This is a genomic window from Variovorax sp. YR752 (assembly GCF_943372545.1).
Genome location: NZ_CALRZC010000039.1, coordinates 1 through 47,462, shown reverse-complemented (window position 1 = coordinate 47,462; position 47,462 = coordinate 1). Strand labels below are relative to the sequence as shown.

At 70.9% G+C, this 47,462-nt stretch carries 24 protein-coding genes; 11 read left to right on the top strand and 13 right to left on the bottom strand.

Annotation, left to right across the window (positions count from 1 at the left end; all coding sequences use genetic code 11):
* Together AAG801_RS12150 and AAG801_RS12145 are read right to left on the bottom strand one after the other, a co-directional pair.
* The coding region (locus tag AAG801_RS12150) for a cyclic peptide export ABC transporter (RefSeq protein ID WP_341888596.1) at positions 1-1,106 on the bottom strand (1,106 nt) is incomplete at its 3' end.
* Between the two features lie 94 nt (positions 1,107-1,200).
* A complete protein-coding gene (locus AAG801_RS12145) occupies positions 1,201-1,434 on the bottom strand; it encodes a hypothetical protein (RefSeq protein WP_070062443.1) in 234 nt (77 codons plus the stop codon).
* A 168-nt stretch (positions 1,435-1,602) separates the two neighbouring features.
* Here AAG801_RS12145 and fhuF point away from each other — a divergent pair, with 168 nt between their 5' ends.
* The 6 genes from fhuF (at position 1,603) to AAG801_RS12115 (ending at position 9,288) form a co-directional block, all read left to right on the top strand.
* Positions 1,603-2,388, top strand: a complete 786-nt coding sequence (gene fhuF / locus AAG801_RS12140; protein WP_341888595.1) for a siderophore-iron reductase FhuF — start codon at positions 1,603-1,605, stop codon at positions 2,386-2,388.
* Between the two features lie 63 nt (positions 2,389-2,451).
* Positions 2,452-3,558, top strand: coding sequence for a GNAT family N-acetyltransferase (locus AAG801_RS12135; protein WP_341888594.1), 1,107 nt, complete (start codon positions 2,452-2,454; stop codon positions 3,556-3,558).
* Positions 3,545-4,864 carry a lysine N(6)-hydroxylase/L-ornithine N(5)-oxygenase family protein gene (locus tag AAG801_RS12130; protein ID WP_099791581.1) on the top strand — a complete coding sequence of 440 codons (1,320 nt, stop codon included), beginning with the start codon at positions 3,545-3,547 and terminating at the stop codon, positions 4,862-4,864. The genes AAG801_RS12135 and AAG801_RS12130 overlap by 14 nt, the downstream gene beginning before the upstream one ends.
* 160 nt (positions 4,865-5,024) lie before the next feature.
* Positions 5,025-5,603: an RNA polymerase sigma factor gene (locus AAG801_RS12125; protein WP_099791583.1), complete on the top strand. Its 579-nt coding sequence runs from the start codon at positions 5,025-5,027 to the stop codon at positions 5,601-5,603.
* Positions 5,600-6,637, top strand: a complete 1,038-nt coding sequence (locus AAG801_RS12120) for a FecR domain-containing protein (protein WP_341888593.1) — start codon at positions 5,600-5,602, stop codon at positions 6,635-6,637. Before AAG801_RS12125 ends, AAG801_RS12120 begins: the two co-directional genes overlap by 4 nt.
* A 203-nt stretch (positions 6,638-6,840) precedes the next feature.
* Positions 6,841-9,288, top strand: a complete 2,448-nt coding sequence (locus AAG801_RS12115) for a TonB-dependent siderophore receptor (RefSeq protein ID WP_341888592.1) — start codon at positions 6,841-6,843, stop codon at positions 9,286-9,288.
* A gap of 93 nt (positions 9,289-9,381) precedes the next feature.
* Here AAG801_RS12115 and AAG801_RS12110 read toward each other — a convergent pair whose 3' ends face one another.
* The 10 genes from AAG801_RS12110 to AAG801_RS12065 form a co-directional block, all read right to left on the bottom strand.
* The gene (locus tag AAG801_RS12110; protein ID WP_341888591.1) at positions 9,382-16,773 is read right to left on the bottom strand and encodes an amino acid adenylation domain-containing protein; all 7,392 of its coding nucleotides are present in this window, start codon (positions 16,771-16,773) and stop codon (positions 9,382-9,384) included.
* Complete coding sequence (locus AAG801_RS12105) at positions 16,774-24,537, bottom strand: amino acid adenylation domain-containing protein (RefSeq protein ID WP_341888590.1); 7,764 nt, start codon at positions 24,535-24,537, stop codon at positions 16,774-16,776. It lies immediately after the preceding gene.
* On the bottom strand, positions 24,534-27,629 hold the full coding sequence (locus AAG801_RS12100) for an amino acid adenylation domain-containing protein (protein WP_341888589.1): 3,096 nt from the start codon (positions 27,627-27,629) through the stop codon (positions 24,534-24,536). The genes AAG801_RS12105 and AAG801_RS12100 overlap by 4 nt, the downstream gene beginning before the upstream one ends.
* Positions 27,630-27,643: 14 nt before the next feature.
* The gene (locus AAG801_RS12095) at positions 27,644-34,693 is read right to left on the bottom strand and encodes an SDR family NAD(P)-dependent oxidoreductase (protein WP_341888588.1); all 7,050 of its coding nucleotides are present in this window, start codon (positions 34,691-34,693) and stop codon (positions 27,644-27,646) included.
* Positions 34,693-39,963, bottom strand: coding sequence for an amino acid adenylation domain-containing protein (locus AAG801_RS12090; protein ID WP_341888587.1), 5,271 nt, complete (start codon positions 39,961-39,963; stop codon positions 34,693-34,695). The genes AAG801_RS12095 and AAG801_RS12090 overlap by 1 nt, the downstream gene beginning before the upstream one ends.
* A gap of 5 nt (positions 39,964-39,968) precedes the next feature.
* Complete coding sequence (locus AAG801_RS12085) at positions 39,969-40,661, bottom strand: 4'-phosphopantetheinyl transferase superfamily protein (RefSeq protein WP_341888586.1); 693 nt, start codon at positions 40,659-40,661, stop codon at positions 39,969-39,971.
* Entirely contained in the window at positions 40,648-41,391 is a 744-nt protein-coding gene (locus tag AAG801_RS12080; RefSeq protein ID WP_341888585.1) for an alpha/beta fold hydrolase, read from the bottom strand. Before AAG801_RS12080 ends, AAG801_RS12085 begins: the two co-directional genes overlap by 14 nt.
* Positions 41,392-41,396: 5 nt before the next feature.
* Positions 41,397-41,645, bottom strand: a complete 249-nt coding sequence (locus tag AAG801_RS12075; protein ID WP_341888584.1) for an MbtH family NRPS accessory protein — start codon at positions 41,643-41,645, stop codon at positions 41,397-41,399.
* 159 nt (positions 41,646-41,804) lie between these two features.
* Complete coding sequence (locus AAG801_RS12070; protein WP_341888583.1) at positions 41,805-42,050, bottom strand: DUF4880 domain-containing protein; 246 nt, start codon at positions 42,048-42,050, stop codon at positions 41,805-41,807.
* A gap of 39 nt (positions 42,051-42,089) precedes the next feature.
* Positions 42,090-42,623, bottom strand: a complete 534-nt coding sequence (locus tag AAG801_RS12065) for a sigma-70 family RNA polymerase sigma factor (RefSeq protein WP_099791604.1) — start codon at positions 42,621-42,623, stop codon at positions 42,090-42,092.
* A gap of 175 nt (positions 42,624-42,798) precedes the next feature.
* On the opposite strand from AAG801_RS12065, the gene AAG801_RS12060 reads away from it, so the two are divergent.
* The 5 genes from AAG801_RS12060 to AAG801_RS12040 all read left to right on the top strand — a co-directional run bounded on the left by AAG801_RS12060 (position 42,799) and on the right by AAG801_RS12040 (position 46,127).
* The gene (locus tag AAG801_RS12060) at positions 42,799-43,638 is read left to right on the top strand and encodes a plasmid replication/partition related protein (protein WP_341888582.1); all 840 of its coding nucleotides are present in this window, start codon (positions 42,799-42,801) and stop codon (positions 43,636-43,638) included.
* Positions 43,639-44,028: 390 nt separating this feature from the next.
* The gene (locus tag AAG801_RS12055; RefSeq protein WP_341888581.1) at positions 44,029-44,706 is read left to right on the top strand and encodes a hypothetical protein; all 678 of its coding nucleotides are present in this window, start codon (positions 44,029-44,031) and stop codon (positions 44,704-44,706) included.
* Positions 44,703-45,227 (top strand): ATP/GTP-binding protein, encoded by a 525-nt coding sequence (locus tag AAG801_RS12050; RefSeq protein WP_341888580.1) that lies wholly within the window; start codon positions 44,703-44,705, stop codon positions 45,225-45,227. Before AAG801_RS12055 ends, AAG801_RS12050 begins: the two co-directional genes overlap by 4 nt.
* A 100-nt stretch (positions 45,228-45,327) precedes the next feature.
* Positions 45,328-45,657 carry a hypothetical protein gene (locus AAG801_RS12045; RefSeq protein ID WP_225616761.1) on the top strand — a complete coding sequence of 110 codons (330 nt, stop codon included), beginning with the start codon at positions 45,328-45,330 and terminating at the stop codon, positions 45,655-45,657.
* 110 nt (positions 45,658-45,767) lie between these two features.
* On the top strand, positions 45,768-46,127 hold the full coding sequence (locus tag AAG801_RS12040; RefSeq protein ID WP_101489402.1) for a hypothetical protein: 360 nt from the start codon (positions 45,768-45,770) through the stop codon (positions 46,125-46,127).
* A 34-nt stretch (positions 46,128-46,161) separates the two neighbouring features.
* Here AAG801_RS12040 and AAG801_RS12035 read toward each other — a convergent pair.
* Positions 46,162-47,462, bottom strand: a 1,301-nt coding sequence (locus AAG801_RS12035; protein WP_341888579.1) for a penicillin acylase family protein, incomplete at its 5' end; no start/stop codon positions are given.

Sequence of the window (47,462 nt, the reverse complement as noted above, 5' to 3'; positions counted from 1 at the left end):
ACGATCTCGCGGCGGCCGATGCGCAAGTCCACCGGGCCGAGCAGGAAGGGCTCCGCGCCCTCCACCGCCGGGAACGCATAGCGCGCACCGCGCAGCTCGATGGCGTCGTGCAGCACGGGCGTGGCGGGCGGCGCGTGCAGGTCCAGGTGCGGCTCGGGCGTGGCGAAGCGGGCCGACAGGTCGCCGATGCGCTCGAAGGCGACCTTCGCGCGCCCCAAATGCGGCAGCGCCGCCACCACCTGGTCGAGCGGGCCCTTCAAAAACAGCAGCACCAGCACGAAGCCGCTGAGCACGACCGGCGCGGTGTCGCGGAACGCGGCCCAGCCGAGGATCAGCGCGATCAGCAAGAAGAACAGCGCCGAGCCGAAGGACGAGGCCAGCACGAAGATGTTGATGGCACGCCGGTTGATGTCGTGGATGCGCTCGACCGTGTGTGCCACCTGCTGTTCGTACACCTTGGCGCGGCGCGCGCGATGCATGCGCAGCTCTTTCGCGCCTTCGCTGATGCCGCGGTAGGCCTTGTGCAGCGCTTCTTCCTGCTCGCGCGCCTTGAAGAAGCCCGAGATGCCGCGCGCATGCGCCAGGCTCTGCACGGTGATGCCCACGAGCAGCGCCGCCAGCAACAAGCCGAACAGCGGCGGCGACAGCCACGCCAGGTAGCCCAGGCAGCCAAGGGAAACGGCCAGCGCGATCATGGTCGAGGCCAGCATGAAGGCCACGTCGCTGATCATGTCGACGTCCTGCGTGAGCACGGGCATCAGGCGGTGCATGCGGTAGCGCTCGAGCGCATCGATCGGCGCCGCAAGAATCTTCAGCGCCAGGCTCTTGCGCACCTGCGCCACGAGCCGCTGCCCGACCACGTTGTTCGACATGTCGGAGGTGGCACGCCCGACCAGCGCCACCACGCACAGGCCGATGAAGGTCAGCAGCAGCCCGCCGGCCAGGCCGCCGGGGCGATGCAGCACCTGGTTGATGGTCGCCAGCAGCGCGACGGTCGCCACGCCCGCGCCGATGCCGGTCACGGTCGACAGCGCGATCCACGGGAAGTAGGGCCGCAACAGCCGGACGAGTTCGGACGCGGGGGCGCTGGCGGGTGTGATGTTCATGCGGCGGACGGTTCGTTGCAAAGGGAGACGGGCTCCTTGCAATGACGTTCGGCGCGGCCGCTTGTTTAGGAAACCGAGACCGACGGGCGACCGCCTATTGCAGCAGCGGCTGCGCCCCCGCCTCGCGCGCGGCCTCCACCACCGAGGCGCCGGCCAGCGCCCACAGCGTCAGGGCCTCGTCGAGCGCGCGCACGTGGCTCGGGTCCTGGCCGAGCCAGGCCACGAGCTGCTCGGCGCGCTCGGGCGACGGCGCATCGTGCAGCTCGCGAAAAAGCCGCCAGGCCATGCTGAAGGCCGGATCGGAGGGACGGTGTCTCGGGAAGCTCATGGGGATTCGCACGCCTGCACTGCTGTCGATGAGTGAGTAGACGCTCCGTGACGCACGCTGTTTAGGCGCGGCACTGCGGCGGACTAAATTTCCGGGCCGCCGGCGCGTCTTCTGCTGCATGCCTTCGTGCCTTCTTGACGCTTCCCACGCCGCCTTCGGCCTCGCCCCGTGATCCCCCTGCTCGCGCCGATCTTCCAGGGCGAGTGGGCGCCGTACGGCGAAACGCTGGCCTGCGCCGCGCACCCGCCGCCCGACGCCGTGCGCGTGGCCGACCTGCTGGCCGACCCGCCGCGCCTGCTGGCGCTGCTGCGCCTCAAGGCACGCACGCTGAACATGCCGGAGCGCGACCTGCGCGCGGTCGCGTCCGCCTGGAGCATGAACTACCTGCACGCGCTGCTGCCGCCCGTGGCCGCGGCGGCAAGCCTGTTGCAGCACGGCTTTCCGGTCGCGCCCGAGCAGGTCTGGGTCAGCCTCGATGATGAAGACGGCGACCCGGAGTGCTTCCACATCACCGACCTCGGCACGCCGCGCCCCGGCACCGACACGGCGGCGCGCTACGACGTGCTGCTGTGGGAACACCTCGCGCCGCTGTTCGCGCTCTTGACGCAGCTCACGCGGCTGGCACCCAAGATCCTCTGGGGCAACGCCGCGCGCTACCTGGAACCGGTGCTCGAAGAAGGCCTGCGCATGAGCGGCCAATCGCCCGCCGTGGCCGCCGACCTCGATCATCTGCTGCACCGCCCGACCTGGCCGCAGCCGTGCGGCACGCTGCGCGACAACCCGATGTTCATGCCCCCGCGCCGCGGCGTGCGCGTGGCCGACCGCAGCGCGCCGCCCGTCACGCTGTATCGGCAGTGCTGCCTCTACTACCTCGTGCCGCGGCTGGGCTACTGCAGCGCGTGTCCGCTCTCGCCGGAGTTCGAGCGCGAGCGCTGTGCCAGCACCGCCGACTAAACATCCGGCCGCAGCCCGCGTCTTCCTTCTACGTTCCACATCGATCACAGCACGGAGGTTTTCTTGGCCGCCCACGACACTGCATGGCGCTTTCACGCGCATCCCGAAGGCCGGGTGCTGGACGTCCGGCTGGAAGGCACCGCGCTCAAGGTGACGCCGCACGACGGCGACCGCCACAGCAGCACCTGGGCCCTGCGCGAGCAGCCCGGCAAGCCGCGCCTCGAATGGCTGGGCGCGTGCGCGGGCGAGCCTGACGAAGCGCACCTGCTGGCGGCGATCGAGGCGGCCTTCCAGCGCCACCCGGCCGCGCGGCATCTGACGCTGCAATCGCCGCTGCCGAGCGGCACGCGGCTCGTCGACGCGGGCATCGTCACGCCGGCCGAAGGCGCGCTGCCCACGGTCGCGCGCGAGGCCTTCTGGCAGTGGCCGCGCGCCTGGCTGCCGCAGCCGCGCGAGCCCTTTGCGCAGCGCTTCGTCGTCACGCAGGGCAAGCGCCATCCGCTGCGCCCCGCCAAGCCGCAAGGCACGGTGTACCGCCGCCACATCCCGTGGCTGAACCAGACGCTCACGCTCGACACGGTCGACATCGAACGCGACCTGCTCGCCTTCAACCGCTGGATGAACGACCCCGTGGTCGCGCATTTCTGGGAAGAGGAAGGCGACCTCGCCCGCCACCGTCAGTACCTCGAAGGCATCGCGGCCGACCCGCGCGTGACCGGCCTCGTCGGCCGCTTCGACGGCGAGCCCTTCGGCTACTTCGAGGCCTACTGGGCCAAGGAAGACCGCATCGCGCCGTTCTACGACGCCGCCGACCACGACCGCGGCTGGCATGCGCTGGTGGGCGAGGCGCGCTTTCGCGGCAAGCCCTTTCTCACGGCCTGGATGCCCTCGGTGTCGCACTACCTCTTTTTGGACGACCCGCGCACGCAGCGCCTGGTGATCGAGCCGCGCGCCGACAACGAAAAAATGATCCGGAGCCTGGGCCGCTGCGGCTACGCCCATGTGAAGGAGTTCGACTTTCCGCACAAGCGTGCCCTGCTGGGCGTGCTGTGGCGCGAGCGTTTCTTCGGCGAGGCGCTGTGGATTCCGCGCGCCGAACCCATCGCCGCTTCGCCGGCCCCGGCTCGTCGACACGAGCCATCCCTGGAGGACATCCATGCAAATCCATGACCTGATCGGCGTCGGCTTCGGCCCGTCCAACATCGCACTGGCCATTGCGCTCGACGAGAAGCGCCAGAAGGGCCACTTCGTCGATGCGCTGTTCATCGAGAAGCAGCCCGGCTTCGTCTGGCACCGCAACATGCTGCTGGACAACGCGCACATGCAGATCTCGTTCCTGAAGGACCTGGCCACGCTGCGCAATCCGTCGAGCCGCTTCACCTTTTTGAACTACCTGCATGAGAAGGAGCGCCTGCAGGACTTCATCAACCTCAAGAGCTTCTTCCCGAGCCGGCACGAGTTCAACGACTACCTCGGCTGGGCCGCGGCGCAGTTCGAAGACCGCTGCGCCTACGGCGAGGCCGTGTTCGAGGTGGTGCCCGAGATGAAGGGCGACGAGGTCTCGCTGCTGCGCGTGCGTTCGCGCGATGCCAACGGCGCGGTGCGCGAGCGCCTGGCGCGCAACCTGGTGGTGAGCGTGGGCGGCGTGGCGAACATTCCGGCGCGCTTCCAGCCGCTGAAGGACGACGGCCGGGTGTTCCATTCGAGCACTTACCTCGAAGCCATTGCCCGCCATCCGGGCGCCGACCGCATCGCCATCGTGGGCGCGGGCCAGAGCGCGGCCGAGATCTTCATGGACCTGCAGTCGCACCCCGCGAAGCCGCAGGTCGACCTGATCATGCGGGCGCGTTCCATCAAGCCCTCGGACGACAGCCCGTTCGTGAACGAGATCTTCAACACAGACTTCACCGACTTCGTGTTCAACCGCTCGGTGAACGAGCGCGCCGAGCTGCTCGAAGAGTTCTGGCACACCAACTACGCGGCGCCCGACCTGGAGCTGATCCAACAGATCTTCAACGTGTTCTACCGCCAGCGCGTGGCCGGCTCGACACGCCACAGCTTCCTGCGGCGGCACGAGGTGTCGGCCGTGCGCGCCGCGCAGGACGGCATCCACCTGTCGCTGCACGACCTGAACACCGGCGCGCGCCTCGACAAGGCCTACGACGCCGTCGTGCTCGCCACCGGCTACGCGCGCGACGCGCACCGCACGCTGCTGGCACCGCTGGCGCCCTACCTGGGCGATTTCTCGGTCGACCGCGACTACCGCGTGCAGGGCACGCCGGCGCTGCGCCCGGGCATCTTCCTGCAGGGCGCCTGCGAGACCAGCCACGGCCTGAGCGACACGCTGCTGTCGGTCACCGCCATCCGCTCCGACGAGATCGGCCAGGCGCTGCTCAACGCCACGCCGCGGCACACGGCGCAGGCGCCACAGGTGCCGGCCGCAGAGCGGCCCGCCCACGCCGCGCCCGTGGTTTAGCCCCCTGGATGCAATGCTTCGGTGATACACTCAATAAGAATAGTTCTTATTCACCCCATCCCCGGGGTCACCGAAGCCAGCGCCCTCGCCTCCTCTTCACCGGCGCGCTCCAGCCATCGGCCCAGGGGTCTTTTGTCGATGCTTGCGAGAAGGCGACCGGATGCGCGACCTCGTCCAGGAACTTGTGTCTCACTGCGCGGACTTGCGCCGGCAGCTCACGCGCGACCTGCGCGATCCGCACCATGCGGCCGACATTGCGCAGTCGAGCTTCGAGCGTGTGTACACGCACACGCTCGGCCTGCGTGACGGCGCCGCCATCGAGTCGCCGCGCGCCCTGCTGTTCCGCGTGGCGCGCAACCTGTGCATCGACGAAGCGCGCCATCGCAAGGTGGCGCAGGAGTGGGCCGTCTCGCATGCCGTCGTGGGCACGCACCTCACGGCCCCGTCGTCCGAATACGTCGTGGCCCAGCACCGCGTGCTGCGCCGCGTGGTGGAAACCATGGAACAGCTGCCGCCGCGCCGGCGCGAGGTGTTCCTGCTGTTCCGCGCCTACGGCCACTCGCGCGCCGAAATTGCGCAACGCCTGAACATCACCGAGATGGCCGTCGCCAAGCACCTGCTGCGCGCCACCATCGATTGCTCGCGCGTGTTCGCCGAGCTGCGCCAGGAACTGATCGAGCCGCAGGCGGTGAACAGCCACGCGGGTTTCGACACGGCACTGGCTGAAGATTTCTCATGACCGTGGCGGCCCCTGCGGTCGTTCCGCGTGAACGGCTGATCGAACGCGCGCTCGCGCTCATCGTCGAGGACGAGATCGCGCCGCCGAGCCCGGCGGCCAACAGCGCCCGGCTCGCGCTCGACCAGTGGCGCACCCGCTCGCCCGAGCACGCCGCCGCCGTGCGCGAGGCGCGCGAGCGCTGGAACGCCCTGGGCGGCATGGCCGACGACCTGCGCGCGCACTTCGACGAGCCTACGCCCGCCTCCGTACCGCGCAACCCCTCGCGCCGCAAGATGCTGCTGTCCGTTGCCGGGCTGCTCGGTGCCGGCGTGGTCGCGGGGCGCGGCGTGCAGTGGTACTGGCAGCAGCCGGTGTTCCAGGCCGCCTACCGCACGTCCAACGCGCGGATGCTGAAGGTCACGCTGGCCGATACCGCGGATGCATCGGCCAACGGCATCGGCAGCCGCCTCGACCTCGCCCCCCAAAGCGCCGTTGACGTCACGCTCTACCGCCGCCGCCGCATGGTCGACATGGCACGCGGCGAGGTCCGCTTCGACGTGGCGCCCGACGCCGACCGGCCCTTCGTGGTGCGCACGCGCGAGGCCCTCATCGAAGTCGTCGGCACCGCCTTCACCGTGCGCGACCGCGGTGGCCCGATCACCGTGGGCGTCGAGCACGGCCATGTGCGCGTGCAGGTGCTGCGCCATGCCGGCACCGAGCGCAGCGACGAGGTGGTCGACCTGCGCGCCGGCGACATGCTCGAGGTGCGCGACGGCCACGCCGACCCGGTGCGCCAGGCCGACACCGCCGCCCTCTCGGCCTGGCGCGACGGCTGGCTGGTGTTCGACAACACGCCGCTGGGCGACGCGCTGGCCGCGGTCAACAGCTACCGCAACGCGCCCATCACGGGCGCCGACGCCCGCATCGACGCGATGCGGCTCTCGGGGCGTTTTCGCACCAACGACTCGGCCGGCCTGCTCGACGCGCTGCCCGCCATCCTGCCGCTGGTGGCGGTCACCCGTCCCGACGGCAGCGTGAGCCTGCAGGCACGCTGACCCCGGTGCGCCCCCAGGCGCGCCCGTTCCTTTTCAGTTTTTTTCGACCCGCATCGACGCGGCGGCCGATGGCGTGTCACGGGCCTGTCTCTCTTTTTCGAGTTCAAACGTCTTACATCCAGAAGCACCCCGCATCCGATCGACGGATGCAGCGCGCCCCGGTTTTCATGTCGCACCGATTTATTTGTCTGGAGCCTTCACCCATGCGTTTCTCGCCTCGCCACCGACTCCTGAGCGCCGCGCTTGCCGCCGCCTTCGGAACCGCCCTTGCCAGCTGGAGCGGCCTTGCCGCCGCCCAGGGCACCGACCAGGCCGCTGCACAAGCGCGCGACATCAATGTGCCCGCCCAGCCGCTGGGCGCCGCGCTCAACGAGCTGTCGCGCCAGACCGGCGTGCAGGTGCTCGCCGCCGGTGACGTGGTCTCGGGCCTGGCCGCACCGGCCGTGTCGGGCCACCTGAGCTTCCAGCAGGCGCTCGACCGCCTGCTGGCCGGCAGCGGCCTCGTGGCGGTGCGCAGCGGCCCCACGCGCGTCACCATCCAGCGCCAGAGCGCGGCCAGCGCCTCCACGCTGCCCGCCGTGACCGTGGCCGCGCAGGCCTCCACCGACGGCACCACCGAAGGCACCGGCTCGTACACCACGCGCGCCGCCGCCGGTGCCACGCGCATGGACCTGTCGCTGCGCGAAACGCCGCAGTCGATCAGCGTCATCGGCCGCCAGCAGATCGACGACCAGAACCTCGTCACCCTGGACGACGTGCTGCGCCAGACGCCCGGCATCGTGGCCGACCGCAACGACGAGCGCGTGACCTTCTCGTCGCGCGGCTTCGCGCTGAGCACCATGGTCGACGGCGTGCCCACGCTGGGCTTCAACAGCGTGGCCGGCGAGTCGAGCATGATCAGCACCGCCTTCTACGACCGCGTCGAAGTGATCCGCGGCGCGGCCGGCCTGCTCAACGGCGTGGGCTCGCCCGGCGGTGCCATCAACCTCGTGCGCAAGCGCCCGACCTCCGAGTTCGCCGGCCACATCTCGGGCGGCATCGGCTCCTGGAGCCGCACCAACGCCGAGATCGACGTGGGCGGCCCGCTCAACGAGGCCGGCACCGTGCGCGGCCGCTTCATGGCCTCGCGCACCGACGGCAAGAACTTCATCGAGAACAAGAAGCGCACCGAAGACGCGCTGTACGGCATTCTCGAAGTCGACCTCGCCGCGGGCTCCCGCCTCTCTGTGGGCTTCGAGCACCAGAAGACCGCCATAGCCGGCGCCAACTACGGCCAGAGCCCGCTGTTCTTCAGCAACGGCCAGCGCACGAACCTGCCGCGCTCGTTCAACTCGAGCGCCCCGTGGAGCTACTGGGACATGTACAGCGACAAGCTGTTCGCCAACCTCGACCAGCAGCTGGGCGGCGGCTGGCAGCTGAAGGTCGATGCCAGCTACCTCAAGAGCAAGCGCGAGCGCGCCTCGGGCGACCTGAGCATCTACCGCGCCATCAACCAGCGCACCGGCGCCTCCACCATCGACATCCGCGAGAACCCCGCCGAAGGCGCCAACAAGGCCCTCGACGTGCACCTGAAGGGCCCGTTCGAGGCCTTCGGCCAGACGCACGAAGCCGTGGTGGGCATGAGCTACAACACCTACGACGCCACGGTCTACACGCGCGGCGCCGTGCCGCGCATGATCGACCGCCGGCCACTGAACTTTTACCAGCTGCAGAGCTTCCCCGAGCCGACCTCGTTCTCGTACCCGCTGTACACGGCGCCGTCGAGCACCACCGAAAAGGCCATCTACGCCTCGACCCGCCTGCGGCTGGCCGACCCGCTGTCGGTGATCATCGGCGCGCGCGGCACTTGGTACAAATCCGATGCGTCCACGCTCGACTGGACCACCTGGCGCCGCACGGGCGTGAGCTCCATGCGCGAGAACGGCGTGGTCACGCCCTACCTGGGCGTGGTGTTCGACGTGAGCAAGGAACTCTCGCTGTACGGCAGCTACACCGACATCTTCCAGCCCAACACGGTGCGCGACCGCAACAACTCGCTCATCGCACCGCAGCGCGGCAAGAACATCGAGCTGGGCCTGAAGGGCGAGCACTTCGGCGGCAAGCTCAACACCAGCGCCGCGATCTTCAAGACGCGCGAGACCAACCTCGCCGTGATCGACACCGGCGCCGGCTCGCTGCTGCCCGACGGCGGCATTCCGTACCGCGCGGTGCAGGGCGCCAAGAGCAAGGGCTTCGAGCTCACCGCCGCCGGCGAGGTGCTGCCGGGCCTGCAGATGCTCGCCGGCTACACCTACCACGCCAAGCGCGACGCCGACGGCGTGCTGCTGAACCCGCAATACCCGCGCCGCCTGTTCCGCGTGAGCACCAGCTACCGACTGCCTGGCGAATGGAGCAAGCTCACCGTCGGCGGCAGCGTGAGCTACCAGAGCGGCATCTACTACGACGAGTTCAACGAACTCGGCCGTGCCTCGCAAGGCGGCCTGACGCTGTTCGGCCTGATGGCGCGCTACGACATCAACAACCGCCTGAGCGCCTCGCTGCACATCGAGAACGCCGGCGACAAGCGCTACTACAACGGCCTGGGTGCCTACAACGGCTACACGCAGGGCAACCCGCGCAACGCCTGGCTGAAGCTCAGCTACAAGCTCTGACACCCGACGAATTGAAATAGGGCGGCACCGGCAGAAGGGTGCCCTTGACGCACGACCCGGCTTCCGGGTCGTGCGTTTTTTTATGCCCGGGCCTCAGGCCGCAAGGGCTTCGGCCTCGCCCAGTCGCTCGCTCAGTTGCGCCAACAACACCGGGCTGCGCAGGATCGCATGGTGGTCCTCGTCGAGCGCCGTGGCGCCCGCGAGGTCCGGCCGGCCCAGTTGCAGCGCGAGCGCGGCGCGGTCCGCCGCCGGGCGTCGCGCGATCCACCAGCATTCGGCGCGGCAGCACAGCGGCACGAGGGCTTCGGTCTCGATCGCCTTCAGCTGCTGGCTCGTGAGGAAGATGCGGGCCAGCTCGTCGTCGGGCAGGTTCGCGTGCGCCGGCATCTCCAGCGCATCGCCACGGGCCTGCGCCTTGGCACGCGCCTGGGCAATCAGCGCGGCCACCGTCGCCTCGTCGCAGACGAAGTCGTCGATGTCCAGCAGCCCGTCCAGGCGCGCCGCCGGCCAGGCCGAGGCGACGAAATCGGCGAAGTCGCGGCGGCCGTCGTCATCCACCGCCTGCATGCGCGCATCAGGCTCGGGCACATAGGGATCGACCAGGCCGAGAAAGGCCACGGCCTGCCCTTCGGCCTCGAGCCGCGCCGCCACGGCCGCGGCGAGCGCACCGCCGAGCGACCAGCCCAGCAGGTGGTACGGCCCCTGCGGCTGCACGTCGCGGACCATGCGGGCGTAGTCATCGGCCATGCGCGCCAGCGACACATCGCGGTGCGCGGGGTCGGCGAGCATGCGGCACGGCAGGCCGTACACCGTGCGCACGCCCTGCAGGCGGCGCGCCAGCGGCGCGTAGTCGTACACCGTGCCCAGCGCCGCGTGCATGCAGAACAGCGGCGCCGCACCAAGCACCACGGCGTTCAGGGCCACCAGCGACGGCGCATCAAGGCGCCCGCCCAGCAGCCCGGCGATGGTCGGCGTGCGCAGGAAGTCGTGCAGCTTCAGGTCCAGCGACGGCAAGCCCAGGCGGCGTGCCTGCGCCATCACCTTCAGGCTCAGCAGCGAGTCGCCACCGAGTTCGAAGAAGTTGTCGTCGCGGCCCACGCGTTCCACGCCGAGCACTTCGGCCCAGATGCGCGCGAGCGCCTGCTCGGCGGTGCCGCGCGGCGCGTCGTAGCCGTCGCCACCAGCGAACACCGGTGCGGGCAGCGCATGGCGGTCGACCTTGCCGCTCAGGTTGAGCGGCAGCGTGTCGAGCACCACGATCGCGGTCGGCACCATGTGCTCGGGCAGCAGCGCGGCGAGGCTGGCACGCAGCCGCGAAGGTTCGATGCGCTCGCCCGCCAGCGCCGACACATACGCCACCAGCCGCGCGCCGCCTGCGCCCTGGCTGGCGACGACCACGGCCTCGCGCACCTGCGGCAGCGCCAGCAGCTGCGCCTCGATTTCGCCGAGCTCGATGCGAAAGCCGCGGATCTTCACCTGGTGGTCGATGCGCCCGAGGTACGCCATCTGCCCGTCGGCCTCCCAGCGCACGAGGTCGCCCGTGCGGTAGAGCCGGCCGCCGGGCGCGCCGAAGGGGTCGGCCACGAAGCGTTCCGCGCTCAGGCCCGCGCGCTGCAGGTAGCCCCGCGCCAGACCGTCGCCGCCGAGGTAGAGCTCGCCGGCCACGCCGGGCGGCACCTGGTTCATGGCGCCGTCGAGCACATAGGCCGTGCGGTCGCCCACCAGGCGGCCGATGGGCATGTAGGCCGCATCGAAGCCCTCGCCCGGCGCGGCCTTGGCGATCATCGGCGTGATCACCGTCTCGGTCGGCCCGTAGCCGTTGACGATGCGCGGTGGCTTCAGCACCGACTGCACCAGCGCGAAGCTGGTGCGCGGCATCGCCTCGCCACCCACGGTGTAGGAGCGAATGGGCAGCTGGCTCGCGGCCTCGCCCATCAGCTCGGCCATCTGGTGCAGGTAGCCGGGCGTGAAGCAGGCAATCGTGATGCCGTGGCGCGCAATTTCGGCACAGGTGCGCTCCACCGGCCAGACCTCTTCGTCGCGCGGCATCAGCGCCGCACCGAAGGCCAGCGGCACCCAGGTGCGCTCGTGCGCGCCGTCGAAGTTGATCGACGCGAACTGCAGCTCGCGGTCCTCGGGCGTCATGCCGTAGGCCTCGCCGATGGACTGCACGTGCATGGCCAGCGGGCCGTGCGCGACGGCCACGCCCTTGGGCTTTCCGGTCGAGCCCGAGGTGTAGATCACGTAGGCCAGGTGGTCGCGGTGCACCGCCACGCCGGGGTCGTGCGACGGGCCGTTCGACAGGTCGAGCGTGTCGAGCGTCAGCGCCTTCACCTCGGGCATGCCGATGCGGCCCAGCACGGCGGCATCGTCGGCCAGCAGCAGCGCGACGCCGCTGTCTTCCACCATGTAGGCCAGCCGCTGCGGCGGATACGCCGGGTCGAGCGGCACGTAGGCGCCGCCGGCTTTCAGGATCGCGAGCAGCGCCACGACCATATCGGCCGAGCGCCGCACCGCGAGGCCCACGCGCACTTCGGGCCGCACGCCCGCGCGCACGAGGTGGTGCGCCAGCCGGTTGGCGCGTGCCTCCAGCGCCGCGTAGCTCAGCGTGTGGTCGCCGAAGATCAGTGCCGTGGCCTCGGGCCGCAGCACGGCCTGGCGTGCGACCAGCACATGCACCGGCGCGGTGTGCTGGTAGGCGGGTGTGTTCACGCCCCAGGCCTGCAGGCGCTGCGCCTCGTCGGCGGTGTACAGGTCGAAGGCCGCGACCGGGTGCGTGGCCGCCTGCGCGAGGTCGTCGGCCACGCGGCGCACCGCGTCGTGCATGTACTGGCACACGCGCGCGGCACCGACCGACGCATCGACCTGCGCGGTCAGTGCGAAACCGTCGGCGCGTTCGTTCACCGACAGCGCGAAGGCGTAGTTCGAACGCTCCTGCGCGCCGAGCGTCTCGATGCCTTCCCAGCCGCCCGCATCGGCCCCCGCATCGGGCGCCTGCGCCACGTAGCGGTAGTTCAGCAGCGTCGAGAACAGCGGCGTGCCCTTGGGCACCGCGCTGCAGCGCTGCGCGAGCGACAGGCTCGCGTGCTCGTGGTGCAGCAGGCCGGCCAGCGCGGCGTGGGTCTGGCGCACGCAGGCCAGCGCATGGCTGCGGCCCAGCGTCACGCGCAGCGGCAGCGTGTTGATCATCATGCCGAGCGCGCGCCCCGCGCCCTCGCCGCCTGCAAGCCGGCCGAACAGCACGGTGCCGAACACCACGTCATCCTTGCCCGTGGTCTTGGCCAGCACCAGCGCCCACGCCAGGTGGAACAGCGTGGCCGCGCTCACGCCGCTGCGCTGTGCCTGCGTGCGCACGGCCTGCGCCAGCGCCGCATCGAGTTCGAGGTACGCTTCTTCCACGGCCGTGCCATCGCCGCGCGCATCGAACAGGTCGAAGGGCGCGGTCGGTTCGCGCACGTCGCCGAGCATGCGGCGAAAGAAGGTCTCCTGCTCGGCCACGTCGGCACCGAGCCGTGCCTGCGCGACAAAACTGCGGAATGGCACGGGCGCGGGCAATGCATCGGCGCGGCCCTGCAGCAGCAGCGTGATCTCCTCGACCAGCAGGTCGCGCGACACATGGTCGAGCGCCAGATGGTGGCTCGGCAGCTGCAACAGCCAGCCGCCGCCCGCCGCGTCGTGCGCGGCGATGGCGCGCAGCATGGGTGCGCGGCGCACGTCCAAACGGTAGTGGCCGGGGCGCACATGGGCTTCGAGCTGCGCGGCGACATCGCCTGCCGCGGCGTCGATCGGCAGCCATTCGATCTCGGCGGGCGCATGGCGGTGCACCACCTGCACCGGCTCCGCCAGCCCTTCCCACAGCACCGCCGTGCGCAACATGTCGTGGCGCACGATGACGCGGTTCAGGCAATCCATGAACGCGTGCAGCCGTGCCTGGCTGTCGAAGCGCATCTGCAGCGACTGCACGTAGACGTCGCCCTCGGCCTGCATCAAGTGATGGAACAGCAGGCCTTCCTGCAGTGGCGCGAGCGGGTAGATGTCCTGGATGTTGGCCGCGCCGCCGGGCACGGCGGCTTCGATGCGGCGCAGCTGCGCGTCGTCGAGCGTCACCAGCGGCAGCATCTGCGGTGTCAGCAAGGTGCAGCCATCGGGAATCGCGTTGTCGGGGACCACCGGTGCCGGGCGCGGCGAGGCGCCGGCCTCCAGCGTGGCGCGCGCGAAGTCGACGAAGCGCGGGTTCTGGAACAGCGTGCGCACCTGCGCACCGAAGCCCTGCCGGCGCAGCCGCTCGAGCAGTTGCATGGCCAGCAGCGAGTGGCCGCCGAGTTCGAAGAAGTTGTCGTTGCGGCCCACGCGCGGCGCACCGAGCACCTCGGCCCACACCGCCGCCATCGCCTCCTCGGCCGCGCCCTGCGGCGCTTCCCAGGTGTCGGCCGCAGCGGCGAACACGGGTTCGGGCAGCGCGGCACGGTCGACCTTGCCGTTGGCGTTGAGCGGCAGCGCCGCGAGCACCATGATCGCCGACGGCACCATGTACTCGGGCAGCACCTGCGCTAGGCCTTCGCGCAACGTGAAGGCCCCGACCGGGCGCTGCGCATCGAGGCTCGACACGTAGGCCAGCAACAGCGCGCCGCCCGCACGCTGGCGCGCGACCACCACGGCCTCGCGCACGCCGGGCTGCGCGCGCAGCCGTGCCTCGACCTCGCCGAGTTCGATGCGGAAACCGCGCACCTTCACCTGGTGGTCCAGCCGCCCCAGGTATTCGAGCTGCCCGTCGGCGCGCCAGCGCACGAGGTCGCCGGTGCGGTACAGGCGCCCACCCTCCGTGTCGAAAGGGTCGGCCACGAAGCGTTCGGCGCTCAGGCCGGCGCGGTTCAGGTAGCCGCGCGCCAGGCCCGAACCGCCGAGGTACAGCTCGCCGGCCATGCCGGGCGGCACCAGGTTCATGTCGGTGTCGAGCACCACGGCGCGGCGGTCGCCCACGGGCGCGCCGATGGGCAGGTAGGCCGCGTCGAAGGCGGTGCCGGCATAGGCCTTGGCGATGGTCGGCGTGATCACCGTCTCGGTCGGGCCGTAGCCGTTGATGAGGCGCGGCGGCTGCAGCGTCTGCATCACGCGCTCGCAGGCCACGCGGCCCATGGCCTCGCCGCCGACGGTGTACGAACGCAGTGTGGGCACGCGCCCTTCCTCGCCGAGTTCGTCGGCCATCTGCTGCAGGTAGCCCGGCGTGAAGCAGGCGACGGTGATGCCGTGGCGCCGCATCTCCTCGCGGCTGCGGTGCACGGTCCACAGCTCCTGGCTGCGCGGCATCAGCGTTGCGCCGAAGGCCAGCGGCGTCCAGATGCGCTCGTGCGCGCCATCGAAGTTGATCGACGCGAACTGCAGCTCGCGGTCTTCGGGCGTCATGCCGTAGGCGCGGCCGATGGTCTGGATGTGCATGCTCAACGGGCCATGCGCCACGGCCACGCCCTTGGGCTGGCCGGTGGAGCCCGAGGTGTAGATCACATAGGCGAGGTGTTCGGGATGCACCGCGACATCGGGCGCGCCGTCGGGGCCGCTGTCGAGCACGCCACCGCCGAGCAGCAGCGCGGGCAGCGCCTGCATCGAGGCGCCCAGCCGTTCGCGCACGCGCGCCTGCGTGAGCAGCAGCCGCACGCCGCTGTCGGCCGCCATGAAGCCGAGTCGATCGGGCGGGTAGTCGGGGTCGAGCGGCACGTAGGCCGCGCCCGCTTTCAGCACGCCGAGCAGCGCCACCACCATCTCGGGCGAACGTTCCACGGCGAGGCCGATGCGGTCCTCGGGCTGCACGCCCTGCGCGATGAGTGCGTGCGCGAGCCGGTTGGCGCGCACGTCGAGGTCGCGGAAGCTCATCGGCACGCCATCGACGATCAGCGCCGTGGCCTCGGGCCGCAGCGCGGCCTGCCGCTCGACGAGCCGGTGCACGGGCACCTCGTCCCAGGCGGTGTCCCGGCCCTCGCCCCATTCGCGCAGTTGGGCGTGCTCCTGCGGACCGAGCAGCGCCACCTCGCGCAATGTGCGCGTGGGGTCGTCGGCCAGCTGGCGCAGCACCGCGACGTAGTGCGCGGCCATGCGCTCGATGGTCGCGAGCTCGAAGATCGCACGGGCATACGTGAAGCTCAGGCCGAGCGTGCCGTCGGCCTGCTCCAGCGTGTCGAGCGCAAGTTCGAAAGGCGCCGCCTGTTCGTCGAGTTCGCAGGGTTCGATGCGCAGGCCTTCGAGCCGGTCGAGCGCGCCCAGGTCCTGCTGCCGGTGGTTGAAGATCACCTGGAACAGCGGCGGATGGCTCAGGCTGCGCTCGGGCTGCAGCGCCTCGACCAGCTGTTCGAACGGCAGATCCTGGTGCGCCTGCGCGCCCAGTGCCGCGTCGCGTGCCTGCGCCAGCGCCTGGGCCAGCGTGGTGTGGCCCGTCAGCTCGGCACGCAGCACCTGCGTGTTGACGAACAGGCCGAGGATGCCGGCCGTCTCGGGCCGGTCGCGGTTGGCCACGGGCACGCCGAGCCGGATGTCGCCCTGGCCCGTGTAGCGGTGCAGCAGCGCCTGGAAGCCGGCCAGCAGCACCATGAAGAGCGTCGCACCCTCGGCGTTCGCGCGGCGGCGCAGCGCCTGCGTCAGTTCGCCCGGCAACTCGAGCCGATGGCGCGCGGCCAGGTACGGGCCCTGCGGCGGACGCGCGCGGTCGGCAGGCAATTGCAGCAGCGGCTGCTCGCCGCCGAGCCGTTCGGTCCAGTAGGCGAGCTGGCGTTCGCCCTCGCCCGCTTCGAGCCAGTTGCGCTGCCAGGCTGCGTAGTCGGCGTACTGCAGCGCGGGCGCGGCGAGCACGGCAGCGTCGTTCCCCTGCCGATGTGACTGGTACAGCGCACCGAAGTCGTCGACCAGCAACTGCATCGACCAGCCATCGGACACGATGTGGTGCATCACCAGCACCAGCAGGTGCGCGGTCTCGCCGGTGCGCCACAGCCCCACGCGCAGCAGCGGGCCGCGCGACAGATCGAAGGGCGTGCGCACGAGGCGCGCGGCCTCGTCGCGCACCTGCGCGGGGTGGGCGCGCAGATCGGCTTCACGCAGATCGAGCACGGCCTCTGGCGACACGGTCTGCTGTGGCACGCCGTCGTCGCTCACGCCGAAGCGCGTGCGCAGCGACGGATGCCGCACCACCAGCGCCTGCAGGCTCGCACGCAGCGCCGCGAGGTCGAGCACGCCGTGCAGCGTGAGTGCGGCCGTGATGTGCTGCGCCGTGCTCTCGGGGTCCATCTGCCAGAGGAACCACTGGCGCGCCTGCGCGTACGAGGCGGGCCGCGGCGCGCCGGGCACCGCGGCCGGGTCGGGCACGATCGGCAGGCGGCCGAAATCGATGCCCTGCGCACGAAGCGCGGCGATGAATTCCTTCTGCCGCGCCGGTGGCAAACCTGCCAGCCGTTGGGCGATGGCCCTGCCGCGTTCGCTGCTGCTGTTCGTGCTACTGCTCACTCAACCCCCCAGACTTTCCAACAATGCATCCATGCGATCGAGGTCGCTCTCGGCCTGTGCGGCCTGCTGCGCCTGTGCCGGCCCCTGCGCGTCGAGCGCCTGCGCGCACGCCGCCAGGTCGGGCAACTCGAAGTAACGCTGCAGCGGCAGGTCGATGCCCATCTGCGCCTTGACCTGCTGCCGCAGCTTGAGCACCGCGAGCGAATGCCCGCCGAGCTCGAAGAAGTTGTCGCCGCGCCCCACGCGCGACAGCCCCAGCACCTGCGCCCACAGACCCGCCAGCGCGGTTTCGGTGGCGCCCTGCGGCGGCACGTGGGCACGCTCTTCCGCTGCCTCGGGCGGCGGCAGCGCCTGCCGATCGACCTTGCCGTTGGCGTTCAGCGGCAGCCCCTGCGGCATCGCGACGATGACGCTCGGCACCATGTAGTCGGGCAGCGCCGCCGCCAGCCCCGCACGCAGCGCCGCGGGACGCAGCGGCTGGCCTTCGGCGCCGGCCGCATAGGCCACCAGCCGCGCACCGCCCGGCCCTTCCTGCGCCAGCACCAGGGCCTGTCGCACGCCGGGCTGCGCGAGCAGCTGCGACTCGACCTCGCCGAGTTCGATGCGAAAGCCCCGCACCTTCACCTGGTGGTCGAGCCGGCCGAGGTACTCGAGCTGACCGTCATCGCGCCAGCGCACGAGGTCGCCGGTGCGGTAGAGCCGCCCGCCTTGCGCATCGAACGGGTCGGCGACGAAGCGCTGCGCCGTCAGGCCGGCGCGGTGCAGGTAGCCGCGCGCCAGCACCTCGGCACCCACGCACAGCTCGCCGGCCACGCCGACCGGCACGGGCTGCAGGGTGGCGTCGAGCACGCGCAGGCGCGCGCTCGATGCGGGCGTGCCGATGGGCGGCAGGTCGTCAAGGCCTGCACTGTCGAGCACGAACTCGCTCACCACGTGCGTTTCGGTCGGCCCGTACTGGTTGATGAGCCGACACTGCGGCTCGCGCGCCAGCCATTCAGTCAGCGCGGGCGTGCGCTTGAGCTGCTCGCCCGCTGTGACGATCTGGCGCAGCGCCGGCAGCAGACGGCCCGAGGCCAGCGACTGCTCGGCGAAATGCTGCAGCACCGAGAAGGTCAGGAACATGCGCTCGACGCCCTCGCGGTGCACCAGGTCTTCCAGCGCATCGAGGTCGAGCCGCTGCGCGTCGGTGGTCTGCACGAGGCAACCGCCGCCGGCCAGCCCGCTGACCATTTCCTGGAACGCCACGTCGAAGCACGGCGACGCGAACAGCAACGTGCGGCTCGCGCCCGGCAGGCGGTGCAGCTGCCACGCGATGAGGCGCGCGACCGCATCGTGGCGCATCGCCACGCCCTTGGGGCGACCGGTGGAGCCCGAGGTGTAGAGCACATAGGCCAGCTGTTCGCCATGTACCGGCACCGCCGGGTCGTGGTCGGGCCAGGCAGCCATGCCGTCGTCGGTTGCGTCGAGGTCAAACGCCAGCCGCTGCACGCTCGCTGCGTCGGGCAGACGCGGCATCAGCGCGCGGCGCGTGAGCAGCAGCGAGGCACCGCTGTCCTCGACCATGTAGGCCAGCCGCTCGGTCGGGAACGCCGGATCGAGCGGCACGTAGGCGCCGCCGGCCTTGAGCACGGCGAGCAGGCCCACCACCGTCTCGGCCGAGCGATCGACTGCGATCGCGACCGGCATGTCGGGCCGCACACCCTGCGCGATCAACCGGTGCGCCCAGCGGTTCGCAAGGCGATTGAGCGCGGCGTAGGTGAGGCGATGTTCGGCCGTGACCAGCGCCAGTGCGTCGGGATTCGCCTTCGCCTGTTGTTCGATGAGGTGGTGGACGGGCACGACCGCCTGCGGCGTGAACGCACCGCGCGACCAGCGCGACAAGCGTTCGCGCTCGGCCGCATCGGCCAGCGTCAGTTGGCCCACGGCTTGCGCCGCATCGCCGGCAAGCGCCAGCAACGCCGCGCGCAGCTGGCCCACGAGCGCCGCGGCCTGCGCGCCGTCGCACACGTCGAGCGCATGCACGAGGTCGATGTGCAGCGCCGCATCGTCATGCACCATCAGCGTCAGCGGGTACGAGGTTTCGTCCTGCGTGTGCACCGCACCGAACGTGAGGCCCGCCGCCGCGTCGTCGCGCAAGGCCGCATCGACCGGGTAGTTCTCGAACACCACCAGCGTATCGAACAGCCCCTGCCCGCCCAGCCCGGCCCAGGCCTGGATCGCGTGCAGCGGCGTGTGCTCGTGTTCGCGCGACGCAACCTGCGCCGCCTGCAATTCGCGCAGCCAGTCGCCCACGGGCTGGCCGGGCTGCAGGCGCGCGACCACGGGCAGCGTGTTGATGAACAGGCCCAGCATGCGCTCGGCACCCGGCATCTCGGCGCTGCGGCCGGCGACGGTGGCACCGAACACGACGGTGCCAGTGCGGGTGCGCTGACCCAGCAGCAGCGCCCAGGCGGCCTGCACGCAAGTGTTAAGGGTGACGTGCGCGGCGCGCGCGGCATCGCGCAGGCGGCGCGTGGTTTCGGTGTTGAAGGCCAGACGCTGGCGGGCCTTGCCGGGGCGCGGCGCGACAGGCGGCACCAGCGCCGTGGCAACGCGCGTCGGCTCTTCCACACCGGCCAGCACGCTGCGCCAATGCGCCTCGCCGGCCTGCGTGTCGCGCGCCGCGAGCCACGCGATGTGGTCGCGGAATCGTCCGGGTGCGGGCTCGCCGGCCTGCCCCGCATAGCTGCGCAGCACCTCGGCCAGCAGCTGCGCCACGCTCCAACCGTCGAGCAGCAGGTGGTGGTAGGTCCAGACGAGGTGATGCCGCTGCGCCTGCGTGCGCGCCAGCGCGATGCGCATCAGCGGCGGGCGTGCCAAGTCGAAGCCGCTCGCGCGCTGCGACGCGGCCAGCCGCGCCAGCGCGCACTGCACGTCGGCGCTCTCGCGCAGGTCTTGCACCACCCACGGCATCTCGGCGCTGCGCGCCACCCATTGCAGCGGCGTGGCGCCGTCGGCCAGGAAGCCGCTGCGCAGGATCTCGTGGCGCGCCAGCACGCGCTGCCATGCGGCGCGGAAGCGTTCGGCATCGAGGCCGTCGATGTCCATGCACAGCTGGTTGATGTAGGCCTCGCCCTGCGCATCGACCAGACTGTGGAACAACATGCCCGACTGCATCGGCGAGAGCGGGTAGAGGTCTTCGAGCTGCGCCACGGGCAGCGGCAGCGCGTCGAGCTGCGCGGCTTCGAGGCCGGCCAGCGGGAAGTCCGACGGCGTGACGCCGCAAGCGCCCGAGGTGCAGTGCGCGATCAGCGCTTCGAGTTCGTCGCCGAAGCGGTTCACCCAGCCCTGCACATCGTCGACCGCATGCCGCGCCGCGCTGAAATCCACCGTCAGTTGCAGCGCGCCATCGCGCACCAGTGCGTTGACGCTGAATTCGTGCAGCAGCGGTGCGCTCGTGGCGACGGGTTCGCCCGCGTCTTCGGGCGCAAGCGACCACGCAGCTTCAGCCGCACCGTCGACCTGTCCCAGGTAGTTGAAGACCAGCTGCGGACGCGGCAATGCGCGCAGCGCCTGCCGCTGTGCGTCCGTGCCCAGGTGCATCAGCACGCCATGGCCGATCCCGCGTTTCGGCACGCGGCGCAGGTCTTCCTTTACGCGCTTGATCGCATCGCGCCACGCGCCCAGCGGATCGAGCCGCACGGGGAACAGGCTCGTGAACCAGCCCGTGGTGCGCGACAGGTCGAGCGCCTTCTCCGCCGGCAGGATGTCTTCACGGCCATGGCCTTCGAGCAGGATCGCCAGCTGCGCATGCCCGCTCCAGCCGCACAGCGCGCGCCCGAGCGCGGTGAGCAGCAGGTCGTTGACCTGCGTGCGGTAGGCAGCCGGTGCCGACTTGAGCAGCGCCTGCGTGCGCTCGCGGTCGAGCTGCCACGCGATGCTGGTGCGGCGCGCCACCGTGTTCACGCCCTCGGGGCGCGCGCAGGGCAGCGCGACCGGCACGTCGACGAAGGCCTGCCAGTGCGCGAGTTCACCGTCCGTCGCGGTGGCTTGCGCCTGCAGCGCGTGCGCCCAGGCCTGCAGGCTGGCACTCTTCGGCGGCAGCGCGACCGGTTGGCCATCGCGGCACTGCGTGTACGCGGCAGCCAGGTCGTCGAGCACGATGCGCCACGACACGCCATCGACCACGAGGTGGTGCGCCGCCAGCAGAAGGCGCCAGTCGCCGCCCGGCAGGCGAATGACCAGCGGACGCAGCAGCGGCCCGTGCGCGAGGTCGAGGCTGCGTTGCGCCTCGTCGCACAGCGCGGCGATCTGCGCGGGGTTCGCCGCATCGCGCACCCAGAGCCATTCCTCGCGCCAACGCGCCGGCAGCGCCTCGTAGGCTTGTTGCCAGCGGCCATCGCTTGCCTGATGGAAGCGCAGGCGGAACGCATCGTGGTGCTGCACCACCGCCGCCAGCGCGGCTTCGAGCGCGGGCAGCACCAGCGGCTCGCGGCTTTGCAGCAGCAGCGACTGGTTCCAGTGGTGACGCTCGGGCATGTCGACTTCGAAGAACGCAGCCTGGAATGGCAGCAGCGGCACCTCGCCTTCGGCCGCCGCCTGCTCGGCCTGCAGCGCAGCGCCCACAGGCTCGGCCACCGCCGCCTGCCCCGCCACGGTCTGCCGCTCGAACATCTGGCGCGGCGTGAGCTTCCAGCCCGCCGTGCGCAGCCGCGACACGATCTGCAGGCTCAGGATCGAATCGCCGCCGAGTTCGAAGAAGTTGTCCTGCCGGCCCACGCGCGGCAGGCCGAGCACCTCGGCCCAGACGGTGGCGAGCGCCTGCTCGACCACGCCCTCGGGCGCCTCGTAGGCCTGCGCCCCGCTGCCCTCGGGCTTCGGCAGCGACTTGCGATCGATCTTTCCGTTGGCGTTGAGCGGCAGCGTCGGCAGCACGCACAGCAGCGACGGCACCATGTACTCGGGCAGCACCTCGGCCAGCCGCGCCTTGAGCACGGCCGCGTCCACGGCCGCATCGGGCTGCGGCGACACATAGCCGACCAGCCGTGTGCCACCGGGGCCGCCGTCGGCCACGACGACCGCCTCGCGCACCTGCGGCAGCGCCAGCAGCTGCGCCTCGATCTCGCCGAGTTCGATGCGGAAGCCCCGCACCTTCACCTGGTGGTCGATGCGGCCCAGGTACGCCAGCTGGCCGTCGTCGCGCCAGCGCACGAGGTCGCCCGTGCGGTACAGGCGCTCGCCGGTGTCGCTGAACGGGTCGGCGACAAAGCGCTCGGCCGTGAGGCCCAGCCGGTGCAGGTAACCGCGCGCCAGGCCGATGCCGCCCAGGTACAGCTCGCCGCCCACGCCCGGCGGCACGGGGTTCAGGCCCGCGTCGAGCACGTAGGTCTTGCAGCCCGCGATGGGGCGGCCGATGGCGACGTGGTTCAGGCCGTCGGCGCGGCAGGTCCAGTGCGTCACGTCGATGGCGGCCTCGGTCGGGCCGTAGAGGTTGTAGAGCCCCGCGCCCGGCAGGCGCTCGAACACCTGCGCCTGCGCCTCGGCGGGCAGCGCCTCGCCGCTGCAGACGATGCGCCGCAGGCTGGTGCAGGCCTCGATGCCGTCGTGCGCCAGGAAGGCCTGCAGCATCGAGGGCACGAAGTGCAATGTGGTCACACCGTGCGCACGGATCAGCTCGACCAGGCGTGCCGGCTCGCGGTGATCGCCGGGCGCGGCGACGACGAGGCGCGCGCCCTGCATCAGCGGCCAGAAAAACTCCCACACCGACACGTCGAAGCCGAACGGCGTCTTCTGCAGCACGGTGTCGGCGTCGCCCAGCGTGTAGGCGTCCTGCATCCAGGCCAGGCGGTTGTAGAGGGCGTTGTGGCGGTTGGCCGCGCCCTTGGGGCGGCCCGTGGAGCCCGAGGTGAAGATCACGTAGGCGAGGTTCTCGCCATGCAGTGCGACCTGCGGGCAGGCGGTGGATTCGGCCGACAGGTCGAGCGCATCCAGCGCAAGCAACTGCACGTGCGCCGCCACCGGCAGCGCCTCGCGCAGGTGCGATTGCGTGAGCAGCAACGTCACACCGCTGTCTTCGAGCATGTACGCGATGCGTTCGCGCGGCAGCTCGGGGTCGATGGGCACATACGCGCCGCCGACCTTCAGGATCGCCAGCAGCCCCACGACCATCTCGACGCTGCGCTCGGCCGCGATGCCCACGGGCATGTCGGGCCGCACGCCGAGGCCGATCAGCCGATGGGCCAGCGCGTTGGCGCGCGCGTCGAGTTCGCCATAGCGCAGCACCGTGTCGCCGAACACCAGCGCGACCGCCTCAGGCCGCTCGCGCGCCTGCGCTTCGATCAGCTGGTGCACGGGCTGCGTGTACGGGCGGTGCGGCAGGTTCTCGCTCCAGCCGCGCAGCCGCGCCTCGTCGTCCGCATCGGTGAGCACGAGGTTCGCGAGCACGCGGTCGGGGTCGTCCGACATCGCCTGCAGCACGCGCTGGTAGGCGCGCACCAGGCGCTGCGCGGTCGTGGCGTCGAACAGGTCGGTGTTGTATTCGAGCCGGCCGCGCACGCCGCGCGGGTCGATGTAGAAGTCCAGCGACAGGTCGAACTTGGCGCCCGCGTCGTCGAACTCTTCGAGCTCGGCACGCACGCCCGCGAAGTCGAGCGCGACGGCCTCGCCGGCCATCTGCACGCCGAACATGGCCTGGAACAGCGGGCTGCGCGCGGGGTCGCGGCGGTCCTTGCGGCTGGCCAGCAGCACTTCGAACGGCAGGTCGGCATGGTCGAGCGCGGCGAGTGCGTCGGTGCGCACCTGCCGGCACACCTCGCGCAGCGTGCGCCGGGGCGCGAGCCGCGCGCGGAACACCTGTGTCGTGATGAAGAAGCCCAGCAGGTCCTGCACCTCCTCGCGGTGGCGCCCCGCATTGGGCACGCCGATGGCGAAATCGTCCTGTCCGCTGCAGCGCGACAGCAGCACCTGCCAGGCCGCGAGCAGCACGACAAAGGGCGTGCAGCGTTCGGCACGGCAGAACTTCTGCAGCGCTTCCGCCAGGGCCGGCGGCAGCTCGAAGCCGAGCGCGGTGCCGGCGAAGGTCTGTTGCGCGGGACGCGCGCGGTCGGTCGGCAGATCGAGCGACGGCACCTCGTCGCCGAGGTGGCGGTTCCAGTGCGCAAGCTGCGGCGCGAGCGCCTCGCCCTGCACGCGGGCACGCTGCCACACGGCGAAGTCGGCGTACTGCACGGGCAGCGGCGGCAGCTGCACCGGGCCTTTGCTGCGCAGCGCCAGCGCGTAGGCCGCGCCGAGGTCGCGCGCCAGGATCGGGTTCGACCAGGCATCGGACACGATGTGGTGCAGGCAGACGGTCAGCACATGCCGGTCGTCGGCCAACTTCGCGAGTCGTGCGACCAATGCGGGCGCGCGGCCCAAGTCGAACACATGCGTCGCGGTTCGGCGCACGAGCGCATCGACAGCTGCGTTCTGTGCGTCGGCACTCCGGTCCGAAAGATCGATGCGCTCCAGCGCGAACGGCACCCCGGCCTGCACCACCTGCATCGGCACACCGTCGTGTTCGACGAAGTGCGTGCGCAGGATCGCGTGTCGCGCAATGACCGCCTGGAACGCGCGCGCCAGCGCATCGGCGTCGAGCGCACCGGTCAGCCGGAACACGCGCGGCAGGTTGTAGGCCGTGAGCCCGGGCTCGAGCTTCTGCAGGAAGCACAGCTGCTCCTGCGCATACGACAGCGGCACCGCCTGGCCGTCGCGCACGGTGCGAGTGATCTCGTCCATCGGGATGCTCATGCGGCCTCGCCCACGGATTCGTCGGCCAGGTCGCGCTGCCGGTGCGTCTGCGCCAGCTGTTCGAGCGCGACGGCGTCGGCGCTGGCCTCGCGCAGCACGGCGGCGAGCGCCGCGGGCGTCGGGTGGTCGAACACCACGCCGGCCGCCACCTCGACCTGCAGCAGCTTGCGGATGCGCGCCACCAGCTTGATGACCTGCAGCGAGTGGCCGCCGAGTTCGAAGAAGTCGTCTTCCACGCCGACCGGGCCGCTGCCCAGCAGCGTGGCCATGCCGTCGGCGAGCAGCGCTTCGAGCGCATCGCGCGGCGCGGCGATGGTGCGCTGCGGTACCTCGTTCGGTGCCGATGCCGCCAGCGCGAGTCGGTCGATCTTGCCGTTCGGCAGGCGCGCGAAGGCGCTCACGGCCGTGCAGCTCGCGGGCACCATGTGCGCGGGCAGCAGCGCGGCCAGCTGTTCGCGCAGCGCGCGGCCGTCGGCCGCCTCGCTGTCGCCGACGAAGAAGGCGGCGAGCGTGGTCGCACCGGCCGCATCGGGCACGGCCAACACGACCGCCTGGCGCACGCCGGGCCGCGCCAGCAGCGCCGCCTCGACCTCGGCCGGCTCGACGCGGTAGCCGTGGACCTTCACCTGATGGTCAGCGCGCCCCGCAAGCCGCAGCCCGCCTTCGGGCAGCACCCACGCGAGGTCGCCTGTGCGGTAGAGCCGCTCGCCAGAACGGAACGGGTCGGCGACGAACACGTCAGCGTTCGCGCGGTTCAGGTAGCCGCGGCACAGCTGCGCACCGCCGATGTAGACCTCGCCCAGCCCACCCGCCGGCACGAGGCCCCGCGATGCATCGAGCACGCGCACGCAGTTGTTCGCGAGCACGCGCGTCAGCGGCAGTTGCTCGGGCACGGGTGCACCGGCTTCGACGGCATGCACCATGACGCCGACCGTGGCCTCGGTCGGCCCGTAGTGGTTGTAGACCGCGCACTGCGGCGCCAGCCGTGCGATGCGCTCGACCAGCGCGCGCGGCGCGGCCTCGCCGCCCAGCACCAGCGTGCGCGGCAGGCAGGGCGTGGCGCTTTCGAGCAGCGCTTCCAGGTGCGAGGGCACGATCTTCAGCGCGTCGATGGCGTGTGCGCGCATGAAGCGCGCGAAGGCCTCGGCGTCTTTCGCCTCGTGCGGCGCCGCCACGACGAGGCAGGCGCCGTTGTGGAACGCGCCGAACAGCGCGGTGTTGCCCAGGTCGGCCGCCACCGAACTGGTGAGCGCCCAGCGGCGGCAGGTGTCGAGCTGCATCGCCGCCGAAGCGGCTGCCACGTAGTTCTGCAACTGGCATTGCTCCACGGCCACGCCCTTGGGCGTGCCGGTGGAGCCGGAGGTGTAGAGCACATAGGCGAGGTCGCCCGGTGCAGCGATGTGCGATGCGGCTTGCGTCTCGGGCAACGTGCTCGCATCGGGCAATGCCGCGTCGATGGTGAACACCGGCTGCGCATCGGCCAGCACCGCTGCGCGGCGCGCCTCGGGCCAGTCGGGGTCGAGCGGCAGGTAGGCGGCGCCCGAGCGCCAGACGGCGAGGATCGCCACCGGCAGGTCGAGCGCGCGCGGCAGGTTCAGTGCGACGATCGCGCCGGGTGTCACGCCCTGCCCTTGCAGCCAATGGGCGACGCGGCCGATGCGCTGGTCGAGTTCGCGGTAGTTCAGGCGCTGGTCGCCTGCTTCGAGTGCGGGTGCCTCGGGCGTTTCGGCGGCCCAGTGGGCGATGCGCTGTGTCACGGTCTGTGTGCCGACATCGGCCACGGCTTCCTGCGACTGCAGCAACAGCTCGCGCTCGCGCGGGCCGACCAGCGGCAGCGCGCCGAGCGCGGTGTCGGGGCGTTCGACGACGGCGTTCAGCAGGCAGAGGTACTGCATCAGCAGGCGCTGCGCCGCCACCTCGCTGTGGCGCGCGGCATCGGCGTGCAGCGACAGCGCGGCACCGTCGGCATCCCACGCGACCTGCAAGGCGAGTTCGAAAGCCTGCAGCGGCCCCGGCAGTGCCGCCAGCTGCCATTGCGGATCGATGCCGTGGCGACGCGGCCATTCGTGGCACGCGAACCCGACCGCGAGGTGCGCGGTGGTGGGCGGAGCATCGACGGCCCAGTATTCCTGCGCCTCGACATGCGCGGCCAGCGTGCCTTCGACGTTGTCGAACCAGTCGGCAAAGCGCGTCTCGGGCGCGGTCTCGACGATGAGCGGCAGCACCTTGTCGAACACGCCGACCGCGCCCTGCATCGGCGGGTAGTCGCGCCGGCAGTCGTGCTGCCAGCCAGCAGCGAAACGGCCGGTGCCGTCCAGGCGCGCGAGCAGCAGCCACCAGACGGCCTGCAGCAGCGTGTCGGGAGGCGCGCCCAGCGTGTCGGCGCAGGCGGCGATGCGACCTGCGAAAGTGGCGTCGAGAGATTCATAGGCCTGCACGCGTGCAGCCTGCTGCGAGACAGCCGCTTGCCGACCGACCAGGCGCGGCGGCGTGAGCGAGGACGCCTGCGCGAGGTAGCGCTGCCAGTAGGCTCGGCCCTCGGCGGCGTCTTCGCCATCGAGCAGGTCCTGGCGCCAGGTCACGAAGCGCGCGTACGGGAACACCTCGGCGGCATTGAAGCTGTCCGCGTCTGCGAAGGCCGTCGCGATCTGGTCGAACAGGTGCTGCAGGCTGCCCCGGTCGCCGACCCAGGCATGGACGGACAGCGCCAAGGTGTGGTGCGTTTCGCCGGTGCGTGCGAGCCCGGCATGGACCATCTCGCCGCGTGCGATGTCCAGCGGCGCGGCTTGCACGTTCGCCAGCCATTCGGTCAACGCAGACTCAGGCGCATCGCGCAGGTCGGCGCTCGCCCAGGCCAGCGGCGCCATGCCCTCGGTGTACTGCTGGCGCAGGCCGCGGTAGCCCGGCACCGCGCGGATGGCGCTGCACAGGGCGCCGTGGGCACCCAGCACGCGCGCCACCACGTCGCGCAGACGCGCGGGGTCGGTTGCGCCCTCGATGTCGGCGCGCAGCAGCAAGCGCGGCGCATTGGCCGGCACCGCGCGTTGTTCGGGGCTCAGCGGAAAGGTCGTGTCGTCGAAGGGGTCGGTCATGGTCGTCCTTTCGTTCATGCGCCTTGCGCGTCGGTCAGGCGGGCATCGGCGCCGCGCGCGCCGTCGTCGAGCGCGGCGCGGTCGAACATCGCGCCCATCGCCACCACGATCTTTCGCGGGCCCTCGAAGGGGTCGCGTGCATGGGCCGCGAGCATGTTGTCGAGCATCACGACGTCGCCCTGGCGCCAGTCGAAGCGCACGGCACAGGCCTCGTAGGCCTCGCCGACGATGGCCATGGTCTCGTCGGCGATGGGCGAGCCGTCGCCATAGGTCACGTGGCGCGGCAGGCGCTCTACGCCGCCCATGGCCAGCAGGTCTTCGCGCACCTGTGCTTCGAGGCAGGCGACGTGGTGCAGCTGCACCTGGTTGAAGAACACGCGCTCGCCGGTCAGCGGATGGCGGATCACGGCGGGGCAGCGGGTGCGCGTCTGCAGCGTGTCGCCGTCGAACCAGCGCCATTCGATGCCGGCGGCGGCGAGGCGCGCCTCGACGTCGACGCGGCGCTCGGTCTTGTAGAAGTCTTGCCAGCTCACGTCCAGACCCGGCGTGAAGGTGCGCACGTACTGCAGCCCCTTGCGCTCGAAGCCGGCCACCACCTCGGCCGGCAGGCGGCGCAGCATCTCGCGGCAGTCGACGATGGGCGTGGCGCCGCCCACGGGCGACGGCAGCTCGCAGAAGAACCACTGCTTGCGCGGCCAGCGGTCCAGGTGCGCGCTCTCGTTGTGGAACAGGATCATCTGGCGCTCGGGGTACGGCGTGGAGCGGTAGGTCTTCTTGCCGCCCTCCTTCTTCGGCAGGTCGCCGTAGCTGCCGTACAGCTCGGGCTCGATGGCCTCGGCAAAGGCCTCGAAATCCTGCGGGGTCTTCAGGCCGAAGTCGCGGAACAGGATGCCGCCGTGCTTGGCCACCAGCATCTCGATGTAGTCGGCCTGGCCCTTGGCCCAGGCGACAGTGTCGAGCTCGGGGCTGGTGGCCTGCAGCACGATGGGGAATTCGGCGCCGGGCTTCAGGAACGAGGTCTGCACGGCGGGCCGCGCGGCGGCGCGCACGGGGGCGCGGCCGGCGCCCAGGGCATCGAGCTTTCCAAGTTTGCCGAGCTTGTCCAGTTTCGAGGCCGGGCGGACGTTGGGAACATTGGTCATGGCGATGGATTCCTGCATAGGCATGGGGGCCAGCGCGTCGACGGTCTGGCCGGGCGTGGCGACGATCCGCTCCAGCAGCGCATGCCACGAAGCGGTGAAGGTTTCGACGGTCTCCCGCCGGTAGAGGTCGGTGGCGAACACCCACTCGGCGGTGAGCGCGCCGTCGTGTTCGCTGGCGAACACCGCCAGGTCGAACTTGGATTCGTTCATCTGCTGGGGCAGCACCTCGACCTCGGCGCCTTCGATGGCAAACCGGATTTCGGGTGTGTTCTGGAGCACGAAGAGCACCTGCACCAGCGGGTTGCGGTCGCGTGCGCGCGGCACGCCCGACAGCTCGACGATGCGGTCGAAGGGAACGTCCTGGTGGTCCATTGCGGCCAGGGTGTCGGCCTTGGTGGCGGCCAGCCATTGCGTGAAGTCGGTCGCGACATTCGTGCGACGCGAGCGCAGCGGCACCACGTTGACGAAGAAGCCGAGCAGCCCTTCGAGGTCCGGGTGGCCGCGGCCTGCGACGTCGGTGCCGATGACGATGTCGTCGGCGCCCGAGGCCTGATGGAAGAACAGGAAGAACGACGACAGCAGCAGCGTGAACAGCGAGGTGTCCGACGCGCGCGCGAGCGCGGCCAGCGACTGCGACAGCGCGGGCGAGAGCGTGAGTCGCACCGAGTCACCAGCGTGCGTGGGCACAGCCGGGCGCTGGTGGTCGGGCTTGATGCCCGAGGCCTGCGGCGCACCCGCCAGCCGCTCGCGCCAGAACGCAGCCTTCGGCGCGAAGCCGTCGGAGGCGAGCGCGCGCGCATACCAGGCGGCGTAGTCGGCGTACTGCACGGGCAGCGGTGCCAGCTGGAGCGGCTGGCCGCGCCGTGCACGTTCGTAGAACGCGGCCAGCTCGCGTGCGAACACGGCGATCGACCAGCCGTCGAACACGATGTGGTGCACCACGAGCACCAGCACATGCTCGCGCGCCGCCATGCGCACGACGGTGGCCTTGATGAGCGGGCCTTCGGCCAACGCGAGCGGGGCGCGCACCAGCTCGTCGAACAGTTGGCCGTAGCGCGCGCCGTCGTCGAGTGCGATCAAGGGAATGTCGAGCGGCGCGCCGGGGCGCACGACGGCCATGGGCTCGCCGTCGTCGTCCTCGGTGAACACGGTGCGCAGCACCTCGTGGCGCGCCACGATGGCGTCGATGGCGGCGCGCAGCGCGCCGATGTCGAGCTCGCCGTGCAGCGCGAGGCCGGCCGACATGTTGTAGGCCGCGCGGCCGCTGCGGTTGGCGGCGTCGGTGAGGCGATCGACCAGCCAGAGGCGGCGCTGCATCGGCGACAGCGGCAGCGCGCCGCCCCGCGCGACGGGCGTGATCTCCATCGCGCTGCGCTGCGGTGCGGTAGCGGTCGAGGCGACGCCGAGCCGCGCGGCCAGGCCGGCGATGGTCGGTACCTTGAAGAATTCGCTGGGGTGCAGCTCGGTCGCGTAGAGCTTGCGCACGCGCGACAGCAGCTGGATGGCGACGAGCGAATCGCCGCCGAGTTCGAACAGGTTGTCGTCCACGCCGATGGGTGCGATGCCCAGGCGCTCGGTCCACAGCGCGGCAAGCGCGGTCTCGACCTCGCTCTGCGGTGCGACGAACGGGGTCTGCAGCGCGGGCCGGGGATGCGCCGAGCCTGCGGCGGCGGCCGGTGCCTCGTCGCCGAGCAGGTCGAGCATGCCGTTGTCGAGCGGGCCCAGGCGCGTGGCCAGGTCCGCGGTCGAGATGACGGTCTGCGCGCGCACCGGGCCGTTGACGATGCGCTCGAAGACGCGTGCGCCTTCGGGGCCGTCCATGCCGATGTCGTCGGGCACGTCCATGTGCGCAGCCATGCCCAGGCCGCGCCAGGCGTCCCAGTTGACCGAGAACACCGGGAACGCGCCGAGCCGTTCATGCGCGACGGCCACGGCGTCGAGGTAGGCGTTGGCGGCCGCGTAGTCGCTCATGCCCAGGCCGCCGGCCACGCTGGAGATGGACGAGCACAGCAGCACGAAGTCCAGCGGCTGGCCGCGCAGCGCATCGAACAGCACGCGGGTGCCGCGCACCTTGGTCGCGAACACGGTGTCGACCTGCGCGCGGGTGCGTCCGGCCATCATGCCGCCGCCTGCATCGCCGGCCGCATGCACGACGCCGTGCAGCGGGCCGAACCGGGCATGGGCCTGTGCGAGGGCGGCGCGCATCTCGTCGGCGTCGGACACGTCGGCCGACACGGTGAGCACCTGCGCGCCGAGCGCTTCGAGTTCGAGCAGTTGCTGCAGCCGCAGCTTCAGAGCGGCGGGTGTGCTATTCGTCGCCATCAGCACGGACCACTCGGTGCGCGCGGGCAGCGCCGTGCGGCCCAGCAGCACCAGCCGCGCCTGCCACTGCACGGCCAGGTGCTTCGCCAGCGCGAGGCCGACACCGCCGAGGCCGCCGGTGATGAGGTAGACGCCCTCGTGACGCAGCCGAGGTTGCGCGGCGGCGGTCAGCGTCGCGGGTTCGTAGGTCTTGATCCAGCGGTGCGCGCCACGGCAGGCCACCAGCGGCTCGCCAGGCTCGGCCTGCAGCGCCGCGGCCTCGGCCACGATCTGCGCGACCAGCCGGCCTTCGGCATCGCTTTCGGGCGCGGGCAGCACGACGTCGATCACGCGGCAATGCACGCGCGGGTATTCCTGTCCGATCACCTTGCCGATGCCGCGCAGCGTGGCCTTCTCGGGGCACAGCGGCTCGGTGCCGGTGACGTCTTCGAGCTGGTTGGCGACAACGGCCAGCGGCAGCGTGCGGTCGCCGACTGCTAGCGATTGCACGAGCGCGAGCAGGCTGAAGAAGCTGCGTTCGAGCAGCTCGGCCTGCGGCTGCTGCGCGGGCAGCGCTTCGTCGAGGCCCCAGAGGTGGTAGATGCCGGCGATGGCGCCGAAGTCGGCGGCGATCTCGGTCTGCAGGCGGGCGTGGTCGTCGCGTGCGCCGGGGCGCAGCGTCCAGTGGCCGTGGCCGGTGCGTGCGAAGGCGTTGCCGCGCTCGACCAGCAGCACCGTGCGGCCCTGCGCACGCAGCTGACGCACGAGGTGACCCGTGAGGCTGCGGCTGTCACCGAGCACGAGCAGGCAACCGTCGGTCGATGCCGGCGGCGCGAACGCCAGCGGTTCCGTGCGCTGCCACGAGGGCACATAGAACGCATCGGCGTTGCTGCGTTGCGGCGCCCTCGCACCACGGGGTGCTTCGACCCAGTAGCGGCGGCGCTGGAACGGGTACGCCGGCAGCGGCACGCGCCGACGCGCGGCGCCCGCACGGCAGGCGGCCCAGTCGATGTCCACGCCCGCGACCCACAGCTGCGCCAGCGTCTGCGCGATCTGCTGCGCGTTGCGTGCCTGCTGCTGCGGGTGCGCCTGGCTGGCGAACACGCCGGCGGCGGTGTCGGCCAGCGGATGCTGGCGCGCCAGGCCCGCCAGCGTTTCGCCGGGGCCGACTTCAAGCAGCACGCGGCCCGGCACCTGCAGCAAGGTGCGCACGCCGTCGACGAACTGGACGGTGCCACGCAGGTGCTGCGCCCAGTAGGCGGGGCTCATGGCCTCCTCGGCGGTGATGAGTTGACCCGTGACGTTCGACACGAAGGGAATGGTGGGCGGGCGGCGCGGCACCGAAGCGATGAGCGCTTCGAGCGGCGCGAGCAGCGGCTCGGTCATCGCCGAGTGCGAGGCGATCGACACATGCAGGCGGCGCGGCAGGTGGCCCGCCGCGCGCAGCCGCGCCTCGGCGGCCTCGACCGCGTCGCGCGGGCCGGAGATCACGCACAGCTGCTCGGCATTGGCGGCGGCCAGGTCGCAGCCCGGCGCCAGGAACGGTGCGAGCGCGGCCTGCGACAGCGGCACGGCGGTCATCGCGCCAGGCGGCATCGACTGCAGCAGGCGCCCGCGCAGGGCCGCGACGCGCAGCGCGTCTTCGAGGCGGAACACGCCCGCCAGGCAGGCCGCGACGTACTCGCCGAGGCTGTGGCCCATCATCACCGCGGGCCGCACGCCGCGGCGCATCCACCACTGCGCCATCGCGTATTCGATGACGAAGAGTGCGGGTTGCGCGAGCGCGATGTCGAACAGCCGCGCGTCGGCCTCGGCTTCGCCACCGGGCGTGGGGAACAACACCGTGCGCAAGTCGAAGCCCAGCTCGGGCTCCAGCAGCGCGCAGCAGCGGTCGATGTCGTCGCGGAAAGTCGCGTCGTCCTCGTAGAGCGCGCGGCCCATCTGGGCGTGCTGCGTGCCGCCGCCGGGGAAGAGGAAGACCACCTCGGGCGCCTGCGCGGGTGCGGCGCGCTGGGCCAGGCCTTCGCCCGCCGAGAGCATCTGCACCGCGCCTTCGGCGTGGTCGGCCACGACGGCGCTGCGGTGCTCGAAGGCGCGGCGGCCAGCCTGCAAGGTGTGGGCGATGTCGGTGAGCGGCAGCGCGGGGTGCGCGCGCAGATGCTCGGCGAGCTGCTGCGCGGCCTGTCGCGTCGCGGACGCGCTGCGGGTCGACAGCGGCAGCACCTGCCAGCCTGTCGTTGATTCGGACGCAGCAACGGGCGGCGCCTCTTCGAGCACGACATGCACGTTGGTGCCGCCGATGCCGAAGGAGCTGACGCCCGCACGACGCGGTGTATCCCCCTCTGGCCACGGCAGTGCTTCGGTGTTGACACGGAACGGGCTGTTCGCGAAATCGATCTGCGGGTTCGGTTGCGCGAAGTGCAGGCTCGGCGGCAGCGTGCGGTGGCGCAGCGCCAGCGTCGCCTTGATGAGCCCGGCCACGCCGGCCGCCGCATCGAGGTGGCCGATGTTGGTCTTGACCGAGCCGATGGCGCAGTAGCCGCAGCGCCCGCCATCGCCGCCATCGGCACGGAAGGCTTGCGTGAGCGCGGCCAGCTCGATCGGGTCGCCCAGCGTGGTGCCCGTGCCGTGCGCCTCGACATAGCCGACCGTGTGCGCGGGCACGTCGGCCATCAGCTGCGCTGCGCGGATCGCGCCGGCCTGGCCCTGCACGCTCGGTGCGGTGAAGCCGATCTTGTCGGCGCCGTCGTTGTTGGCGGCCGTGCCCTTGATGACGGCGTGGATGGTGTCGCCGTCGCGCAGCGCATCGGCCAGCCGGCGCAGCACGACGATGCCTGCGCCGCTGCCGATCACTGTGCCCGCAGCCTTGGCGTCGAAGGCGCGGCAGTGGCCGTCGGGCGAGAGGATGGCGCCGTTCTGGTAGCGGTAGCCGCCCTCCTGCAGCAGGTTGAGCCACACGCCGCCGGCCAGCGCCATGTCGCAGTCGTGGCTCAGCAGGCCCTGGCAGGCCATGTGCACGGCCACGAGCGAGGTCGAGCATTCGGTCTGCACGCTGACGGCCGGGCCGCGCAGATCGAGCTTGTAGGCGACGCGCGTGCACAGCGAGCCGGCGGAGTTGCCGCTCATGAGGCCCAGCATGTCGGCGATGCCCGTGCTTGCGTCGATGCCGAAGGCGGGCAGCAGGTGCTTCATGAGGTAGAGGTTGGGGCCGTCGCCCGCGTAGACGCCGACCGGCGCCCCGCCCTTCTTCCCAGTCGGCCAGCCCGCGTGGTCCATCGCCTCCCAGGCGCATTCGAGAAAGATGCGCTGTTGCGGATCGAGGTGCTCGGCCTCGCGCGGCGAGTAGCCGAAGAAGCCGGCATCGAAGCGGTCGTAGCCGTCGAACAGCACGCCGGCCTTCACGTAGTCGGGGTCGGCCAGCGCGCGCTCGGGCACGCCGCGCGCGCGCAGTTCGTCGTCGCTGAAGGCCGTGACGGACTCGACGCCGTCGCGGATGTTGCGCCAGAAGGCGTCCACGTCGGGCGCGCCCGGAAAGCGGCCGGCCATGCCGACGATGGCGATCTCGAGGCCCGTGGGGCCCGTGGTGTCGGGGGAAAGCGGGGTGTCGTCTTGCGCGTGCATCAGAGGGTTCTTTCCGTGGGTCGGCGGCGTTGCAGCAGGGCCGCGCGCTGTTGCTGCGCGCGCTGCTTCGCCAGCGCGGCGTCGTCGGTGGCAGCGGCGGGGCCGCGCCCGAGCTGCTCGATGTGTCGGGCGAGCGCGCCGACGGTCGGGTACTTGAAGAGGTCGACCACCGCGAGGCCGGGCTGCAGGCGGTCTTCCACCAGCCGGTGCATGCGGATCACGAGCAGCGAGTTGCCGCCAAGGTCGAAGAAGTTGTCGTGCAGACCGACTTGTTCGACCTTGAGCAGCTCGGCCCAGATCGCGGCCAATGTCTGCGCGACGTCGCCGCGAGGGGCTTCGTAGCCTTGCGTGCCGGCGGCGGCCGGCGCAGGCAATGCGCGGCGATCGACCTTGCCGTTGGCGCCGAGCGGGAAGCTGTCGAGCACCATGAGCGCCGAGGGCACCATGTAGTCGGGCAACGCCTGTGCCAGCTGCGTCTTGAGCGTGGTCGCGTCGAGCGATACGCCCGCAGCGGGTGCGACGTAGGCCACGAGCAACGGGCCGGCCGCGCCCTCATGCAGGCACACCAGCGCCTCGCGCACGCCGGGTTGCTCGCGCAAACGCGCCTCAACCTCGCCAAGCTCGATGCGGAAGCCCCGCACCTTCACCTGGTGGTCGAGCCGCTCGAGGTACTCGAGCTGACCGTCGGCGCGCCAGCGCACGAGGTCGCCGGTGCGGTACAAGCGACCGCCTGCGGCATCGAAGGGGTCGGCGATGAAGCGCTCGGCCGTCAGGGCTGCGCGCCCGAGGTAGCCACGCGCCAGACCTTCGCCCCCGAGGTACAGCTCGCCGGGCACGCCCTGCGGCACGGGCTGCAGGTCGGCATCGAGCACATGGGCGGTGCGGCGGCCGACCGGGCGGCCGATGGGGGCGTAGCCCTGCACGGTGGCCTCGGCCTGCGCAGACCACAGGGTCGGCGTGATCACGGCTTCAGTCGGGCCGTAGGCATTCACAACCCTTGCGGGGCGCAGCACGCGGCGGATCAGCGCGAGGTCTTCACCCGTCCAGGCTTCGCCGCCGAAGAGCGCGAGGCGCACGGCGTGCTGGAACGGCGGCTGGTCTTGCAGAAGCTGGCGCGCGTAGGCCGGCGGCAGGTCGACCACGCTGACGCGGTGGCGCTGCAGCAAGGCGTCGAGTTCGCTGGCGAGCGAGCACCACTGCGGCTGCAGCACCAGCGCGGCGCCGGTGGCCAGCGGCAGCAGGCACTGTTCGATGGCCGCATCGACATGCGGCAATGCGAACTGCAGCGAGCGGTCGTCTGCCGTGAGGCCGCAGGTGTCGGCCATGGCCTGGAGGTGCATCGACAGCGCGCCGTGCGCCACCGCCACGCCCTTGGGGCGGCCGGTGGTTCCCGAGGTGTGGATCACGTAGGCCAGGTGGTGGTCATGCAGCGCGACCTGCGGCGCCTCGTCCGGTTCGTCGTCGAGCGATGCGTCATCGACCGCGAGGCGGGCGACGGTGCCGCCCTCGCCCACGGTGCTGTGACTGCCGGTCAGCAGCAGCGCGGCGCCGCTGTCGGCCAGCAGTTGCGACAGCCGCTGCGGCGGGTGCGACGGGTCCATGGGCAGGTAGGTGCCGCACGCCTTCAACACGGCCAGCAGGCTGACGACGCGATCGATGGGGACATCGACGGCCACGGCCACCAAGGTGTCGGGCCGCACGCCGTGGCGCAGCAGGCGGTGTGCGAGGCGGTTGGCGCGGCGGTCGAGTGCGGCGTAGGACAGTTCGGTGTCGCCGGCGATCAGCGCGATGGCATCGGGTGCGCGGCGAACGTGCGCTTCGAAGAGGCGATGCGCGGGTGTCGCGGTGGATGCGAGCGACGTGCCCGTGCCCCAGGCGTGCAGTTGCGCCTGCTCTTCAGCAGCGAGCCACAGCGCATCGCCCACGGCGCGGGCCGGATCTGTTGTCAGCGTTTCGAGCAGCGCGCGGTAGTGCGCGGCCATGCGCGCGACGGTCGCGGCATCGAACAGCTCGGCGGCCGTGGTGAAGACCGCACGCACCTGGCCGTCGGCGCGCTCGCGGATGTCGAGCGCGAGTTCGCATTGCGCGGCGCTGTCGTCCATGCGGTACTCGTCGACCGCCAGGCCCGGCAGACCGCGCAGCACGGCCGTGTCTTCGCGCAGCAGGTTGAACATCACCTGGAACAGCGGGTTGTGGCTCAGGCTGCGCTGCGGCTGCAGGGCGTCCACGAGCTGTTCGAACGGCAGGTCCTGGTGGGCCTGCGCGCCGAGCGCGGCCTCGCGGCTCTGGGCGAGAAGTTGCGCGAACGGGGTACGGCCGCTCATCGTGGCGCGCAGCACCTGCGTGTTCACGAAGAAGCCGATGAGGCCCGTGGTCTCGGGGCGGTGGCGGTTGGCGACCGGCACGCCCACGCGCACATCGGGCTGGCCCGTGTAGCGGTGCAGCAGCGCCTGGAATCCCGCGAGCAGCACCATGAAGAGCGTGGCGCCATGTGCCTGCGCGGTGGCATGCAGGCGAGCGACGAGGGCCGCGTCGAGGTCGAAGGCATGCGAGGCCGCGCGGTAGTTCGCGACCGCGTGGCGGGGGCGGTCCGTGGGCAGGGCCAACACAGGATGCGCGTCGCCGAGCTGGGCGCGCCAGTAGGTCAGCTGGCGTTCGGCCTCACCCGCGGCGAGCCAGTCGCGCTGCCACGCGGCGTAGTCGGCGTACTGGATCAGCGGCGCAGCGAGCGACGGCGTTTCGCCCTGTGCGTGCGCGCCATAGGCGGCACCGAACTCGTCGAGCAGCACCTGCAGCGACGCACCGTCTGACACGATGTGGTGCGTGACGATGGCAAGGATGTGGCGCTCGTCACCAAGCTGGAGCCACGCGGCGCGCAGCACGGGGCCGGCAGCGAGATCGAAAGGCTCGGCCTGGAGCTTGCGCGCCTGCGCTGCGGCGGCACCTTCACGGTCGCCCTCCGGCAACGCGCGCAGGTCGATGTGGGCGAGCGCCAGCGGTGCCGTCGGCAACACCAACTGCCCGACCGTGCCGTCCGCCGCCGTGCGGAACACGGTGCGCAGGCTCTCGTGGCGTGCGAGCAGGCCTTCGAGCGCTGCGGTCATTGCATCGGCATTCAACGCGCCCGACAGGCGCAGCGCCACGCCCACGTGGTACGCGCCGTTCTTCGGATCGAGCTGCCAGAGGAACCACTGGCGGGCCTGCGCATGCGACAGCGCGAGCAGCCCCGCGCGGCGTTCGGCCGGCAGGGCCGGAATCGGCTGGTGCGCGCGGCGCTGGCCGAGTGCCAGCACGCGCCGCAGTTCGCGCGCGAGGTCGCCCAGGCGCGGCTGTTCGAACAGCGCACGCAGCGGAAAGTCGATGTCCCAGCGCTCGCCAACGCGCGCGGCCACCTGCGTGGCGGCGAGCGAGTTGCCGCCGTGGGTGAAGAAATGCGCGTCGCGCGCCAGCGGGCGTTCGGCGGGGCGGCGCAGCACCGCGTGCCAGATCGTGGCCAACGCCTGCTCGACGTCGTCGAGTGCGGCTTCGGACGTGTCGACTGCAGCCGGTGCGCTGCCGCCCAGCACAAACGCGCCGTGGGCGTAGATGGCATAGGCATCCGCCGTGCGATCGATCCAACCCTCGCGACAGGCACCGCGCTGCAGCTTGCCGCTCGTGGTCTTGGGCATGCCGCCGGGGTTGAGCAGCATCACGACCGACAGCGGCTCGCCGCACTGTTCGCTCACGGCCGCGCTCAGCGCCTCGACCAGCACATCGGGGCGTACGAGCTTCTGGATGCTGCGCGACACCTCGGCCGCGAGGCCGATGCCCTCGCCTTCGGGCCCGTCGACCGCGAAGGCTGCGACGCGGCCCTTGCGCACGGCCTCGACCTCGCGCTCCACTTCGCGCTCGATGTCCTGCGGGTAGAGGTTGTGGCCGCGCACGATGACGAGGTCCTTGATGCGCCCGGCCACGTAGAGCTGGCCGCCGTGCACGAAGCCCAGGTCGCCGGTGCGCAGCCAGCGCGTGCCGTCCTGCACGACGAAGGTCTTCTGCGACACCTCGGGCTTGTTCCAGTAGCCGCTGCCCAGGCTCGGACCCGAGGCCCAGATCTCGCCGACGCCGTCGTCCGCGCACACGGCGAGCGTGGCCGGATCGACGATGCGCACCGCATGGTGCGCAACGGATCGACCGCAGCCGACGAGCACGGTGCCCTCGTCATCGCGCACCACGGCGCCTTGTGCCAGCCGTGCCTTGTCGAAGCCGTGCGCGACCATGCCGCTGCCGCGGTGCCCGCCCGTGACGAACAGCGTCGATTCGGCGAGGCCGTAGCAGGGGTAGACCGCTTCGGCCGGGAAGCCCGCAGGTGCGAAGCGTTGCTGGAACGACCGCAGCGTGTCGGCGCGCACCGGCTCGGCGCCGGAGAACGCAAGGCGCCACGACGACAGGTCGAGCCTGGCCAGCTGCGCGTCGGACACCCGGTCCAGGCACAGGCGGTAGGCGAAGTCGGGCCCGCCACTCACCGTGGCGCGCAGCCGCGACACGGCTTCGAGCCAGCGCACGGGCCGCTCGAGAAAGTAACGCGGCGATATCAGCGCCACGACCGTGCCGCGGTGCATCGGCTGCAGCAGGCCGCCAATGAGGCCCATGTCGTGGTTCAGCGGCAGCCAGGTGACGAAGGTGTCGCTGGTGCAGACCGAGAGGCCTTCCTCGATCGCGCGCATGTTCGCCATCAGGTTGGCATGCGTGACCATGACGCCCTTGGGCGCCGAGGTGGAGCCGGAGGTGTATTGCAGGAACGCGATGTCGGTGGCGGCCGGCGTGTGCGGGCGCCAGGTGTCGGCGCCGGTGGCGTCGATTTCGTCGACGGCGATGAGCACTGCCTGCGCAAAGGCAGCGTCCACGCCGGCCATCGCGTCGCGGATGGTGGCGTGGGTCAGCACGCAGCAGGCGCCCGCATCGGCGGCGATGCCTTCGAGCTTGCCCAGGTGGCGCTTGCGCGTGGACTCGGGCGGAAACACCGGCACGGCGACGAGGCCCACGTAGAGGCAGGCGAAGAAGCTCACGACGTAGTCGTCGCTGTTGTCCAACATGATCAGTGCGCGGCCGCCGGGCGCGAAGGCCTGCTGCAGGTGCGCCGCCAGGCCACGCACGCGCGCATCGAGCGTGCGGTAGCTGATGGGCGTGTCGCGTGCGCTGCCGTCACCGTCGGTGATGGCGATCAGGGCGGTGTCGTCGGGTCGCTGCGCGGCCAGGCTGCGCAGATGGGTCACGAAGTCCACGGGATGCATCGGGTTCACAGGGGTTGTTCCTTGGTGTGCCAGGCCAGCGCGGCGGCGTAGCCCGGCGGCGCGGACAGCGCCATCGCTTCGATGCCGGCCCACGCGGGCACGGCGCAGTCGACGGCGAGCGCGCCGTGGGCGTCGGGGTGGATGCCGACGCTTTGCAGGTGCTCGGCCATGCCGACACCGGCGGCCTTGAGCACGGCCTCCTTGCCGACCCAGCGTCGGTAGAAGGCGCGCGGCAGGTCGGCGTCGCTGCGGATTTCGCGCTGCTCGCGTGCGGTGAAGGCCATGGCGAGCAACGCATCGGCGTCGGCCATGAGGTCGCGCGCGCAGGCTTCGATGTCAACGCCCACGCAGCGCACGCGCACCGGATCGGCCAGCGCGATGAGCGCGTGATCGCCGGCGTGGGAGATGTTGAAGAGCGGCGCCGCCTTGTCACCGCCAGCCTCGACGAAGGGCTTGCCATGCGCGTCGGCACGCAGCGGCACGTCCACCGGACGGCAGGCGAGGCGCTGCGCGATCAGGCGGCGCACGGCGGCGCGGGTGTGGGCGAAGCGCACGCGGTCGGCGCGGCGGGCGAAGCGGCTAGCGCGTGCGTGTTCGTCGGGCGTGAGGTCGGCCCAGGCATCGCCGTCCTCCGCCGCAAGGTCGAGGTCCAGGCGGAGCAACGCGATGCCCGGCGGCAACGGCTCATGCCAAGGCATGAGCCGCATCGACGCCTCCCGCCATCACCGCCGGTGCGAGGTGCCGCGCCAGCGCGGCCAGCACGGAGGTCTCGTGCTGGCGGATGAAGAAATGGCCGCCCTCGAACCAGTCGAGCGTGAAGCGCGCATGCACGGTCTCGCCGGCCCAGGCCTGCATGCGCCACGGAGCGATGTCGTCCTGGCGGCCGGCCAGCACATGCAGCGGCACGGGCAACGGTGCGGGGTCGGTGTGCGCGAAGCTGCGGCACAGGCGGTAGTCGGCACCGAGGGTGTCGAGCGTCATGCGCAGCAGCTCGGGGCTGTCGAACAGCTCGTCGGGCGTGCCGCCCTGCTTGCGCAGGTCGGCGATGAGGGCCGCGTCGTCGGTGATGTCGAGGAAGCGGTCGGGGTCGCGCTGCGAAGGTGCCGCGCTGCCGGAGACGATCAGCGCGCTCGGCAACGGCCGGTGCTGTTGCCGCCAGTGCTGCGCCATGCCCCAGGCGAGCAACGCGCCCATGCTGTGGCCGAAGAGCGCGTAGCGCCCGCGCAGCACGGCTTCATGCTCGGCGCACAGTTGCGCGACCATGCGGTCGAAGTTTTCGACGAAGCTTTCACCCAGGCGCCCGCCGCGGCCCGGCAGCTCGACCGGCACGACCTCGATCCAGCGCGGCAGCGCATGCCGCCAGCGCAGGTACATGGTGGCGCTGGCGCCCGCGCAAGGCAGGCACAGCAGGGGCAGCGATGCCTGCATGTGCGTCAGGCGGAAGCGGAAGCGTTGTCGGTCTGCTGCTGCGCGGCCATCCAGTCGCGCAACGATTTCGGGCGCATGTCGGTCCACTGCGCTTCGACGTAGTCGAGCACGGTCTTCTTGTCGCCCTTGACGCCGTCGACGGCAGTCCAGCCGCCGGGCACGGCCTTCCAGTGCGGCCAGATGGAATATTGCGCTTCGTGGTTGACGAGCACGATGAAGGTCTCGTCCTCGCGGTCGAAACAGCTGGTAGACATGGGCGGTCCTCTTGGTAAGTGCAATGACGGGCAGGGTTTGCCCTTGCGATACAAGACGCGCCGCGAGGCCGGGTGTTTAGTCCTCGGTGCATGAAAACCGCGAACGGCTGCGCGGCGGCGAGGGCCGCTGTGGGAGCTGCGAAAAAAAGAGGGAACGGACTAGCGGGCCGCGTCTTCGGCGTCCGGCGAAGGGACGTCGTGCGCGGGCGGCACCAGGCCGACGAGCAGCCAGAGGCGGGCCGCCTCGGCGTAGGTCTGGCGATGGGCGGGATCGGCGGCGAGCCATTGCGCGAGCTCGGCGCTCGCGTCAGCATCGAGGGCGCCCTCACCGGCGTGCTGGCGGCGGACCCACGCCCAGGCAGTCTGCCAGGTGGGGTCGCTTTGCGGGTCGTTGCTGCTGCTCATCGGCGGCCATCGTAGCGCCGATGCGGTGCGTCGGAAAACTCAGGCGGCCTGCACGAGGTAGCGGCAGCTTTCGAGTGCGGCGTCGGCGTCCTTGATCATGAAGTTCACGAGCGTGGCGGAGCAGCCCAGGCGCGTGGCGATCTCGCGCTGCGTCAGGCCACTGAGGCGGTTGAGTTCGAACGCGAGGCGGGTGCGCGGCGCCAGCGCTTCGAGCACGCGGTCGATGGCCACCAGCGCCTGCCGCCCGCCGAGCACGCGGTCGGGCGCGTCGTTGCTGCTGGGTGGGCTCACGAGTTCGACGTCGTCGCAGTAGGTGCGGTAGCTGGCCTCGACGGAATGGTGGCGGTGGTAGTCGACCGCCACGTTGCGCACCACCTGGCAGCAATAGCCGAGCGGCTTGCGGACATCGCGCACCGAAGCGCCGTCGGCGAGCTTGAGGTAGGCGTCCTGCAGGACTTCATCGGCCAGGTCGGCGGTCCGGACGATCTTTTGCGCGACGCGCTGGAGCTGGGCACGGTTCGCGATGAAGACCTCCCCCAGCGTGGGCGCGGACGGGGAAAGCGACAGATCCATGGGTACTCCTGAAGTGTTCAAGGGCGAAGATGCAAATAAGAACTATTACCATTTGATGACGGAAGAGGGCCTGGTTTTTCACAGGTGCCCCTTTCTGTCTCTCTCCCTGCCTAGACGTTCGAGCGGCCGAAACCGAGACACCTAAAATTCCGCCCCTTACATTGCTCCCGTACCCATGAACATCGTCGTCAACGAAGAACTCAAAGCCTATATCGATCCCTTGACGCCGGAGGAGTACGAAGCCCTCGAACGCAGCATCCTCAACGAAGGCTGCCGCGACGCGCTGGTGCTGTGGGGGAACGTGCTGGTGGACGGCCACAACCGCTACGGCATCTGCCAGAAGCACGGCCTGCCCTTCCAGACCGTACAGAACACGCGCTTCAAGACGCTGCAGGACGTGCACCTGTGGATGATCGACCAGCACCTGGGCCGCCGCAGCATCTCCGACTACCTGCGCGGCGTGCTGGCGCTGCGCAAGAAGGACATCGTGGACGAGCGCCGCGCCCGCAGCACCGCCACCACCCCGACCACGTCGGACGACCCGCCCTTCGATGTCGACGACGCGCCCGCTTCGACTGCGTCTCCCGCGTCCGACGAGGCCCTGCCGCCGCCCGTGCCGATGAACAGCCGCGAGGCCATCGCCCGCGCCGCGCGCCTGAGCAGCAGCCAGGTCACGATGATCGAGAAGATCCAGAAGCAGGCCGCGCCCGAGCTGGTGGCGGCCGTGAAATCAGGCGTGATCTCGATCAACACGGCCGCAGCCGTCGCCTCCCTGCCTGCCGAAGAGCAGGTAACGGCCGCCAACGCCGGCAAGGACGAGCTCAAGCAGGCCGCCAAGCGCGTGCGCGAAGCCAAGCGCAAGCCGCGCGAAGCCGCGCCCGAAACCGAAGATGGCGCCGAACCGGCGTCGCTCGACGCTGTCCGGCAACTGGAACAGCGCGTGGCCGAACTCACGGCCGAGAACGCGGACCTGCGCCGACAAGTGGTCGACCTGCAGGCGCAACTGGCGAACTGACGCCCCGGCGGGCGCCGTTCTGCGCGCCCGCCTTTTTCACCACCCCCCTCTGACGCCTCGCGCGCCGCCCAGCGGCCCGCGAGGCTTTGTCGCGTCCGCGACCCACCGAAAACAGTTGTTCGTAATCTTGTGTTTTTATTTGCAACAACTGTTATATTTTCACATAACAATTCAAACAGAAAACTTTAGTTCTCTGACTCGGCATTGAGATCGGCGCCCCGCCCAACTTCCTCCAGTGAGTTCTCAAGTTGCAAATAGAACGGCGATGCCGCCACGAATCGGCGCTTTCGATACGGTTGAGCACACATCGTTCGGACGATCGGGCGTCGAACTGCAGCGTCCGGAGGAACCATGACGGGCGCTAACACTGTTCCCAAAGGTCAACGAGCCTTGCTGAGCTTCAGCGTCGAAGGGCTGCAGCACCGCGAAGAAGTACTGCTCAAGTCGCTGATCCGGCTGCTCGACCACCGGACCCACCAGAACTGGTCGTGGAAGGCTGAACAGGCCGATCTGCGGGTCGTCGGCGCGCAGATCGCGATCGCAGCGGCCTCGCCCCAGCCGGCGGTGCCCACGCTGACCGTCGCCCACGCCGACCCGCAGCGTGGCCCTTTCCTGGCCCTGCCGCTGCACACCGATGCGCTGGAAGTGGTGCTCAACCGCCTCGGCGCGATGGTGGTCCACGCCCGCGGCCTGGGGCTGGCCGTGACCGAGGTGCCGATGGGCGAGCACGAAGAATTCCGCATGCTGCGCTGGCCGCCGGCCGCCGTGCTCGAAGCGCCGATCCGCCTGCGGCTGGCCACGCTGATGACCAACCGGCCAGCGTCGGTGCTGTCGCTTCAGCAGCGCTCGCCCGCCACGCGCCAGGAGTGCGCGGACTTTTTGGCCGACCTGCAGCGCGCGGGCCTGCTCGAACGCGCCGCCAGCCCCGGCGTTCTTGTGGCCGCATCGGCCCCCGACAGCGTCTTTCCCGACAGCCGCTTCCCGGCACCGACGCGCGACGCCGTGCAGCCCGGCCTGCTGGCACGCATCAGGAACCGACTCGGCTTGCAGCCGCCAGGCCCTCAATGACCGTAGAACACAAGATCCTCTTCACCGGCACCATGGGCGCCGGCAAAACCACGGCCATCGCCGGCGTGAGCGAGATCCCGCCCGTGAGCACCGACGTGCGCAACAGCGACACCTCGGTCGCCAAGGCCACCACCACGGTCGGGCTGGACTACGGCGAACTCACGCTCGACAACGGCGAGAAGCTGCGCCTGTACGGCACGCCCGGCCAGATGCGCTTCGACTTCATGTGGCGCATCCTGGGCCGCGGCGCGCTCGGCGTGGTGATCCTCGTGGACAACAGCCGCCCCGACCCGCTGGCCGACCTCGACATCTACCTCGATGGCTTTGCCGAGCTGATCGCGCAGACCGCCTGCGTGGTCGCCGTGGGCCGCATGGAACACCACCCGAGCCCCGGCCTCGACGCCTACGCCCGGCGCATGGAAGCCAAGGGCGTCGTGTGCCCGGTGCTGCCGGCCAACGTGACCGATCCGCAGCAGGTCGTGCAGCTGCTGGAGCTGCTCCTGCTCCAGCTCGAGGTCTGACGCCGCGGCGCGTTCCCCTTCTTCTCTTTCTTCCATTCAGGCAGCAATGAACATCACTCCAAGAATCAGGCTTGCAGCGGAATCGGCCATCGACACCCTGATGCGGGAAATCAAAGGCGTGAAGGCCGTGGTGATCTCCACCGAAGACGGCCTCGAGCTGGCCGCGCGCGTCGAGAACACCGCGCAGGTCGCGCGCCTGTCGGCCATTGCCAGTTCGCTCGCCGCTTTGGGCGCCGTGGCCGGCGAGGAAAGCCAGCTGGGCCATTGCGACAACGTGGCCATCGAGGCCACCCACGGCCACATCCTGATGCTGCAGGCGCGGCACCCCGAGATGACGCTGATCGTGAGCGTGGTCACCAGCCGCGACGCCATCATCGGCCAGGTCCTCTACTTCGCGAAACAGGCAACGCAGCTGCTGCAGCACGCCTGACGCGGGCGCCGCACGCCGGCGCACCACAACACCCATTCGACACCGGTGGCCGCCCATCCCCTTCGCCCGGGTGGCCGCCGACTTTCAGGGGCGAGGACTAGGAGATTTCGATGGCAAATATCAAGCAATCCATGGACGAACTGATGACCTGCGACGGCGCCCTGTGCGCGGCGCTGGTCGATTCGAGCAGCGGCATGATCCTCGGCCAGATCGGCGCGGGCGTCGACCTCGAAGTGGCCGCTGCGGGCAACACCGAAGTGGTCCGCGCCAAGCTGCGCACCATGCGCGACCTGGGCCTGAACGACGTGATCGAAGACATGCTGATCACGCTCGGCAAGCAGTACCACATCATCCGCCCGATGCTGAAGAAGGAAGGCCTGTTCGTCTACCTGGTGCTGGACAAGGCCAAGTCGAACCTGGCGATGGCGCGCCGCAAGACGCTCGACGTTGAACAGAACATGACGGTGTGAGCGGCGTTGCCAGGCCCGGCGCCTGGCAACATTTCTACTCCCGCAATATGCGCCGCTCCAGCTTCGGGTCGGCCGCAATCTCTTCCTCGGTGAACGGCGGCGTCACCAGCTGCTTGCGCGAAAAAAGTTCGAGCTGATCGTCGTGGTGCGGCGACGCCGGATCGCTCGACTGCCCGCCCGCCATCATCACACGCGCCACCGGCTGGCCCTGCGCCCACGTGACCACATGCACGTACGACGTGCCAGCCATGATGTCGCCGTAGCCCTCTTTCGTGAGCGGCGCACCCTCGAGCGCATTGAGCACGCCCTGCCCGCCCGGGCCGCCATGCAGCGGCACGCGGCCGCGCGGCGTGGGCCGCGCCAGCATGTCGCCCCATCGCTCGTCGCCACGCAACCCCAACGCCGCGAGCGCATCCGCCGTGTCGCGGACGGCCGCGACGATGCCCGCCGTCACGCCCGGCGCCGACGACACCGGCCGCACACGGAACGGGTGCGCCGGGTCGTAGGGTTGCGCATACAGGCCCGGCACGTTGTCGAGTCGCGAACCTAATTCGACAAACAGCAAGGTGCCGCGGCTGTCGACGTTGTGGCGCCGGTCCCACGCGGCCAGGATGCCGCAGGCGCGCTGCACCGTGGCATCGCCCTTGGCGCTGGTGCAGGCGGCCAGCACGGCATCGAGCGTGGTCTCGGCCAGGTAGTTGCGATTGCCGAACACCATGTCGGTGGCTTCTGCCACGTCGATGCGGCCATCGGCCAGGCTGTCTTCGATCTGCCGCTGCGACATCAGCGTGCGCGCGCCGGGTGCCGCCTTCGGACTGCCGAGCAGCAATGAGTAGCCGTCGAGCTGACGGCCCACCAGCGAGAGGCTGTAGCTGTCGTTGCCGTTCTGCACGATGCCGCGCGTGGCGAGCGCCGGAAGACGGCTCGCCGGTGCCAGGCGCGGCCGGCCGTCGACATCGCGCACGGCGCAGGCGCTGCGGCGGCCGTCGAGCGCGCCCGGCACCGTGGCGTCGTCGGGTGGCGGCACGACGGCGCAGTCGCGCAATGCGGCATCGCCGATGTCGAGCAGCGGCCCCGACTCGATGTACATCGCCTGCCCCTGGCTGTCGCCCGCGATCAGGTGCGCGGTGATGCCGCGGTTGCGCGCCACGGCCTGTTCGAAGCCGCCGATGTCGCGCGCTTTTGCCACCGCGAGGATCTGGTCGAGCGCGCGTGCATTCGCCACGTTGGGGTCGGTCAGGGCATGCCAGCCGGCCGGGCGGCCCGCTTCCGCCGGCAACCGGTACAGCGGCCCGAGGTGCGAGTACGGCAGGCTGTGGTTGTGCGTGCGCACGC

What these genes read in the sequence shown, in the direction of transcription:
- AAG801_RS12145 (WP_070062443.1), bottom strand. Translation starts at nt 1,434, where the DNA reads ATGAGCTTCCCGAGACACCGTCCCTCCGATCCGGCCTTCAGCATGGCC.
- AAG801_RS12130 (WP_099791581.1), top strand. Translation starts at nt 3,545, where the DNA reads ATGCAAATCCATGACCTGATCGGCGTCGGCTTCGGCCCGTCCAACATC.
- AAG801_RS12125 (WP_099791583.1), top strand. Translation starts at nt 5,025, where the DNA reads ATGCGCGACCTCGTCCAGGAACTTGTGTCTCACTGCGCGGACTTGCGC.
- AAG801_RS12120 (WP_341888593.1), top strand. Translation starts at nt 5,600, where the DNA reads ATGACCGTGGCGGCCCCTGCGGTCGTTCCGCGTGAACGGCTGATCGAA.
- AAG801_RS12115 (WP_341888592.1), top strand. Translation starts at nt 6,841, where the DNA reads ATGCGTTTCTCGCCTCGCCACCGACTCCTGAGCGCCGCGCTTGCCGCC.
- AAG801_RS12105 (WP_341888590.1), bottom strand. Translation starts at nt 24,537, where the DNA reads ATGAGCATCCCGATGGACGAGATCACTCGCACCGTGCGCGACGGCCAG.
- AAG801_RS12100 (WP_341888589.1), bottom strand. Translation starts at nt 27,629, where the DNA reads ATGACCGACCCCTTCGACGACACGACCTTTCCGCTGAGCCCCGAACAA.
- AAG801_RS12095 (WP_341888588.1), bottom strand. Translation starts at nt 34,693, where the DNA reads ATGCACGCGCAAGACGACACCCCGCTTTCCCCCGACACCACGGGCCCC.
- AAG801_RS12090 (WP_341888587.1), bottom strand. Translation starts at nt 39,963, where the DNA reads ATGCATCCCGTGGACTTCGTGACCCATCTGCGCAGCCTGGCCGCGCAG.
- AAG801_RS12085 (WP_341888586.1), bottom strand. Translation starts at nt 40,661, where the DNA reads ATGCCTTGGCATGAGCCGTTGCCGCCGGGCATCGCGTTGCTCCGCCTG.
- AAG801_RS12080 (WP_341888585.1), bottom strand. Translation starts at nt 41,391, where the DNA reads ATGCAGGCATCGCTGCCCCTGCTGTGCCTGCCTTGCGCGGGCGCCAGC.
- AAG801_RS12075 (WP_341888584.1), bottom strand. Translation starts at nt 41,645, where the DNA reads ATGTCTACCAGCTGTTTCGACCGCGAGGACGAGACCTTCATCGTGCTC.
- AAG801_RS12070 (WP_341888583.1), bottom strand. Translation starts at nt 42,050, where the DNA reads ATGAGCAGCAGCAACGACCCGCAAAGCGACCCCACCTGGCAGACTGCC.
- AAG801_RS12065 (WP_099791604.1), bottom strand. Translation starts at nt 42,623, where the DNA reads ATGGATCTGTCGCTTTCCCCGTCCGCGCCCACGCTGGGGGAGGTCTTC.
- AAG801_RS12060 (WP_341888582.1), top strand. Translation starts at nt 42,799, where the DNA reads ATGAACATCGTCGTCAACGAAGAACTCAAAGCCTATATCGATCCCTTG.
- AAG801_RS12050 (WP_341888580.1), top strand. Translation starts at nt 44,703, where the DNA reads ATGACCGTAGAACACAAGATCCTCTTCACCGGCACCATGGGCGCCGGC.
- AAG801_RS12045 (WP_225616761.1), top strand. Translation starts at nt 45,328, where the DNA reads ATGCGGGAAATCAAAGGCGTGAAGGCCGTGGTGATCTCCACCGAAGAC.
- AAG801_RS12040 (WP_101489402.1), top strand. Translation starts at nt 45,768, where the DNA reads ATGGCAAATATCAAGCAATCCATGGACGAACTGATGACCTGCGACGGC.